General features: G+C 62.4%; 54 protein-coding genes (2 of these 54 only partly in view). 39 read left to right on the forward strand and 15 right to left on the reverse strand.

The window, feature by feature from the left end; all coding sequences use genetic code 11:
- Nucleotides 1–1069: the 5' portion of an amino acid aminotransferase gene (locus PCO31010_RS13885; protein WP_150664791.1), read on the reverse strand. It extends 131 nt beyond the left edge of the window; only the first 1069 of its 1200 coding nucleotides appear in the window; its start codon is at nucleotides 1067–1069; the stop codon falls past the left edge of the window.
- Between the two features lie 331 nt (nucleotides 1070–1400).
- Here PCO31010_RS13885 and uvrB point away from each other — a divergent pair, with 331 nt between their 5' ends.
- A complete protein-coding gene (gene uvrB / locus PCO31010_RS13890) occupies nucleotides 1401–3488 on the forward strand; it encodes an excinuclease ABC subunit UvrB (RefSeq protein ID WP_150664792.1) in 2088 nt (695 codons plus the stop codon).
- A 531-nt stretch (nucleotides 3489–4019) separates the two neighbouring features.
- Here uvrB and PCO31010_RS13895 read toward each other — a convergent pair.
- Nucleotides 4020–4724 (reverse strand): lysozyme inhibitor LprI family protein, encoded by a 705-nt coding sequence (locus tag PCO31010_RS13895; RefSeq protein ID WP_150664993.1) that lies wholly within the window; start codon nucleotides 4722–4724, stop codon nucleotides 4020–4022.
- Between the two features lie 331 nt (nucleotides 4725–5055).
- On the opposite strand from PCO31010_RS13895, the gene PCO31010_RS13900 reads away from it, so the two are divergent.
- From PCO31010_RS13900 to iscX, 11 genes are all read left to right on the forward strand, one after another.
- Nucleotides 5056–5532: a low molecular weight protein-tyrosine-phosphatase gene (locus PCO31010_RS13900; RefSeq protein WP_174984731.1), complete on the forward strand. Its 477-nt coding sequence runs from the start codon at nucleotides 5056–5058 to the stop codon at nucleotides 5530–5532.
- A 219-nt stretch (nucleotides 5533–5751) separates the two neighbouring features.
- Entirely contained in the window at nucleotides 5752–7860 is a 2109-nt protein-coding gene (locus PCO31010_RS13905; RefSeq protein WP_150664793.1) for a site-specific recombinase, read from the forward strand.
- A 116-nt stretch (nucleotides 7861–7976) separates the two neighbouring features.
- The gene (iscR, locus tag PCO31010_RS13910) at nucleotides 7977–8504 is read left to right on the forward strand and encodes a Fe-S cluster assembly transcriptional regulator IscR (protein WP_039399331.1); all 528 of its coding nucleotides are present in this window, start codon (nucleotides 7977–7979) and stop codon (nucleotides 8502–8504) included.
- Nucleotides 8505–8535: 31 nt separating this feature from the next.
- The gene (locus PCO31010_RS13915; protein WP_039399329.1) at nucleotides 8536–9759 is read left to right on the forward strand and encodes an IscS subfamily cysteine desulfurase; all 1224 of its coding nucleotides are present in this window, start codon (nucleotides 8536–8538) and stop codon (nucleotides 9757–9759) included.
- Nucleotides 9760–9777: 18 nt separating this feature from the next.
- Nucleotides 9778–10185, forward strand: a complete 408-nt coding sequence (gene iscU / locus PCO31010_RS13920) for a Fe-S cluster assembly scaffold IscU (protein WP_039399327.1) — start codon at nucleotides 9778–9780, stop codon at nucleotides 10183–10185.
- A 29-nt stretch (nucleotides 10186–10214) separates the two neighbouring features.
- The gene (gene iscA, locus PCO31010_RS13925; protein WP_150664794.1) at nucleotides 10215–10538 is read left to right on the forward strand and encodes an iron-sulfur cluster assembly protein IscA; all 324 of its coding nucleotides are present in this window, start codon (nucleotides 10215–10217) and stop codon (nucleotides 10536–10538) included.
- Entirely contained in the window at nucleotides 10519–10749 is a 231-nt protein-coding gene (locus PCO31010_RS13930; protein WP_373275372.1) for a DUF3565 domain-containing protein, read from the forward strand. Before iscA ends, PCO31010_RS13930 begins: the two co-directional genes overlap by 20 nt.
- Before the next feature lie 95 nt (nucleotides 10750–10844).
- The gene (gene hscB, locus PCO31010_RS13935; RefSeq protein WP_150664795.1) at nucleotides 10845–11375 is read left to right on the forward strand and encodes a Fe-S protein assembly co-chaperone HscB; all 531 of its coding nucleotides are present in this window, start codon (nucleotides 10845–10847) and stop codon (nucleotides 11373–11375) included.
- A gap of 86 nt (nucleotides 11376–11461) precedes the next feature.
- Nucleotides 11462–13339: a Fe-S protein assembly chaperone HscA gene (gene hscA, locus PCO31010_RS13940; RefSeq protein ID WP_150664796.1), complete on the forward strand. Its 1878-nt coding sequence runs from the start codon at nucleotides 11462–11464 to the stop codon at nucleotides 13337–13339.
- 22 nt (nucleotides 13340–13361) lie between these two features.
- Complete coding sequence (gene fdx, locus PCO31010_RS13945) at nucleotides 13362–13703, forward strand: ISC system 2Fe-2S type ferredoxin (RefSeq protein WP_039399319.1); 342 nt, start codon at nucleotides 13362–13364, stop codon at nucleotides 13701–13703.
- Nucleotides 13704–13753: 50 nt separating this feature from the next.
- A complete protein-coding gene (iscX, locus tag PCO31010_RS13950; RefSeq protein WP_039399317.1) occupies nucleotides 13754–13948 on the forward strand; it encodes a Fe-S cluster assembly protein IscX in 195 nt (64 codons plus the stop codon).
- A gap of 132 nt (nucleotides 13949–14080) precedes the next feature.
- Here iscX and PCO31010_RS13955 read toward each other — a convergent pair whose 3' ends face one another.
- Nucleotides 14081–14785, reverse strand: a complete 705-nt coding sequence (locus PCO31010_RS13955) for a glycine zipper 2TM domain-containing protein (RefSeq protein WP_150664797.1) — start codon at nucleotides 14783–14785, stop codon at nucleotides 14081–14083.
- Between the two features lie 384 nt (nucleotides 14786–15169).
- Here PCO31010_RS13955 and PCO31010_RS13960 point away from each other — a divergent pair, with 384 nt between their 5' ends.
- The 3 genes from PCO31010_RS13960 to PCO31010_RS13970 all read left to right on the forward strand — a co-directional run bounded on the left by PCO31010_RS13960 (nucleotide 15170) and on the right by PCO31010_RS13970 (nucleotide 18273).
- Complete coding sequence (locus tag PCO31010_RS13960) at nucleotides 15170–16348, forward strand: glycosyltransferase family 87 protein (protein ID WP_150664798.1); 1179 nt, start codon at nucleotides 15170–15172, stop codon at nucleotides 16346–16348.
- A 60-nt stretch (nucleotides 16349–16408) separates the two neighbouring features.
- The gene (locus PCO31010_RS13965) at nucleotides 16409–17011 is read left to right on the forward strand and encodes a hypothetical protein (protein ID WP_150664799.1); all 603 of its coding nucleotides are present in this window, start codon (nucleotides 16409–16411) and stop codon (nucleotides 17009–17011) included.
- Between the two features lie 119 nt (nucleotides 17012–17130).
- Nucleotides 17131–18273 (forward strand): hypothetical protein, encoded by a 1143-nt coding sequence (locus tag PCO31010_RS13970; RefSeq protein ID WP_150664800.1) that lies wholly within the window; start codon nucleotides 17131–17133, stop codon nucleotides 18271–18273.
- A gap of 93 nt (nucleotides 18274–18366) precedes the next feature.
- Here the strand turns inward: PCO31010_RS13970 and lysS are convergent, their stop codons facing one another.
- The 4 genes from lysS to PCO31010_RS13990 form a co-directional block, all read right to left on the reverse strand.
- On the reverse strand, nucleotides 18367–19911 hold the full coding sequence (gene lysS / locus PCO31010_RS13975) for a lysine--tRNA ligase (protein ID WP_150664801.1): 1545 nt from the start codon (nucleotides 19909–19911) through the stop codon (nucleotides 18367–18369).
- Nucleotides 19912–19927: 16 nt separating this feature from the next.
- Complete coding sequence (locus PCO31010_RS13980) at nucleotides 19928–20407, reverse strand: Ivy family c-type lysozyme inhibitor (RefSeq protein WP_052252973.1); 480 nt, start codon at nucleotides 20405–20407, stop codon at nucleotides 19928–19930.
- A gap of 3 nt (nucleotides 20408–20410) precedes the next feature.
- Nucleotides 20411–21515, reverse strand: a protein-coding gene (gene prfB / locus PCO31010_RS13985) for a peptide chain release factor 2 (protein WP_174984733.1) whose coding sequence is annotated in 2 segments (ribosomal slippage) — nucleotides 20411–21442 and nucleotides 21444–21515 — 1104 coding nt in all. Because the reading frame shifts where the segments join, the coding sequence is not laid out codon by codon here.
- Nucleotides 21516–21617: 102 nt separating this feature from the next.
- Complete coding sequence (locus PCO31010_RS13990) at nucleotides 21618–21839, reverse strand: hypothetical protein (protein WP_039399305.1); 222 nt, start codon at nucleotides 21837–21839, stop codon at nucleotides 21618–21620.
- Nucleotides 21840–22072: 233 nt separating this feature from the next.
- Between PCO31010_RS13990 and PCO31010_RS13995 the strand changes: the two genes are divergently transcribed.
- From PCO31010_RS13995 to PCO31010_RS14010, 4 genes are all read left to right on the forward strand, one after another.
- A complete protein-coding gene (locus PCO31010_RS13995) occupies nucleotides 22073–22969 on the forward strand; it encodes a LysR family transcriptional regulator (RefSeq protein ID WP_150664803.1) in 897 nt (298 codons plus the stop codon).
- Nucleotides 22970–23082: 113 nt separating this feature from the next.
- Nucleotides 23083–24198, forward strand: coding sequence for a helix-turn-helix transcriptional regulator (locus tag PCO31010_RS26965; protein WP_246184606.1), 1116 nt, complete (start codon nucleotides 23083–23085; stop codon nucleotides 24196–24198).
- Between the two features lie 118 nt (nucleotides 24199–24316).
- The gene (locus PCO31010_RS14005; RefSeq protein ID WP_150664805.1) at nucleotides 24317–26554 is read left to right on the forward strand and encodes a TonB-dependent siderophore receptor; all 2238 of its coding nucleotides are present in this window, start codon (nucleotides 24317–24319) and stop codon (nucleotides 26552–26554) included.
- Between the two features lie 31 nt (nucleotides 26555–26585).
- The gene (locus tag PCO31010_RS14010) at nucleotides 26586–27167 is read left to right on the forward strand and encodes a hypothetical protein (RefSeq protein ID WP_150664806.1); all 582 of its coding nucleotides are present in this window, start codon (nucleotides 26586–26588) and stop codon (nucleotides 27165–27167) included.
- On the opposite strand, the gene recJ is transcribed toward PCO31010_RS14010, so the two are convergent.
- Both recJ and PCO31010_RS14020 read right to left on the reverse strand, forming a co-directional pair.
- Nucleotides 27145–28842, reverse strand: coding sequence for a single-stranded-DNA-specific exonuclease RecJ (gene recJ / locus PCO31010_RS14015; RefSeq protein WP_150664807.1), 1698 nt, complete (start codon nucleotides 28840–28842; stop codon nucleotides 27145–27147). The two genes, PCO31010_RS14010 and recJ, sit on opposite strands and share 23 nt — an antisense overlap.
- Entirely contained in the window at nucleotides 28839–29918 is a 1080-nt protein-coding gene (locus PCO31010_RS14020; RefSeq protein WP_150664808.1) for a regulator, read from the reverse strand. Before PCO31010_RS14020 ends, recJ begins: the two co-directional genes overlap by 4 nt.
- A 182-nt stretch (nucleotides 29919–30100) precedes the next feature.
- Here PCO31010_RS14020 and PCO31010_RS14025 point away from each other — a divergent pair, with 182 nt between their 5' ends.
- From PCO31010_RS14025 to ftsB, 9 genes are all read left to right on the forward strand, one after another.
- Complete coding sequence (locus tag PCO31010_RS14025; RefSeq protein WP_039399297.1) at nucleotides 30101–31354, forward strand: lipoprotein-releasing ABC transporter permease subunit; 1254 nt, start codon at nucleotides 30101–30103, stop codon at nucleotides 31352–31354.
- Complete coding sequence (lolD, locus tag PCO31010_RS14030; RefSeq protein WP_150664809.1) at nucleotides 31347–32072, forward strand: lipoprotein-releasing ABC transporter ATP-binding protein LolD; 726 nt, start codon at nucleotides 31347–31349, stop codon at nucleotides 32070–32072. Before PCO31010_RS14025 ends, lolD begins: the two co-directional genes overlap by 8 nt.
- 206 nt (nucleotides 32073–32278) lie before the next feature.
- The gene (locus PCO31010_RS14035; RefSeq protein WP_150664810.1) at nucleotides 32279–33136 is read left to right on the forward strand and encodes a TatD family hydrolase; all 858 of its coding nucleotides are present in this window, start codon (nucleotides 32279–32281) and stop codon (nucleotides 33134–33136) included.
- Between the two features lie 44 nt (nucleotides 33137–33180).
- Complete coding sequence (locus PCO31010_RS14040; RefSeq protein ID WP_150664811.1) at nucleotides 33181–36150, forward strand: DNA internalization-related competence protein ComEC/Rec2; 2970 nt, start codon at nucleotides 33181–33183, stop codon at nucleotides 36148–36150.
- A 215-nt stretch (nucleotides 36151–36365) separates the two neighbouring features.
- On the forward strand, nucleotides 36366–37196 hold the full coding sequence (locus PCO31010_RS14045; protein WP_150664812.1) for an alpha/beta fold hydrolase: 831 nt from the start codon (nucleotides 36366–36368) through the stop codon (nucleotides 37194–37196).
- 285 nt (nucleotides 37197–37481) lie between these two features.
- The gene (pyrG, locus tag PCO31010_RS14050; RefSeq protein WP_039399291.1) at nucleotides 37482–39140 is read left to right on the forward strand and encodes a CTP synthase; all 1659 of its coding nucleotides are present in this window, start codon (nucleotides 37482–37484) and stop codon (nucleotides 39138–39140) included.
- Between the two features lie 32 nt (nucleotides 39141–39172).
- Nucleotides 39173–40027, forward strand: coding sequence for a 3-deoxy-8-phosphooctulonate synthase (kdsA, locus tag PCO31010_RS14055; RefSeq protein ID WP_150664813.1), 855 nt, complete (start codon nucleotides 39173–39175; stop codon nucleotides 40025–40027).
- 411 nt (nucleotides 40028–40438) lie between these two features.
- The gene (eno, locus tag PCO31010_RS14060; RefSeq protein ID WP_039399287.1) at nucleotides 40439–41722 is read left to right on the forward strand and encodes a phosphopyruvate hydratase; all 1284 of its coding nucleotides are present in this window, start codon (nucleotides 40439–40441) and stop codon (nucleotides 41720–41722) included.
- A 73-nt stretch (nucleotides 41723–41795) separates the two neighbouring features.
- A complete protein-coding gene (ftsB, locus tag PCO31010_RS14065; protein WP_150664814.1) occupies nucleotides 41796–42221 on the forward strand; it encodes a cell division protein FtsB in 426 nt (141 codons plus the stop codon).
- Nucleotides 42222–42341: 120 nt separating this feature from the next.
- Here the strand turns inward: ftsB and PCO31010_RS26650 are convergent, their stop codons facing one another.
- The 3 genes from PCO31010_RS26650 to PCO31010_RS14075 form a co-directional block, all read right to left on the reverse strand.
- Nucleotides 42342–42779, reverse strand: coding sequence for a hypothetical protein (locus tag PCO31010_RS26650; RefSeq protein ID WP_174984736.1), 438 nt, complete (start codon nucleotides 42777–42779; stop codon nucleotides 42342–42344).
- A 146-nt stretch (nucleotides 42780–42925) separates the two neighbouring features.
- On the reverse strand, nucleotides 42926–43861 hold the full coding sequence (hslO, locus tag PCO31010_RS14070) for an Hsp33 family molecular chaperone HslO (protein ID WP_150664815.1): 936 nt from the start codon (nucleotides 43859–43861) through the stop codon (nucleotides 42926–42928).
- 254 nt (nucleotides 43862–44115) lie between these two features.
- Entirely contained in the window at nucleotides 44116–44640 is a 525-nt protein-coding gene (locus PCO31010_RS14075; protein ID WP_150664816.1) for a gamma carbonic anhydrase family protein, read from the reverse strand.
- A 49-nt stretch (nucleotides 44641–44689) separates the two neighbouring features.
- Between PCO31010_RS14075 and PCO31010_RS14080 the strand changes: the two genes are divergently transcribed.
- The 10 genes from PCO31010_RS14080 (at nucleotide 44690) to PCO31010_RS14125 (ending at nucleotide 53893) form a co-directional block, all read left to right on the forward strand.
- Nucleotides 44690–45622 (forward strand): ferritin-like domain-containing protein, encoded by a 933-nt coding sequence (locus tag PCO31010_RS14080; RefSeq protein ID WP_150664817.1) that lies wholly within the window; start codon nucleotides 44690–44692, stop codon nucleotides 45620–45622.
- Between the two features lie 135 nt (nucleotides 45623–45757).
- Nucleotides 45758–46666, forward strand: a complete 909-nt coding sequence (locus PCO31010_RS14085; protein WP_246184607.1) for an alpha/beta fold hydrolase — start codon at nucleotides 45758–45760, stop codon at nucleotides 46664–46666.
- 201 nt (nucleotides 46667–46867) lie between these two features.
- Nucleotides 46868–47701 carry a 3',5'-nucleoside bisphosphate phosphatase gene (locus PCO31010_RS14090; protein ID WP_150664819.1) on the forward strand — a complete coding sequence of 278 codons (834 nt, stop codon included), beginning with the start codon at nucleotides 46868–46870 and terminating at the stop codon, nucleotides 47699–47701.
- A gap of 12 nt (nucleotides 47702–47713) precedes the next feature.
- Complete coding sequence (locus PCO31010_RS14095) at nucleotides 47714–48340, forward strand: L-threonylcarbamoyladenylate synthase (protein WP_150660574.1); 627 nt, start codon at nucleotides 47714–47716, stop codon at nucleotides 48338–48340.
- A 96-nt stretch (nucleotides 48341–48436) separates the two neighbouring features.
- Nucleotides 48437–49102 carry a site-2 protease family protein gene (locus tag PCO31010_RS14100; protein ID WP_150664820.1) on the forward strand — a complete coding sequence of 222 codons (666 nt, stop codon included), beginning with the start codon at nucleotides 48437–48439 and terminating at the stop codon, nucleotides 49100–49102.
- Nucleotides 49103–49128: 26 nt separating this feature from the next.
- The gene (locus PCO31010_RS14105) at nucleotides 49129–50331 is read left to right on the forward strand and encodes a tryptophan--tRNA ligase (RefSeq protein ID WP_046291512.1); all 1203 of its coding nucleotides are present in this window, start codon (nucleotides 49129–49131) and stop codon (nucleotides 50329–50331) included.
- The gene (locus tag PCO31010_RS14110; RefSeq protein ID WP_150664821.1) at nucleotides 50328–50939 is read left to right on the forward strand and encodes a class I SAM-dependent methyltransferase; all 612 of its coding nucleotides are present in this window, start codon (nucleotides 50328–50330) and stop codon (nucleotides 50937–50939) included. The genes PCO31010_RS14105 and PCO31010_RS14110 overlap by 4 nt, the downstream gene beginning before the upstream one ends.
- A gap of 42 nt (nucleotides 50940–50981) precedes the next feature.
- Nucleotides 50982–51899, forward strand: a complete 918-nt coding sequence (dapA, locus tag PCO31010_RS14115) for a 4-hydroxy-tetrahydrodipicolinate synthase (protein WP_150576746.1) — start codon at nucleotides 50982–50984, stop codon at nucleotides 51897–51899.
- 51 nt (nucleotides 51900–51950) lie between these two features.
- Complete coding sequence (gene bamC / locus PCO31010_RS14120) at nucleotides 51951–53093, forward strand: outer membrane protein assembly factor BamC (RefSeq protein ID WP_150664822.1); 1143 nt, start codon at nucleotides 51951–51953, stop codon at nucleotides 53091–53093.
- Between the two features lie 8 nt (nucleotides 53094–53101).
- Complete coding sequence (locus tag PCO31010_RS14125; protein WP_150664823.1) at nucleotides 53102–53893, forward strand: MBL fold metallo-hydrolase; 792 nt, start codon at nucleotides 53102–53104, stop codon at nucleotides 53891–53893.
- Between the two features lie 83 nt (nucleotides 53894–53976).
- Here the strand turns inward: PCO31010_RS14125 and PCO31010_RS26655 are convergent, their stop codons facing one another.
- Complete coding sequence (locus PCO31010_RS26655) at nucleotides 53977–54234, reverse strand: hypothetical protein (protein WP_072617452.1); 258 nt, start codon at nucleotides 54232–54234, stop codon at nucleotides 53977–53979.
- 179 nt (nucleotides 54235–54413) lie between these two features.
- Nucleotides 54414–55634 (reverse strand): ribosomal protein uL16 3-hydroxylase, encoded by a 1221-nt coding sequence (locus tag PCO31010_RS14135; protein ID WP_246184608.1) that lies wholly within the window; start codon nucleotides 55632–55634, stop codon nucleotides 54414–54416.
- A 65-nt stretch (nucleotides 55635–55699) separates the two neighbouring features.
- Between PCO31010_RS14135 and PCO31010_RS14140 the strand changes: the two genes are divergently transcribed.
- The gene (locus PCO31010_RS14140; protein WP_150664825.1) at nucleotides 55700–56227 is read left to right on the forward strand and encodes an FKBP-type peptidyl-prolyl cis-trans isomerase; all 528 of its coding nucleotides are present in this window, start codon (nucleotides 55700–55702) and stop codon (nucleotides 56225–56227) included.
- Nucleotides 56228–56421: 194 nt separating this feature from the next.
- On the opposite strand, the gene PCO31010_RS14145 is transcribed toward PCO31010_RS14140, so the two are convergent.
- On the reverse strand, nucleotides 56422–56682 hold the 3' end of the coding sequence (locus PCO31010_RS14145; RefSeq protein ID WP_150664826.1) for a RodZ family helix-turn-helix domain-containing protein. 1200 nt of this gene lie beyond the right edge of the window; only the last 261 of its 1461 coding nucleotides appear in the window; its start codon lies beyond the right edge, outside the window; the stop codon is at nucleotides 56422–56424.

Below are 56682 nucleotides of genomic sequence, written 5' to 3' on the forward strand. Positions count from 1 at the left end.
CCGTCAGGCCGGAGTACGAGAACATGCCGCGTTGCTTGATCACGAACGAAAAGTCGCGTTGCACACCGTGGGCGCGCAGCTTTTCGACCAGTGCCAGACGCATCGCGCGGATACGCTCACGCATTTCGGCCAGTTCTTCTTCCCACAGGGCGCGCAGTTCGGCGTTGCCCAGCACAGCGGCGACGACCGAGCCGCCGTGCGTCGGCGGGTTCGAATAGTTGGTGCGGATCACGCGCTTGAGCTGCGAGAGCACGCGGGTCGATTCGTCCTTGCTGCCCGTCACGATCGACAGGGCGCCAACGCGTTCACCGTACAGCGAGAACGACTTGGAGAACGAGCTCGAGACGAAGAAGTTCAGGCCGGTGGAGGCGAACAGGCGCACCACGGCGGCGTCGGCGTCGATGCCGTCACCGAAGCCCTGATAGGCGATATCGAGGAACGGCACCAGCTTGCGGGCCTTCACGACTTCCACAACTTGCGCCCACTGATCCATCGTCAGGTCGACGCCGGTCGGATTGTGGCAGCAGGCGTGCAGCACGACGATCGTGCCTTCCGGTTCCTTGCCGAGCATGTCCAGCATGCCGGCGATGTTCACGCCGTGCGATTCGGCGTCGTAGTACGGGTACGACACGACGTTAAAGCCAGCCGTCGTGAACAGGGCACGGTGGTTTTCCCAGCTCGGATCGCTGATGGCGACCGTGGCGTTCGGGTTCAGTTGCTTCAGGAAATCGGCGCCGATCTTCAGTGCGCCCGTGCCGCCCAGTGCCTGAGCGGTGATCACGCGGCCTTCGGCCAGCACCGGCGATTCCTTGCCGAACAGCATTTCCTGGACGGCCTTGTCGTAGGCAGCAATACCTTCGATCGGCAGATAGCCACGCGGCAGGCCAGCCGCCACGCGTTGTTCTTCCGCTGCCTTCACGGCCTTGAGCAGGGGCAGTTTGCCTTCTGCATTGAAATACACGCCAACACCCAGGTTCACCTTATTGGTGCGGTGATCGGCGTTGTAGGCTTCGTTCAGACCAAGAATGGGGTCGCGCGGGGCGAGTTCGACAGCGGAAAAGAGAGTCATTTCGACGGCTCGAGGCAGGTAGTAGGAAAATGCAGCGGGTCGGCCGCAACTTACGCAGGTTCGGCCCAGCGGGCTATTTTAGCGAAGATTACCCGCGCTTGTGGTAAACACCGGCCCGCTGTGCACGAATTCGTGCCTTTTCGGCACGAAAACTGCCACGCATTGCCAGAAATTGACGAAATCGACGGGTACGCGACTCGCGCGCGCCTTCCGCAGGCTGCGTCTGCGTTGCTTGCGGTGGCTCGATGGGGTGGCTGTCACCCATCGGACTCAGGGAATCGTCCGACGCGCTAAAATGCCAGATTACGTCCCTCATGCTCGCGCCCCCGCCATGACCCCTGCGGCTGACACCGATCTCGACGAAAGCAAGTTCCTGACGTTCCCCGACTCGCCTTATCAGCTCTATTGCCCGTTTCCTGCGGCAGGCGATCAGCCTACGGCCATTACCCAGTTGACCGAAGGGATCGACGACGGGCTCGCGTTCCAGACGCTGCTGGGTGTGACCGGCTCCGGCAAGACGTTCACCATGGCGAACGTCATTGCCCGCATGGGACGTCCGGCCATTGTGTTTGCGCCGAACAAAACCCTGGCGGCGCAGTTGTATTCCGAGTTTCGTGAGTTCTTCCCGCGAAATGCGGTGGAGTACTTCGTCTCGTACTACGACTATTACCAGCCGGAAGCGTACGTGCCGCAGCGCGATCTGTTCATCGAGAAGGACTCGTCGGTCAACGAGCACATTGAGCAGATGCGGTTGTCGGCGACGAAAAGCCTGCTGGAGCGCCGAGATGTGGTGATCGTCGCCACCGTGTCCGCCATCTACGGTATCGGGAATCCGAGCGAGTACCACCAGATGATCCTGACCGTGCGTCAGGGCGACAAGCTGGGGCAGCGCGAGATCATCGCAAGACTGATCGCGATGCAGTACACGCGTAACGAGACGGACTTCGGGCGTGGCACGTTCCGCGTGCGCGGCGACACCATCGACATCTTCCCGGCGGAACACGCCGAGCTCGCGCTGCGCGTGGAGTTGTTCGACGACGAAGTCGACTCGTTGCAACTCTTCGATCCACTGACCGGGCGCGTGCGTCAGAAGGTGCCGCGATTCACGGTGTATCCGTCCTCACATTACGTGACCCCGCGAGAAACGGTGCTGCGCGCGATCGAGACGATCAAGGACGAACTGCGCGAGCGGCTCGACTTCTTCTATAAGGATGGCAAGCTGGTCGAAGCGCAACGCCTCGAACAGCGTACCCGCTTCGATCTGGAGATGTTGCAGGAGCTGGGGTTCTGCAAGGGCATCGAAAACTACTCGCGACATTTGTCGGGCGCAGCGCCCGGCGAGCCGCCGCCGACGCTCGTCGACTATTTGCCGCCAGACGCCCTGATGTTCCTCGACGAGTCCCACGTGCTCATCGGCCAGTTCAACGGCATGTACAACGGCGACCGGGCGCGTAAGGAAAATCTGGTCAATTACGGCTTCCGTCTGCCGTCGGCGCTGGATAACCGTCCGCTGAAGTTTGCCGAGTACGAACGCAAAATGCGTCAGGCGATCTTCGTCTCGGCGACGCCCGCAGATTACGAGGCCAAGCGTACCGGGCAGATTGTGGAGCAGGTGGTGCGTCCGACCGGGCTGATCGATCCAACGATCGATGTCCGTCCGGCTCGTACGCAGGTGGATGATGTGCTCTCGGAAATCAACAAACGCGTGGCTGTGGGGGAGCGCGTGCTTGTCACGACGCTCACGAAGCGAATGGCCGAGCAATTGACCGAGTACTTATCGGATAACGGTGTGAAGGTCCGTTATCTGCACAGCGATATCGATACCGTTGAGCGAGTAGAAATCATCCGTGACTTGCGGTTGGGGGCGTTCGACGTACTCGTCGGCATCAACTTGCTACGCGAGGGGCTGGATATTCCTGAAGTGTCGCTGGTTGCGATTCTGGATGCGGACAAGGAAGGCTTCCTTCGCGCGGAGCGTTCGCTGATTCAGACGATCGGGCGGGCCGCACGTAACGTGAACGGTACCGCCATCTTGTACGCGGACAAGATGACCGAGTCGATGAAGCGGGCAATCAGTGAGACGGATCGTCGTCGCGCCAAGCAGATGGCGCACAACGAAGCGCACGGGATCGTGCCGCAAGGCGTGAAGAAGCGCATCAAGGACATCATCGACGGTGTCTACGATCCGGAAGACGCCAAGGCGGAAATGGCAGAGGCGAAAGAGCAGGCGCACTATCAGGACATGTCCGAGAAGCAACTGGCTCGCGAGATCAAGAAGCTCGAAAAGCAGATGCAGGAACATGCACGCAATCTTGAGTTCGAGAAGGCGGCCAAGGTGCGGGACCAGTTGCTGCACGTCAAGGCGCTGGTGTTCGGTACCGATGGCGCCAGCGAGGCGGAATTGGGGCCGAAGGCGTAAGCGAAGCTCGGGGCAGCAGCTCATGACGTGGGCCCCGAGCCGCTTGTCTACGCTTTGAGGCTGCTGCAGCTAATTCGAAAGAATAGTAATCAATCCTGATCGAACGTGTTGGGTTAGATTCTGCGGGTTGGTTGAGGCCAAAGGGGGGGCGACTCGACCGATTTGACTCTCAAGTTCGGCGATGAAGGCACAATATTGGCCGTGAAGTCTGGAGGCTGCCCGACAATCGTCCGCTGGCCGCAGCTTAGGGGAATCACCCCTTCGGGTCCTGAATCGTCGGTTCCCGGAAAAACGGGGCAAATTGAGTTTTGATATCGACCGCTTGGGGCAAGCCCCGGACTCAGCCCTGCAGTGCAACGTCGTTGGACGTGCAATGCTTTTTATCGACGCCAGTATTCGTCAGCGGTATGGTGAGGCAGAGTGAAAGGAGCTGGCTGGCGGCTTTCGTGATCTTCATTGGGGGCTCAGGTGGGCGCGGTGTAGACGCCGCCCACCCTACAGGCAAGCTCGTGTCATCGAGTGAGCGTTACGTTACTGGGCGCTCACGTCTCCGGTTTGCGCAATCTTGGTCAGTGTGTTCTTTTGATATTCGTACCAAGCGATCAAGCAGTCCTTATCCCGGCAGTTCTTTTCGCGATAATTCCATTGCTTGCGAGTGCGTTCTGTAAAGGCTGCCTGATCTTGAACGGCAAGCTTCGCTTGTTGAAAGATGCTGGCGAGTTCGCGATCCGACGCAGCGAGCTGCGGGTCATGACAGATAAGGTATTCCGGTATTGACTTGGCCTTCGTGCAATCAAAGCTCGCTTGTTGTAATTGTCCTCCCGCGTCGACTGGTGTATCGGGCTGGCCTTGCATACTTCCTGAGCTCGCGGAGCCAGTATTGTTCGTCGCGATACTTGCTGCGGGACTGTTTTGACGGCTTCCGTATGCAACTAGTTGACCTGCCATTGCATCGTCGATCATGGCGCTCAAGAGCGAACTGGGCGTGACGCGAACGGTTTCTGTCTTGAGCACGTAATCGTTTGACATGACCTGAGACTGAGCGAATTCACACGGCGCTTGACACGTGATTCTGGTCGCGATGGCAGGATTGTTTTGATCGATAATCAGCAAAACGTAATTGCCTTCGCGTAATCCGACATATCGAACCATCACAAGAGCCTTTGTGGCGCGGCCTTGGCGGATGTCATCTTCGCTCAATGCCGGCTCATAGCCATAAGTTCCATTTTGGTTCAGTGCATAGTTGTGACGCGGCTGTGGCGGCGGGACCGGAGTCGGAGCAGGCGTCGGAGGTAGGATATTCGCGGCAGGGGCTGGCGTCTGAGACTGCGTTGGTTCTTTTGGCGCTTCCTTCTGGCAGGCCGTCAGGGCGATGGACGTGACGCATACGCTCGCGAAAGTTTTCCAGTACTTTTTCATCGTTTTATATTGTGGTACATAGACTCCGGTGAGTCGATGTCCTTCCCCGTGTGAATGATGATCGCAACTTTAATACATTTCTCCCGGATTCAAGAAACTTAAGGATGGATCGAAATACGAATTTTTGTTGTATTTCGATTTAAATCAAATGAAGAAAACCTCCGTCTTGTTCGTCTGCATGGGCAACATCTGCCGCTCCCCGAGTGCCGACGGCATTTTTCGCGATCGACTCGCCAAAGCGGGATTGTCCGACCTCATCGAGGTCGATTCGGCAGGGACGCACAGTTATCACATTGGTCACGCCCCGGATGAGCGTACGCAGGCGGCGGCCGAGCGGCGCGGCTACGATCTGAGTGAGCTGCGGGCGCGCCGCGTCGAAGCGAGCGATTTCGAGCACTTCGAATGGATCGTGGCCATGGATAACGCGAACGTCTCGGAGCTCACGGCACGTAGCCCTGCGGCCTTTCGTCACAAGATCGTCCTGTTGATGGATTTTGCGACGCGGCATGACGCGACGGAAGTGCCAGATCCTTATTACGGCGGCGCGCAAGGGTTCGAAACGGTGCTCGACTATATTGAAGACGGTCTCGATGGTCTGCTCGTGCGTTTGGGACAGGCCGACTGATCGGTTGTCGGCGCGCGTATCCTTCTGGGGAAATGGCGTGTGCGTCGTGATCGGTGACGAGATCGCTTCGCGAGCTGCCTCAACAAGGCTATCATTCGGCCCTCTTTGACGGGATGAGGCGGGGCAGTGCGATGTGTCGTACGCCAGAAGTGCCGGTGACTCCCGTGTCCCCTCTGTTTCTGTCGCTGACGCTGTAGCTGACTACGCACTTTCCGATCCATGTTCAATTCGCTTACTTTGTACTGGCGCAAGTGGCGCGCCTCGCGCCATGCTGGCCATCAACTCGACGAATTGCTCGCGCACGCGGATCCCACCGCGCCGCTGGCCGTACGCAATCAATGGTTGATCGAGTTGGCGCATTGGGTGCAAAAGCGCGGCGCGATTGTCAACGAAGTGCGCGGGGAGGGGGAGGCCGCACGATACCGGCCGCATACGCGCCTGCGCTATCTGTTGCAAATGCTGGAGCGCAATCCGCAGTGGCGGCTGTCCGTCGCGTGCACGCTGCGTAGCGTCGTCAACGAAAGCGATGCCATTTCACTGCTCTGCGACACCGGCATGCCGGTGCGGCCCGGCTTTTGGGGCGCGCTGACCGAGCGAATCGAAAAAGCGCTGATTCCGCCGCCGCCAACGCGACGGGACCTCTCGGCGTTGTGTTCCCTGATGTTTCCCGACGGGGATGCTGCCGACTGGATCGCCGTCTTGCCCGCCGAGTTGCTGGGCGATTTGATTGCGCTGCTTCATCACGGCGAGGCGGACGACGCCGACGTGGACTGGAATCCGTTTGCCGAGGATCTGCTTGCCGCGATGCATCACCTTGTCGATCAGATCGCATCGACGGGACTGTCGCAGGCGGTACGCTCGCGACTTTCGTATTCCCGCGTCACCGACTCGCCGTTTTACCGGCTCGGGCGTGCGATGCAGGCGCTTGAGGATGCCGGTCAGGAGTTCGCGCACGGCGCACCGCCGTCGCAATTGTTCGTGCAGCAGATCAACGTATTTCGCGCACTGCTGGATGATTGTGGCCGTGCGGTGCGTGACGTGTATGCGCACCTCGACGAGAACGGCGTCAGCGTCGATATTGTGTTTCAGGTCGAGCGTGCGAAGGCGCGGATTCGTCGTCTCGAACGTTTGCTGGAGGCGTGGCTGACCTACGGAGATCGCGGCGATAGGGTCGCAGCGCGCGTCCAGTTGCTTGCGGACCTGGTGAGGGCCAACCGCGCTAGCCAAAGCGTCGGCGAACTGGCGCGAACGTCGTTTGGCTTGCTGGCGCGCAAGGTCGTCGAACGCAGTGCGGAAACCGGCGAGCATTACATCGCGCGCAATCGCAGCGAGTATTTCTCAATGTTGAAGATGGCCTGTGGCGGCGGATTGGTGACGGTCGTGACCGTCTACATCAAGTTCATGATTGCCGGGGCCCACTTTCCGACCGTGGTGGAGGGTTTCCTTGCCGGGGCCAACTACGCGCTGTGCTTCCTGTTCATGCACTTTTGCCACTTCACGCTGGCCACCAAGCAACCGGCCATGACGGCACCGGCCATCGCCGGTAAGCTCGATGACGTCGATACGCCGGGGGGGATGGATGCGTTCGTCGGAGAGGTGATTGCGCTGGTGCGTACTCAGGCGGCCGCCATCTTCGGCAATCTGGCGATGGTCTTCCCGTTCTGCCTGTTGGTGCAGTGGGCGGTGTCGGCGGCGCTTGGCGCAAACACCATCTCACCGGAAAAGGCGCACGCTACGCTGAATTCGTTCTCGATTCTTGGCGTAACGCCGTTCTTTGCGGCGCTGACCGGCGTGCTGTTGTGGTGCTCCAGCCTTATTTCCGGCTGGGCTGACAACTGGTTCGCCTTGCATGGCATTGGCGACGTCCTTGCGTACAACCGCCGTCTACGTTTCGTTTTTGGACGTCAGGGCGCGGCGCGGCTCGCCGACTGGTGCCGACGCCACATCGCGCCGGTGCTGGGCAATCTCATGCTCGGCTTCATGCTGGGACTCGTGCCGGCCGTGCTGACGGCATTTGCGTTGCCGTTCGAAGTGCGCCACGTCACGCTGTCGACCGGATCGATCGCAACGTCGATCGGCGTGCTGGGCAGTAGTGTGCTGCGGGACCCGGCACTTTGGCTGGCGTTCGCCGGGGTCGCGGCGATGGGGCTGCTCAACGTCGGCGTGAGTTTTGCGTTAGCATTCCACATGGCGCTTCGATCGCGTCCACTGCGATTAGGTGACCGTCGGCAAATCCACCGCGCCATCTGGCGCGCCGTGCTGCGCAATCCCCTGGTGCTGCTGTTTCCTCTGGGCTCGCCCCGATCGGAAGCTCGTCCCGAAAAATAAGAAATTTCACAAGAGGACGAGGGAACTTCCGCAAAAAATGGGCCAGAAGTACTTGACTAAATTCGTAGGGAATTTATACTTGACGAAAATAGTCGAGATTAATCCCCTGCATCATCATGAGACTTACCACGAAAGGCCGTTTCGCCGTCACGGCGATGATCGACCTGGCCATGCGCCAGGACGCGGGTCCCGTGACGCTTGCGGGCATTAGTCAGCGTCAGCGAATTTCGCTCTCTTATCTGGAGCAACTGTTCGGAAAGCTTCGCCGCCACGAAATCGTGGAGAGCGTGCGTGGTCCGGGCGGTGGTTACAGTCTTGCGCGCCGCGCAGAAGAGGTGACGGTCGCTGACATCATCATTGCGGTCGACGAACCGCTCGACGCCACACAGTGCGGCAGCAAGGGCAATTGCGAGAAGGGCCAGGACGGCCATCGCGGCCACTGCATGACGCACGAGCTGTGGGCGACGCTCAATCAGAAGATGGTTGAGTATCTCGATTCCGTTTCCCTGCGTGACCTCGTCGAGCAGCAGCGCAGCAAGCAGGCTCAACAGGCCGTGCTGCGCGACACGCGCGAGTCTGGCAACAATAACCAGACGATGACGACGCGTATCCCCAATTCGGTCTTTGATATGGCCCGTTCATAACAGGCGCCACGGCACGATCCTGGAGCACCCCATGAAAAACGACACCCTCAACCTCCCCATCTACATGGATTACAGCGCCACGACGCCGATTGACCCGCGCGTCGTGGACAAGATGTTGCCTTATCTGCGTGAGCAGTTCGGCAACCCGGCATCGCGCAGCCACTCGTTCGGCTGGGCCGCGGAGCAGGCGGTGGAAGAGGCACGCGAGGAAGTCGCCAAGCTGGTGAATGCCGATCCGCGCGAAATCGTGTGGACGTCCGGCGCGACTGAGTCGAACAACCTCGCCATCAAGGGCGCGGCGCACTTCTATCAAGGCAAGGGCAAGCATCTCATCACCGTGAAGACCGAGCACAAGGCTGTGCTCGACACGATGCGTGAGCTGGAGCGCGAAGGCTTCGAAGTGACCTATTTGGACGTCAAGGACGACGGCCTGCTGGATCTGGAAGTGTTCAAAGCGGCACTGCGTCCGGACACGATTCTCGTGTCGATCATGGCCGTGAACAACGAGATCGGTGTGATTCAGGACATCGCTACGCTCGGTGAGATCTGCCGCGAGAAGGGCATCATTTTCCATGTTGACGCTGCGCAAGCGACCGGCAAGATGCCGATCGATCTGGCCGCACTGAAGGTCGACCTGATGTCGTTCTCGGCGCACAAGACGTATGGCCCGAAGGGTATCGGTGCGCTGTATGTGCGTCGCAAGCCGCGCGTGCGTATCGAAGCACAGATTCACGGTGGTGGTCATGAACGCGGTATGCGTTCGGGTACGCTCGCTACGCACCAAATCGTCGGCATGGGCGAGGCATTCCGTCTGGCCCGTGAAGAAATGGCCGTCGAGAACGAGCGCGTGCGTATGCTGCGCGACCGTCTGCTCAAGGGCCTGACGGAGATGGAAGAAGTGTATGTGAACGGCGACATGGAACAACGTGTCCCGCACAACCTGAACATCAGCTTCAATTTTGTCGAAGGCGAGTCGCTGATCATGGCGATCAAGGATGTGGCGGTGTCGTCGGGTTCGGCGTGCACGTCGGCCTCGCTCGAGCCTTCGTACGTACTGCGCGCTTTGGGCCGCAACGACGAACTGGCGCACAGCTCGATTCGCTTCACGGTGGGTCGTTTCACGACCGAGCAGGAAGTCGACTACGTGGTCGAACTGCTCAAGAGCAAGATCGGCAAGCTGCGCGATCTGTCGCCGCTGTGGGAAATGTACAAGGACGGGGTCGATCTTAATTCGATCCAATGGGCCGCACACTGAGTATTCAAGGAGTTAGCCATGTCGTACAGCAAGGAAGTTCTGGATCACTACGAAAACCCGCGTAACGTCGGTTCGTTCGAGAAGGGCGACGACGCCGTTGGTACGGGCATGGTCGGCGCACCGGCCTGTGGCGACGTGATGAAGCTGCAGATCCGCGTGAACGAAGCCGGCGTGATCGAAGACGCCAAGTTCAAGACCTACGGTTGCGGCTCGGCGATTGCGTCGTCGTCGCTGGTGACCGAGTGGGTCAAGGGCAAGACGCTGGATCAGGCGCTCGAAATCAAGAACACCGAAATCGCGCAAGAACTGGCCCTGCCGCCGGTGAAGATTCACTGCTCGATTCTGGCCGAAGACGCCATCAAGGCGGCCGTGGCCGACTACAAGCAGAAGCACGGCCAGTCGGCCGATGCGGCTCAGGCTGCGTAAGCAGCGCGACGAATAAGGAATCAGGCAAGATGGCCGTTACATTGACCGAGAAGGCCGCGCAGCACGTTACGCGTTATCTGACGCGGCGCGGCAAGGGCGTGGGCCTGCGGCTGGGCGTGAAGACGACCGGCTGCTCGGGCCTGGCCTACAAGCTGGAGTACGCCGACGACGTGGCGGGCGAAGACACGGTCTTCGAAAGCCACGGCGTGAAGGTGATCGTCGATCCGAAGAGTCTGCCGTACATCGACGGCACCGAGCTGGACTTCGCGCGCGAAGGCCTGAACGAAGGATTCCGCTTCCACAATCCGAACGTCAAGGACGAATGCGGCTGCGGTGAGTCGTTCCGCGTCTGACGTTGCACCGCTGCGCGAGATCATCGGTTTTCGGCAAGACGACGAAGGCCAGTGGGTCGCGCGACTCGCATGTGGGCATGGGCAACATGTCCGGCATCTCCCTCCGTGGCAGATCCGGACATGGACGCAAAGCCCGGAAGGCCGCGACGCGATGCTGGGCAGCGAGTTGCCGTGTCGCAAATGCGAGCGCGGCGAGCCAGTCGACGAATGAAGCAAGGGTCGGTCTGGCGAGCGGGGCGTAGTAGCGTAGGCAACAAGGCGGCGCGAGCCGCTTTTTTTACGGGTCGAATGTGAGCCCAGAGCGCGATGAGTGCATTGACTGACAACTATTTCACGCTGTTCGATCTGCCGCAGGGCTTCGCGCTCGATGCCGAGGCGCTGGAGGCAGCCTATCGTGCGGTGCAATCGCGCGTGCATCCGGACCGGTTCGCAAGTGCGAGTGATGCAGAGCGTCGCGTGGCCATGCAATGGGCCGCGCAGGCGAATGCGGCGTACCGCACGCTGCGTGATCCGTTGCAGCGCGCGACTTATTTGCTGACGTTGCAGGGCATCGACGTGGGCGCGGAGAACAATACCGCGATGGCCCCCGATTTTCTGATGCAGCAGATGGAGTGGCGCGAAGCGATCGACGACGCCGTCGCTGCTCGCAATATTGGCGCGCTCGACGCGCTCGCCAAGTCCTTGCGCGATGATCGTCGTGTGCGGCTGACGAAGCTGGGCGACTGGCTCGCCAGCGCGGCCTGGCAGCCCGCGGCGGAAGCCGTGCGGCAACTGATGTTTATTGCGCGCGCTGAGGAAGATATCGCGCAGCGCATCGAAATGCTGGAAAACGCGTGACGGCCCGGTGCGGCGCCGTCACATGTCATTGAGAACTGCTTGAGAACAGGGTGGACGCGCTCACGCGTCGCCCGCATTGCAAAGTCATGGCCCTTCTGCAAATTTCCGAACCCGGCATGTCCCCCGCGCCGCACCAGCGGCGACTCGCCGTGGGCATCGACCTGGGCACGACGCATTCGCTCGTGGCCTCCGTGCGCAGCGGTGTGGCCGAAGTCCTCCCCGACGATCAGGGCCGCGTGTTGCTGCCGTCCGTCGTCCGTTATCTGGGCGGTCACCGCACGCAGATCGGGTATGACGCCAAGACGGCTGCCGCCACCGATCCGCGCAACACCATTGTCTCCGTCAAGCGATTCATGGGCCGTGGTCTCGCGGACGTCGCCCACGCAGACAACGCCCCGTACGATTTCGTCGACGCGCCGGGCATGGTGCAGATGAACACTGCGGGTGGCGTGAAGAGCCCGGTGGAAGTGTCCGCTGAGATTCTCGCGACGCTGCGTCAGCGTGCCGAAGATACCCTTGGCGACGATCTCGTCGGCGCTGTGATCACGGTGCCCGCGTACTTTGACGACGCGCAACGGCAAGCCACCAAAGACGCCGCGCGCCTGGCCGGTCTCAATGTCCTGCGCCTGCTCAACGAGCCGACGGCTGCTGCGATCGCGTACGGTCTGGACAACGCAGCGGAAGGACTCTACGCGGTCTACGACCTTGGCGGCGGTACGTTCGACATCTCGATCCTTCGTCTGACGAAGGGCGTGTTCGAAGTGCTCGCGGCGGGTGGCGATTCGGCGCTGGGTGGCGACGACTTCGACCAGGCTATCTACCGCTGGGCAGTGCAGAGCGCCGGTATCGAAACGGCGTCGCTGACGCCCGAAGACGTGCGCAGTTTGCTGGACCACGCACGTACCGTTAAGGAAGCGCTCACCGATGCCGAGCAAGCGACCCTCACCGTGACGTTGTCCGGGGACCGCAACCTGTCGTTGGCACTCACGCGTGAACAGTTCACGGCGCTGGGCGCACCGCTCGTGCAACGCACGATCGGCCCGATGCGCAAGGCGCTGCGTGACGCGGGGATGGGACCGGAAGACGTCAAGGGCGTTGTGCTCGTGGGCGGCGCAACGCGCATGCCGCAAGTGCGGGCGGCCGTGGAGAGCTTCTTCGGTCGTGAACCGCTGGTCGACCTCGACCCGGATCAGGTCGTTGCACTGGGTGCCGCCGTGCAGGCGAATCTGCTCGCCGGTAATCAGGCCGAAGGCGACGACTGGCTGCTGCTCGACGTGATTCCGCTCTCGCTGGGCGTCGAGACGATGGGCGGCCTGGTCGAGAAGATCATTCCGCGTAACGCCACGATTCCGGTGGCGCGTGCGCAAGAATTCACGACGTTCAAGGACGGTCAGACGGCCATGGCCATTCACGTGCTGCAAGGCGAGCGTGAACTGGTGTCGGACTGCCGTTCGCTGGCGCGCTTCGAGCTGCGCGGCATTCCGCCGATGACGGCTGGCGCGGCGCGCATCCGTGTGACGTATCAGGTTGACGCCGACGGGTTGCTGTCCGTCTTCGCGCAGGAAATGCATTCCGGCGTGGCGGCGTCCATCGAGGTCAAGCCGTCCTACGGGCTGGCCGACGAGGACATCTCGCGCATGTTGCAGGACAGCTTCGGCTCGGCCGAGCAGGACATGCGGGCCCGTGCGCTGCGTGAGCAGCAGGTAGAGGCCGAACGTCTTCTGGTCGCCATCGACAGCGCGCTGCAAGCCGATCCGGAACTGCTCAATGCCGAGGAGCGTACGCAGATCGACGCGCTGCTCGCCGACCTGCGTCAGAAGGCTGGCGGCGACGATCAGGTCGCCATCAAGACGGCCACCGAAACGCTTTCGCACGCCACCGACGAGTTCGCTGCACGCCGCATGGACAAGAGTATCCGTGCCGCGCTGGCCGGCCGACGCGTTGCGGATATCGACAAACTGTAAGACACACACGGAATTCAAAGCCATGCCGCAAATCGTTGTATTGCCTCACGTCGAGTTGTGCCCGGAGGGCGCTGTGCTGGAGGTCGCGCCGGGCACGTCGGTGTGTCGTGCGCTGCTCGATAACCACATCGAGATCGAGCATGCCTGCGAGCTGTCGTGCGCCTGTACGACGTGCCACGTGATCGTGCGCGAAGGTTTCGAATCGCTGGAAGCCGCAGAAGACGAAGAGGAAGATCTGCTCGACAAGGCCTGGGGCCTGGAGCCGACGTCGCGCCTGTCGTGCCAGACGTTGATGCCCGACGACACCGATCTGGTCGTCGAGATTCCGAAGTACACGATCAATCACGCCAAGGAAAATCACTGATCGACGCCACCAGGCCTCGCGCAGTGATGAGATAACAAAGGAGCTTCCCCATGAAATGGACCGACAGCCTGGAAATCGCCATTGCGCTGACTGAAGCGCATCCCGATGTCGACCCGCAATATGTGCGGTTCACCGACCTGCATAAGTGGGTGGTCGCGCTCGATGGATTCGACGATGCGCCGGACCGTTCCGGCGAGAAGATCCTGGAAGCCATTCAACTGGCATGGATCGACGAAGCCGACTGATTCGGGATGTCGTGAGAGACGAAAGGATGCGCAGCAAGTGATCGCATCCCAAAACAAAAGCCGCTCAGGGGAGCGGCTTTTGTGTTTCTGCGAGACGAATTCACGTGCGGGCGACGACATGCCGCCGAAGCTTCAACTTGCGCGTACGAGTCCGTTGTTTTCCAGACGCACACGGTCACCCGGTTGTACGCCCGGTGCGGACTGATAGGTCCAGTAGCGCGTCTTGCCGGTATCCATGCGGACGTAGACGCGATACACGGTGTCGGAACGCACACGCTTTTCGACTTCGTTACCTGCCAGACCCCCGCCGAGCGCGCCGACCACCGTCATAGCCGTACGGCCGTTACCTGCGCCGAACTGATTGCCGAGCAGACCGCCGGCCACGGCACCCCCCACGGCACCCAGACCCGAGGCGTGGCCTTCCGTACGGATTGGCTGTACCGATTGCACCGTACCGCACGTAGAGCAAGCCGCGGCTTGTTGTTGTGTCGATTGAGTCGGTTGTGCCGGTGCCGCCGTTTGTTGCGCATACGTCGGCTGCGGAGCCGGAGCGCGCTCTGCCGCTTGTTGCTGCGCCGCGTATTGCGATTGTTGCGCTTGCTGCTGCGCGGCCGTCGTGGACGGTTGTGATTGCGATTGTGCCGAGAGCGACGGCGGTTGCGGCGACGTCAGCGCATATTGCGAACTGTTGCCCGACGACGCGGGGCCGTCCGTACTCTTGGCCACGGGCAGCACGCCGGTAATGGCGGCAACACCCAGCAGGCTGACTACGACGATACTGCCGGCAGCGGCAGCGACCAAAGGATGCATGCGGCGCGGTTGCAGATCGTTATCCATGTTGTTTTCTCCATCGTGCGGTAAGTGCGAATCTCCTTCTGCGTGCTGGCGTGCACGGGCGATTTCGCATGAGAAAAGTTTCCGTCACGGCAAGCGCGGCATCCGTTTCATTTTGTAACGCGATGTAAGATGTGCATCGCAGTGATGCGTATCGATGGACCCTTGGGGTTGTTCTAAGTTAATGAAATATATGAATATTTTTTGCTGGCGATAGCGCGCGTCCCACAAGTCTGACGGGGCGGACTTAACAAAAGAAACAAGTCGTGGGGGAGGCGGGACGTGAATCGACAGACGGTGACGTCAAGTGGAGTACTCCGGCAACGAAGCAAGGCTTCGGGAGCTACCACGTTGTCACGCGGGGTCGTTATCGCAGCCGTCGTCGTTATGCTGGTGCAATGGCTTGCACTGGGTGCGTGGGCCGTCAGTTGGTTGACGAGCGACGGCAGTGGCGAGAACAGCATGCCTCCGCTTGGGCACGATCTGCGTATCTACTGGACAGTGTCCTGGATGACGACGCATCTCGGCGCGATGGCGGCATTTCAGCCGGACATGCTCGACGCCGCACAACTCCAGTTCTTTCCTGCATACACAGAACTCGGGCACTGGCTCTATCCACCGACATTCCAATGGCTGATCCAGCCGCTCTCGTGGTTGCCTTATCCGTGGACGTACGCGATATACGTCGTCGTGAGCATCGCGGTGTTTGCGTTGGCGGTGACGCAATGGCGACGATGGGCCGGTTGGCCGTGGCTCGTGGCGATGGCTTTTCCCGGCCTTTGGGTGGCCGTGCTTGTCGGTCAGAACTCCATCATTACGTTGTTGCTGATGAGCGTCGCACTCACTCAGTCGAGTGTGCGCCCCCTGCTGGCGGGCGTATGTGCTGGTTTGCTCGTCATCAAGCCGCAATTTGCGCTGCTGTTGCCGTTGTGGTGGCTATGCGGCAAGCAGTGGCGAGCGCTAGGCACGATGGTGCTTACCGGGGGCGCGTGTTGCGGTCTCACGCTGCTATGGGGCGGATGGACATTGTGGGAGGCGTTTTTCGCGGCCGTGGCGGCGTTCAACGCAGAAATCGTTCAGCAAGGTGCGGGAGACATCTGGCATGCGATGCCCACGGTGTTTGCGATGACGCGATTGCAGGGCGCGACGCTGCCTGCGGCGTACCTGGCATACGGGCTAGTGGCGGCACCGTCCGTACTCTTCACGGCGGGGTTGTGGGTGAGACAGGCACCGCTTGCGTTGCGCGTGGCTGCCGCCATGATCGCCACGTTACTCGTCCAGCCGTATTTGCTGTATTACGAGCTGGTCTGGTTGATCGTGCCGTTGCTTTGCGTTGCCGTGCCGATAGATGCGGCTCCGTCAGGTTCGCGTCATGCCGATGTGCCGCGCGGGCCGTGGAAAGGGCTGGAGGACTGGCTTCTGGCCGTCGCCTGGGTGCTGCCGCTACAAGCGTATCTCGCGGTGCTATGGACGCCGATGGGGCAGTGGGGCGTGTGGATACTGCCTGCGTTCATGCTACTGATCGTGATGCGCGCACGTCGATGGATGCATCCGCGTCCGATGTGACGCGCGCATAATGGCACGCATTGTCTGTGAACGTCATTCCCGTCGACCTGTCCCACTGTCATGATCGATACGCTACCTGCTCTTGAAACGCCGCTCGATGCGGCTAGCCACCCGCATATCTATCCGTACGTCGTGCAACGTGCGTGGGTTGACGCGCATGATCCTGAGGGTGATGTCACCGAACCATTTTCCGACGACGTGTTCGTCACGCTTGTGCTCGATAGCCCGACGGGACTTCGACGCCTGCACGGTGACGATCTGAAGGCGGCTGACCTGACCTTCGAAGCGGTATTCGCGCAGGCGGCCTCCAATCTCTCTCGGGCATGGACGGCGCGTCACTTCGAATTCGGTATTGCGCGCCTGGACGACGGCACGATGGTCGGCGGCTCGCGCGGCAACTGGATGGCACCTGCCGGTGCGCTCGTGCTGGGCAATCTCTACCGGTCGATGGTGGAACATTTTGAGACGACCGAATTTGTGGCCATCGCCGTGAACCGGACTTTCGTGGTGGCGTTTCCCACCGACACGAAGACGCTCTCGTCGCTGGCGCTGCGTCAATTGATCGAGGGCGCATCGAACGGTGCGGTGCTCCCCATCTCGCGTAGCTGGTTGCGTCTCGATGGCGACTGGCCGTCCGCTTATCGCGGAAGTCCGGCTTTCTGAAACGAGGCTTTCTTATTGACTCGTTTCACATAGCCACGGTTCTTGACTCTAAAACGTGACATCGACGGCCACATAGACTCATTGACGGCACATTTCGCTGCCGTCACCGGAGACTACGTATGCCAGCCTTGCCATCGGTATCGAGCTACGCCGCAAGCGCCTATGCCGCCCCCTCTCTCAATTCGCTCGGAGGCGGGCTTCCTGCACTTTCGCCGATCGCCTCCGAGCGCCCGTCGAACATTGCCCTGGCGACCGATTTCGACAGCGCTCGGGTCCTGCGTGCCGTCGTCGAGCCTGTTTCTCGCGCGCCGTGTCAGACGCTCCTGCCGCGTGAAGCGCCCGTGGAGGTGCAGGTCGACGGGCGCACCATCATGCATTTGCATTCCGAGCCGGATCGCGTGGCGTTTCTGGACGAGAACCGGGTCGGCGCGCTCTGGATGGAATTGCTCGACGCGACGCGTGCTGCGGATGGATGTCCGACCAGCGTTCGCGCGGGCGATGTGCCGTCGGATATCTCAGCACGCATGGCGTGCCTGGGCGTTGGCTCGGGGGAGCGGCGGCGCACCGACGTCCATTCGCCTTTGGAGGCTAATTTCGCAATGGTCTCGGACTTGCCTCGGGCCTCGAGTCCAAACGTGGACGTCAGTGAATTTGCAACCGTCGAGGCGTTATCGCTGCCGTCGGTGTACATCCGGGAGCCGGGGTTCGCCCCGGGAACAATGGCGGCGCTCGAGTACGACCTGGGGTGGCGTGCGCTGGCCCCGTCGTGGCGCGCGGTCATGCCGATAATCGATGAATCCGTGTGGGCCTCAGACCCGAACACAGAGCTATTTTGTGCGGTGGGCCGGGCAGTTTTGCCGCATCTTGCCACCCGCGAGGCGGGGAACGTTGCGGACACCATCTGCGCGCGCATCGTGGCGTTTCACATGCACGCAGGCGGGCTTGTCGATTGCCTTGCGAATGTCACCCGATCGGTTGAGCGCACCGGAAAGGAAGGTGAGGCTGTCTCGGTGGCGGCCATCGAGATCAACGACTTTCTCGTCGAGTGTGCGGGGATCGACTGGCGGAAGTCGGTGATTGGCCGGGAAGGGGAGGATGCACTGACGCGTCGTCGCGCAGCCTGCATGGAAGCGGCGACGAACACGTCCACGACAGAAGTGCCCGTGGATGAGCATACGACCACGAGCGAATCCGATGGCTCGTCATCTACAACCGACGATCGATCGTGGATTTCGCAACGCTTGAATTACGCATGGCGATGAAAAAAGCCGCAACCCTGAAACGGTTGCGGCTTTTTTGCTGTACGGCCTGAGCGGACGGTTGGCGCGAGATCCTGCGCCGACTGTCCGTCCCGATCAGTCTTCGCGGCGCAGGTGCGGGAACAGCAGCACGTCGCGAATGTTCGGGCTGTCGGTGAGCAGCATGATCAGACGATCGATGCCGATGCCGCAGCCGCCCGTCGGGGGCATGCCGTACTCGAGTGCGCGAATGTAGTCGGCATCGTAGTACATGGCTTCTTCGTCGCCTGCGTCCTTCTGCTCGACCTGCGCACGGAAGCGCGCGGCCTGATCTTCCGGATCGTTCAGCTCCGAGAAACCGTTCGCGATTTCACGGCCCGTGATGAACAGTTCGAAGCGCTCGGTGATACCCGGCAGCGTGTCCGAGGCGCGCGCCAGTGGCGAAACTTCCACCGGGTAATCGACGATGAACGTCGGTTCCCACAGTTGGCTTTCAGCGGTCTCTTCGAACAGCGCCAGTTGCAGCGCGCCGAGGCCTGCGTTCTTGAACTGCGGGGCATCGACCTTCACGCCGTACTTGCCCAGCGCGCCGCGCACGAAATCGATATCGGCGAGTTGCGCGTCGGTGTACTCCGGCGCGTACTTGCGGATCGCTTCGACGATCGTCAGGCGATGGAACGGCTTGGACAGGTCGAGTTCGCGGCCCTGATATTCGATGGTCGCGGTGCCGCGCGCGTCGGTCGCCGCCTGGCGGATCAGCGCTTCGGTGAAGTCCATCAGCCAGCGGTAATCCGTATAGGCTGCGTAGAACTCCATCATCGTGAATTCCGGATTGTGACGCGGCGACACGCCTTCATTACGGAAGTTACGGTTGATTTCGAACACACGCTCGAAGCCGCCAACGATCAGGCGCTTCAAATACAGCTCAGGCGCGATACGCAGATACATCTGCATGTCGAGCGCATTGTGATGCGTGATGAACGGCTTGGCCGCCGCGCCGCCCGGGATCGGGTGCAGCATCGGCGTTTCGACTTCCATGAAGTCGGCGTTCGTCATGTACTGACGCATCGATGCGATGGCCTTCGCGCGAGCGCGGAAGGTGTTGCGCGTTTCCGGCGACGTGATCAGATCGACGTAGCGTTGACGGTACTTCGTTTCCTGATCGGCCAGACCGTGGAACTTGTCCGGCAGGGGGCGCAGCGCCTTGGCGAGCAGCCGCAGTTCCTTGACCTTGACCGACAGTTCGCCGGTGCGGGTGCGGAACAGCGTACCGGTTGCTGCGATGATGTCACCGATGTCCCAGCCCTTGAAGGAGGTCATCGAATCGGCACCGACGTCGTCGCGTCCGATGAAGAACTGGATCTGACCGCTGCCATCCTGCACGGTGGCGAAAGCGGCCTTGCCCATCACGCGTTTGAGCATCATGCGACCGGCCACCGACACGGCGACGGGCTCGGCTTCAAGCGCTTCGTTCTCCACGCCCTGATAGCGGGCTTGCAGATCGCCAGCGTGCTGTTCGGGACGGAAGTCGTTCGGGAACGCGATGCCGCCCGCGCGGATCGCCGTCAGCTTCTCGCGACGCTCGGCGATGAGCTTGTTGTCGTCCTGCGGCAGGTCGTTGACCTGATTGGCCGAGTCGGCCGGAGTGTTTTGATCGGTCATGATGCGAACGATGAAGTTATTCGGTAAAACGCAGCGTGTGGAGCAGCGCATTCTTGAGCGAGCCATCGGGCGCGCCCAGCCAGATCAGTTCGGTGCGATCCTGATGCGGGCTGGCATTGGCCGCAGCACTCGGGTCCCGCACAAACAGCGCCGCGATCGATTGCGAACGCGGCTCATACAAAATGTGGACGTACTCGCTAGGGCAGTCGTGCGGCTTGCAGCTCTGCACCAGCAACCAGGGCTTGCCGGCGACGCTCACCCGTTGCGACGGCGTCGAGGTTCCCCCCTGACGCACCCACGCGGGCACATTGCGCGGTGCAACGATGCGTGCATAAGCGCCCGAGAAATCCGGGCGCTTGAGCAGTTCGTGCAGATACGGTCCCGTCTCGGGACTCGCACCCGGTGCACCCGGCGTACTCGCCGGGGCAGCCACGGCGGCGCGCTGCAGACACAGCGCACTCACCACCCACACGGCTAGCGTGCGGACAAACGCCATTCCTTACACTCCCTGCTTGAGGCTCGCCGAGATGAAGTCGTCCAGGTCGCCGTCGAGCACCTTGCCGGTGTTGCCGGTTTCCACGCTGGTACGCAAGTCCTTCACACGCGACTGGTCGAGCACGTACGAGCGAATCTGGTGACCCCAACCCACATCGGTCTTGCTCGATTCGAGCTTGTCCTGCTCGGCACGGCGCTTGCGCATTTCGTGTTCGAACAGACGCGAGCGGAGCATGTCCCACGCTTCGGCGCGGTTGCGGTGCTGCGAACGGTCGTTCTGGCAGGCAACGACGATGCCCGTCGGCGTGTGCGTCAGACGCACGGCGGAGTCGGTCTTGTTGATGTGCTGACCACCCGCGCCCGAAGCACGATACGTGTCGGTACGCACGTCGGCCGGATTGATGTCGATTTCGATCGAGTCATCTACTTCCGGATAGACGAACAGGCTGGCAAACGAGGTGTGACGGCCGCCCGACGAATCGAACGGCGATTTGCGCACCAGACGGTGGACGCCGGTCTCGGTACGCAGATAGCCGTAGGCGTAGTCGCCTGTGACCTTGATGGAGGCGCTTTTGATGCCAGCGACGTCACCGTCCGACACTTCGAGCACTTCGGCCTTGAAGCCCTTGCGTTCGCAGTAGCGGAGGTATTGGCGCAGCAGCATGCCGGCCCAGTCGTTGGCTTCGGTGCCGCCAGCGCCGGCCTGGATGTCGATGAAGCAGTTGTTCGGGTCGGCCGGGTTGTTGAACATCCGGCGGAACTCCATGTCACCCACGCGTGCGGCGAGACCCTGCGTGTCGCTTTCGAGCGCCAGGAGCGAGTCTTCATCGCCCTCGTCGCGGGCCATGTCGAACAATTCCTGCGTGTCGGAAAGGCCGGTGTCGAGCTCGGTCAGGTTGGTGACCACGCTGTCGAGCGCCTTCTTTTCCTTGCCCAGTGCCTGGGCGCGCTTGGAATCGTTCCAGATGTTGGGATCTTCGAGTTCCTTGTTGACTTCCGTCAGGCGAGCTTGCTTGACATCGAAGTCAAAGATACCCCCTGAGCTCGCCAACGCGGGTGCGCAGGTCGGCGAGCAGGGATTCGAGGGCGTTGAGGCGTTCGGCTTCCATGAGCTAGGGCGTTTGCAAATTCGGGAAAACCGGAATTATAACGCAGCGAAGCCCACGTTTCCCCCATTTTTCGGGGGCTTTTAACGACTTTCGGACAGTGCTTCAGCGCGACGTCTGACGCAGACCGAACGCATCGCGGGCGTAACCGACATCCGCGAGCGACGTATCGTCGAACGTGGCGAGCGCTTCGACCTGGAGTTTCTGCTCGTAGTGCAGACGCCATTGATCGACGGCGCGGAAGAACAGGCCGAGTGGCGTGACCGGCGCAGCAACGACCGGTGCGGTGGCGTTCAGATTGGCTGCGGCGGACAGAGGGCGGTACATGATGTGATTTCCTTCACAGGGCGCGGTGTGCTGGCCGGAGACGGGATGTCATGGCAGACGTCGCATTAGGGATAACCCGAAGCTTATTCCTTTCCCATGCGCTAAAAAAGTGAATTGTTTAGCTGATTTTGTTCACTATTATTGAAGTGGCATCGCGACTCGCTTAACATTCGACATCGTGTGAATGCCTGTCTGCCTGATTTCCACCTGCTTCCTGCTCCCGGAGCTTCCTCATGGACTTTCTGCAACTTCAGACCTTCAAGGCCATCGTCGACGAAGGTAGCGTGCTGGGGGCCGCCGAAGCGTTGCACTGTGTGCAGTCGAACGTGACGGCCCGCATCCGCTCGCTCGAACACACGGTGGGCGTGAAGCTCTTCCATCGTCAGGGACGCCGCCTGCAACTGACGCCAAGCGGACGTACGCTGCTTGGTTACGCCGACCGGATTCTGGCGTTATCGCGCGAGGCGAGCGCTGCGCTCAATCCGGCAAACGAGCCGTCCGGCGACTTCTCGCTGGGTGCGATCGAATCGTCCGCCACTTCGCGACTGCCAGCCGTGCTCGCGCGCTTCCATGCGGCGTATCCGAAAGTGCGCCTGAATCTCGTGACGGACACGTCGCTGAATCTGCTTGACGAAATTCAGCACGGCCGCGTCGACGCTGCGCTGATCGCGGGCACTGCGTGTCTGGAAGCGCAGGCGCAGATGTCGGTTGTGGCCGACGAGATCTACCGGGAGCCGATCGTGCTGGTCGCGCCCGCGCGCGCAGGGCAGGTTCACGAAGCGGCCGATCTCTCGGGCGCTACGTTGCTCATGTGGCCGCAGGGGTGCCCGTATCGCGGCACGATGGAGCAGTGGCTCGCCGCGAATGCGGTCACGCCGGGACGCATCCTGAGCTATGGCAGCTACGCAACCATCGTGGCTTGTGTCGGCGCGGGTGTCGGCTATTCGCTGGTGCCTCGCGGGATTTACCTGCGTTATCGTCAGGAGGCGAACATCGTCGGTCATGCGATGGAAGATCTCGCGGCGGTGCCGAACTTCTTCGTTCGCCATCGAGGCGTCGAGGTGCATCCGGCACGCGAAGCGTTCCTGCGTGTGATGCGTGAGTACGTCGCTGAGGCGCAGCCCGCGTAAATACATCACCTTGCGACTTCTCGCGATACGGGAAGCGCGGTCACCCCAATTGCGCAAAGTGAATGCTCAAATGATAATGTGTCTCATTAACGTTTGATTTGGGCATTTCGCAGATGGTCACTTCTCAGCCGTGGCGGCATGCCGTCGATCTCGACGGGTTGTCGCTGGTGCGTGGCATACAGCAGGCGCAGGCAGGTGCTTCGGTGCGAGAGTCGCTGGCGGGCGGAGATATCAAGATCGTGTTCTTGCTCGACGGCGCATTGCAGTGGGCCGCCGGTGGCACGCCGTTACTCGCTGCGGGGGCGGGGAGCGTCAATGTTTGCTTTGGCGACTCGCCGCTCGACATCGATAACGTCTACGGCGAATCGAGCGCATTGCGCTACTTCAGCCTGCGGCTCTCCGAGCGCTATCTCATCGCAGCCTGTGGACTGGATGCACATGCGCTTACGCGAGGCTGGCGCGAGAGCGCCGCGAGCGGCGCGGGGCTGTCCGCTAACGCGTCGGACATCGGCAGCGTGCACGGCGACTGGTGTGGGACGAGCGCCGTGTTAACGCGTGCGATGAGTGCAGAGGAATGGCGTTGGGCCAGCACGATGACGTCGCTGCAAGCAGACGGCAGCGATAACGACACGTGCTGGCAACGTCTTGCGCTGATCGGACAGACGTTTGAGGCGTTGGCGCGATGTGCTGCCTATACGTCGGGTGCGTCGGGTGCGTCGGGTGCGTCGGGTGCGTCGGGTGCGTCGGGCGCGCCCGATACCCCGCGAATGCCAGGTATTTCGAATACGCCGAATGCGTTCAACGCATTGAGCGTACCGATCCCTTCCACCGCACCTTGCGTCACGCGTTTCGCGTCGCAGCCCATGTCGCAGGACATTGAATCCCCTCGTGATCGGGTCACGCGTCGTGCCGTGTTCGCGGCCCGCGACGTCCTCAACGATCGCCTCCAAGCGCCACCATCGCTGCCCTTGCTAGCTCGCGAAGTGGGGATCAACGTCAATAAGTTGTGTGCGGGTTTTCGTCAGCAGTTCGGCACGACGGTGCATGGCTACGTACGTGAGCGTCGGCTTGCGACAGCGTTTGAATTGCTCAGCGCGCGGCGCATCAGTGTGAGCGAAGCCGCGTGGCAATGCGGCTACACGGACTCGCACTTCGCCAAGGTCTTTCGTGCGCGTTTCGGCATGTTGCCCAACACCCTGACGCGCGAAACCGCAATGCTGCGCGACTAAGGACGCTCGCGTCACTTTGTGATGCCATCGGCACCGTTGGTGATGCAAACGCGAGTGACGTAATGCGGTCGTCGGCACGATAACGAGATTGAATTTCAGTCTCGTTGGTGTGTAGCCGATGTCTTCCAAAAAAACAAATCGTTTCAGCGCCGATGAGGCGCAATACCCGTCAACTACGTTTTTAACGGTGGCGCCCGGGGTAAGGCGCGCCGTGGCGGTCGCGGCGTTTGTCGTGGCGGCAGGGGCGGCACCTGCGTATGCGCAAGTGGCGTCTGCTGCGTCGCCACCCGTGGCGCAAACGTCCGATCAAGGGGCGCGCGACGCCGCTGTGCTGCCGGTGACGCAAGTCACTGACACCGCCGAGCGAGATGGGCGCGCTGCGGCTACGCAAGGCTCGTTGCTAGGGCGTGTTGCGCCGTCGGTGCGCGACATTCCGCAGACAGTGACCGTCGTCGACGAAAAGCTCATTTCGCAGCAGGGGGCGCACACCGTTGAGGACGTACTGCAAAAGGTGCCCGGCATTACCGTTCAGCCTTATGTCCTGCTGACGACCGCCTACTATTCGCGCGGCTTCAAACTCGACGCGTTCGAGCAGGACAGTGTCCCCGTACTCATGGCCAACACGGCGGCAGGTCCACAGGACATGACCCCCTACGAGCGCGTGGAGATCATTCGCGGTTCCACCGGCCTGTTTCATGGCACGGGCAACCCGGGCGGGTTGGTCAACCTTGTGCACAAGCGGCCCGGCAAGACATTCGCGGCCTCGGCCGCCGTGACGCTCGGCAGTTGGGATCGCTATCGCGAGGAAGCGGACATCGGCGGGCCGTTGAATGCGAGCGGATCGCTTCGCGCGCGCGTTGCGGTGTCCGATGACCGGCAACGCATGTACTACGACGTTGGCCGTCAGCATGCGACGACCGTTTATGGCGTAACGGAAGCCGATCTGTCGTCGACTACGTTGCTGCGTGTCGGGGTTCAGTATCAACGTACGACGTCGACACCGAACCTTGCGGGGGTGCCGTTCTCGACCTCTGGCGGCGATCTCCAACTGCCGCGCGCCACGTTTCTTGGCTCGTCGTGGGACACCTTCGACTGGTCCGAGACGCGCGTATTCGGCACCTTGGAGCAACAACTCGGGAGCGGGTGGGCAGCGAAGCTTTCCGCGAACTATCTCGATGCCGGTGGTGACCTGAAGTACGGCGTGGCGTTCGGGGCGATCAACCCGGCGTCCGGGGCGGGTAGTCAACTGACCGGGGCGGCCTACCGGTTCGACAACACGCAGACGGGCGTGGATCTCCAGGTCGACGGACCCGTCCGGCTGCTGGGACGCGAGCATCATCTGTTGTTCGGCTTGCAACGGTTGGAGGCGACAACGCAGCAACGTAGCGCGGCGTTGGTCCCGTCGATCAACGGCAGGCCCGTCAACATCTTCCGATGGGACCCCAACAGCGTTGCCGAACCCGCCACGGGGCCGTTCTCCAACGTGACGCCCACGCGCACCGTTCAAAACGGTGCCTATGCGATGGGGCGCATCCGTCTTGCACAGCCGCTCACGCTTGTGCTGGGCGCACGCGTTTCGTGGTGGGATCAGCACGCGCCAGCAAGCAGTTACCGCACAGGCGCGAAGGCGACACCGTACGGTGGCGTGGTGTTCGACCTGAACGACACGTGGTCTCTCTACGCAAGCTACGCCGATATCTTCCAGCCACAGACCGTGCTCGATGCAGGCAACAACCTGCTCAAGCCAATCACCGGCGCGAGCTACGAGGCGGGGGTCAAGGGCCAACTGTTCGATGGCGCGATGGACGTCTCGCTCGCCGTTTTCCGCATTCGTCAGAAGAACCGTGCACAGACGGACCCCAGCGTTCCTTGCGTAGGCACGACGTGTCGCTACATCGCGTCCGGCGAGGTGCAGAGTCAGGGTGTCGAGATGCAGGCGAACGGCCAGATCACGGACGCATGGAACGTATTCGCAGGCTACACCTTCAACACGACGAAATATCTGACCGACGCCACCTCGCAAGGCCAGTCGTTCGCCGACTTCGCACCGCGTCACCTGTTCCGTTTGTGGACGAACTACGACCTGCCGTTCGACGGCCGTCGATGGAGCGTGGGGGGCGGCGTCGATGTGCAGAGCGAGACGTCGGCCACGTCCAACGGCATTCGTCTGCGTCAGGGCGGCTATGCCACCGTGAATCTGCGCGCAGGCTACCGATACAACAAACATCTTTCGGCGGCACTGAACGTGAGCAACGTATTTGATCGCCGCTACTACCAGAGCCTCTCGAACACGAGCTGGAACAACCATTACGGCACCCCGCGCAGCGTCATGTTGACCGTGCGCGCCGACTACTAAGGGGCATTTCATGAGTCACTCGACAACCCCGATGCGCACTCTCCGCAATTTGACCTGGGCGGCTACGCTCGCTGCGGGTGCGGGGCTGATCGGCTTGCCGACGGCGTCGGCACAGGTGCCCACACCGGCAGCGCAGGTTGCGGTGCAGAACGTGTGCCATCAGACATCCGCAAACACCGTGTTGCGGGGGACGTACCAACTGGAGGGGGAGGGGGCGTTGCCTATCGAGCTGGTGCTGACGTCACGCGAGGGCGCGCCGTCGCGGCTGTTTCAGGTCACCGGTCTGATCGCCGAGGGCGAGCATCGATTCGGGGTGACGGGGATGGCCTATTGCACAGGCAAGGCGAACGACACGCTGGCGTTCGATGTGACGATGAGTGGCGGATTCCACGACACGACGGTCGATGACGAGTTGCGTCGCGCATGGCCAGCGGGCAAGGCCCCGCAGCGCGCCAGCTCGGCGGGAACGAGTGTCGTTCATGCCGAGGTGGCGCTTGCGTCGATGCAGGGTTGGGCTGAGGCCATGCGCACGATCGTGCTGACAGGCCAGCGTGTGATGGGGCCGAAACACGTCTCGGCGAAGCTGGTGTTCAGCCCTGAGCGTGCTCGATGATCATCTGCACACGCGATACGCCATTAAAGGTGTCCGCAGCTAAGCGATACGCGAATTGCGCGCGGCTTGGCAGCGTGTCGGCGTGATTGAACCAGATTGCGTTGAAGCGCATGCGGCCCCGTCCGAGTTGCAGCTTCAGGTGCTTGTCTTTCAGGATGGCCTGCGAGAGTACGTCGAACTCGCCGGAGAATACGGGCGGCGGAAAGCCCTGTCCCCAGACTTGCGCGTCGAGCATGGCGACGAAGGGCGGGACGAAGCAATCGTCACCGATGTCGCCGTCGGTTTCGATGACGCGGGAGAGCGTCTTCTCGTCGAGCCATTCCTGTCCGACAGCTTCGAACGCGGCCTGAAAGCGCGGCAGCGCGTCGGCTGCGATCGTAAGACCGGCGGCCATCGCGTGACCGCCGAACTTGCCGATCAGACCAGGCTCGCGTTTGGTGACGAGGTCGAGCGCGTCACGCAAGTGGAAGCCGGGGATCGAGCGTCCGGACCCTTTGATCTGGCCGTCATCCCCCGGCGCAAATACGATGGTCGGACGGTAGAACTTCTCTTTGAGGCGGGCTGCCACGATGCCGATCACGCCCTGATGCCACGTCTCGTTAAACGCGCAGAGCGTAGTCGCGGCGCGTGGATCGAAACGCGCCAGATCGGCCAGCGCTTCTTGTTGCATGCCCGCTTCGATTTCGCGACGCTCGCGATTCATCGCGTCGAGTTCTTGCGCGAGGGTCCAGGCGCGGGCGTCGTCGTCCGTCAGCAGACATTCGATACCGAGCGACATATCCGCGAGGCGTCCGGCGGCGTTCAGACGAGGGCCCAGACCGAAGCCTAGATCGAAACTCCCGGCCTGCCGTGCATTGCGGGCGGCCGCGCGAAAGAGGGCGTTGATGCCGGGGTGCATCCGCCCGGCGCGCATACGCGACAGGCCCTGTGCCACCAGAATGCGGTTATTGGTGTCGAGCTTGACCACGTCGGCGACGGTGCCCAGCGCGACGAGGTCCAGTAACGTATCCAGCCGCGGTTGTTCGCGCGTGTCGAAAGCGCCGCGTCCCCGTAACTCGGCGCGCAACGCCAGCAGTACGTAAAACATCACGCCGACGCCCGCCAGATTCTTGCTGGGGAACTCGCAGCCCGGCTGATTCGGGTTGACGATGCAGCGTGCGTTGGGCAGTTCGCTGCCGGGCAAGTGGTGGTCGGTGACCACGACTTCGATGCCAAGCAGTTGTGCGGCGGCCACCCCGTCGAGGCTGGCGATGCCATTGTCGACGGTAATCAGAACATCCGGCGGACCTTGTTTGCCGCGTGCGGCGAGCGTCACGATTTCCGGTGTGAGTCCGTAACCGTATTCGAAGCGGTTCGGCACCAGATACTCGACGTTCGCGCCAAACATGCGCAGCCCGCGTACGGCTACGGCGCAAGCCGTCGCCCCATCGCAGTCATAATCGGCCACAACGAGCATGCGCTTGCCAGCGGCGATGGCGTCTGCGAGGAATGCGGCCGCCTCTTGCGCCCCCTTGAGCTGCGTGGGCGGAATCAGGCGTGCGAGGGCGGTCTCAGTCTCCGTGCTTTCGACTACGCCACGCGAGGCGAACAGGCGCGCCAGCACGGGGTGGACGCCGTCACGCGAGAGAGTGTCGGCGGTTGTCTCGTCGACGAGACGGGTGACGATGTCGGTCATGCCACTTCCTCACCCAGCCGGGCCAGCGGCACCATGCGTGCGGTGAGGCCCTGGCGACGCCAGAACTTGCGCAGGTCGCCGCTACGAGCGCGAAGGGTCACGGAGTGGCTGTCACCACACAGCGTGAGCGCGACTTCACGCGCTTGCCCTTTTTGCAGGCGCTCCAACGCCGGCGCCAGCCAGCGACGGTCGAGGTCCACGAGGGCGTCGCGCCAGCGTGCCCAGTCTTCCACCAGGAAATACGATGTCAGAGTGTCGATCTGCACCAGTGTGCGGCCGTCGGCGGCGTCGATACCTGCTGACGTGGGGTGCAGCGCGATCTGCATATGGTTCGCCAGTCCGCGCGTGGCGGGGGCGTCGGCCAAGACCGTGACACACGGACGATTCATGCGGGGCGCGGCAATGCGCTGACCGCCACCGAACAGCCAGATCGCGTTCACAGGCGGCAAGCCACGCGCTTCGCGGGCCTGATTGGCCGGATGGTCGTACCAGGCCATCTGCACTTCGTTTTGCCACTTGCGCCACGTCAGTTCGGCCTTGCCCTGAGGCAACCAGATGTCGACGTTACGCCCGGCGGCGCGCGCAGGCGACGCCGTGAGAAGGTCGCCCAGCGCGGGGGCACTCAGATACCACCGGTCGGGGCGCGGTGCGATCAACTCGCCGCCTTCTTCGGCGAACAGCGCGTGTGCGGTCGCGAAAAGGGCGGCAGATTCCTCCGCGCTCAATTCCAGTTCGGCCGGGTCCGTCAGCACGAGATGGTCGGTGGCGATGTGGATATGGGCGGGTTGCGCGCAGTACCAGAACCGGGTGTCGAGTGCGCCGCTGTCGTCAAACAGCATGAACGGCGCGAGCGGCGCGCGCGCAGGGCCGCCGGGCAGCCCGAAAGCATCGGCGAGCCAGCGTTCGTGCGGCAGCGTGGGGACAAATGGGTCTTCCGGCACGTCCTGCGCCGACTGAACGCCGCGCGCGAGCAACTTTTCGAGCGCGGGCAACTCCAATTCGGCCAGCAGTGCGGGCAAATGGGCCGACGCGGGGAGCGCGAACGGCAAGAGAAAGTGCAGGGCAGGTGTATCCATGTCGAGGCGAATTGTATGGCAAACTTCGCGCTGGCAGTTGGGTGACCCTGACGTCAGGTACGGAACGTACCATTCACCGCGCCGGGCAGGGGCCGGGGGCGGAGTTTGGGTACTGGGCCCGCGCGGGTGCAAACCGGCGCCGGTACGCTCCGATCGATCCTTATCAAGAATCAGGAATCCGTTTGAAATTCCCATACGAATGGCAGATCGGCTGGCGCTATACGCGCACCGGCAAGCGATCATCCGGCAACGGTTTCATTTCCTTCATCTCTTTCATCTCCATGGCCGGCATTGCGCTGGGCGTGGCAGCGCTCATTGTGGTGCTCTCGGTGATGAACGGCTTTCAGAAGGAAGTTCGGGACCGCATGCTCTCCGTGCTGGCGCACATCGAGGTCTTCGCGGTCGACGGCAACCTGCCGGACTGGCAGCGTACGGCCGCCGAGGCGCTGCAAAACAAGAACGTTATTGCGGCTGCGCCTTATGTGGGCGAGCAGGCCATGCTGACACGCGACGACAACGTGCGCGGCGTGGTGCTGCGCGGCATCGTCCCGAGTGAGGAAGCGAAGGTCTCCGACCTCGGTAAGCAGATTACGGACGGCACCCTGAATAACCTGACGCCGGGCAGCTTCGGCATCGTACTCGGACGAGAGCTGGCGCGGGCGCTGGGCGTGAGTATCGGCGACAAGATCACGCTGGTAGCCCCTCAGGGAACGATCACGCCCGCAGGCGTGTTACCGCGCGTGAAGCAGTTCACCGTGGTCGCGATCTTCACGGCCGGGCATTACGAATATGACAGTTCGCTGGCGCTGATCGACCTGCATGACGCGGAAACGCTATTCAGACTCGACGGCCCGACGGGTGTGCGTCTGAAAATTCAAGATATGGAACAGGCGCCGCTCGTGGCGCGCGAACTGGCCAAGACCCTCTCCGGCAACATGTGGGTGCGCGACTGGACCCAGCAGAACAAGAACTGGTTCGTGGCGGTGCAGACCGAAAAGCGCATGATGTTCATCATCCTGACGCTCATCATCGCGGTCGCTGCGTTCAACCTGGTGTCCTCGCTGGTAATGACGGTGACCGACAAGTATGCGGACATCGCCATTCTGCGAACGCTGGGTGCGCAGCCCGGCTCGATCATGAAGATCTTCATCGTGCAGGGCGTGACGATCGGCTTTGCCGGGGCGTTGCTCGGTGTCGGCCTCGGTTGTCTGATTTCGGTGAATATCGGGACGATCGTGCCGTTCATCGAGCGTTTGCTGGGGATTCACTTCCTGCCGCAAGACATTTACTTCATTTCCGAATTGCCCTCGGATCTGCAATCGTCCGACGTGATCCGTATCGGGGTGATCTCCTTCATCCTCTCGGCGCTTGCGACGATCTATCCGAGCTGGCGTGCCTCGCGCGTCAAACCGGCGGAGGCCCTGCGCTATGAGTAACGCAAATCAATCGATGGCCCCGGTGCCGAATCTGGCCTACGACGGCCCTGTGTTGCGGGCTCGCGATCTGCACAAGACGTTCAAGCAGGGGCAGTTGAACGTGACGGTGCTCAACGGGGCGAGTCTTGACGTTGCGCCGGGTGAGAAGGTGGCGATCGTCGGGGCGTCGGGCTCAGGCAAGAGTACTTTGCTTCATGTGCTGGGCGGACTCGACGATCCTTCGCGCGGCGAGGTGTCATTGCTCGGCAAGCCGTTTTCGTCGCTGCGTGAGCGCGACAAGACGGCGCAGCGCAATCAGTCGCTCGGCTTCGTCTATCAGTTTCACCATTTGCTGGCCGAGTTCTCCGCGCTGGATAACGTGGCCATGCCGCTGCGCATCCGCCGTCTGCCGACCGAGCAGGCACGGGCCGCAGCGCAGGCGATGCTCGAGCGCGTCGGTCTGGGTTCGCGGATGAAGCATCGTCCGTCCGAGCTGTCGGGGGGGGAGCGTCAGCGAGTGGCGATGGCGCGGGCGCTGGTCACGCAACCCGCATGCGTGCTGGCTGACGAGCCGACCGGTAACCTCGACGGGCACACGGCCGAGACCGTGTTCGAGCTCATGCTGGAGTTGTCGGAGACGCTCAGGACCAGCTTCGTGATCGTCACGCACGATATCGATCTGGCACGTCGTTGCGACCGTGCATTGCGCCTTCGCGAAGGGATTCTGGAGTCCGCGTAAGGTCGTGCAAGGCTGGCTGTTGCTCGTGATAGCAGACAGAAAAGCGCCGGGGATTTCCCCGGCGTTTTGCATTTTCGGGACGTCGCGCGAACGCGTTTTTCGGCAACGTCCTAGACCATGATGCGGTGTTGTCCGATGGTCACGACAACGACGACGTGCGAGCCTTGTCATCGACCCGTAGAATTGACGCTTAAGGACACCTGACCATGTGGATCGATACCCATTGCCATCTCGATGCGGCCGAGTTTGATGCCGACCGCACCACCGTGATTACCGACGCCGTCGCTGCGGGGGTGGTCGGGCTTGTCGTGCCTGCGGTCGAATGCGTGACGTTCGACGCGGCGCGTGCTGCCGCCCGCGCTATCCCGGGCGGCGCGTATGCGTTGGGCATTCATCCGCTCTACACGCCGCGTGCACGCGACGAGGACATCGCGACGCTGCGCCGCGCGGTTGAGCTCGCCATGGGGGATCCGCGCTTCGTCGGCATTGGCGAGATCGGGCTGGATTTCTTCGTCAGGACGCTCGACCCCGAGCGTCAGCAGTTCTTCTACGTTGAGCAATTAAAGATCGCGCGCGATTTCGATCTGCCGGTCATTCTTCATGTGCGTCGCTCCCAGGACGCCCTGCTCAAACAGCTTCGGATCTTCACGCCCCGTGGCGGCATCGCGCACGCATTCAATGGCAGTCGGCAGCAGGCGGACATGTTCGTCGAGCGCGGCTTTTGCCTTGGGTTCGGCGGGCAGATGACGTTTGATCGCGCTTTGCAGATTCGTCGTCTGGCCGTGGATATGCCGCTGGACGCCATCGTGCTGGAGACAGATGCGCCCGATATTGCGCCGGAGTGGCGCTACAAGCAGCGTAATAGCCCCGTGGAATTGCCGCGCATCGCGCAGGTGCTGGCGGAGCTACGCGGCGTCGCACCTGAGATGTTGTCTCAGGCGACGTGCGCCAATGCCTGGCGCGTGCTGCCGCGCTTGTCCGGTGCCATGGCGATGGCGCCGGGTGACGGTCCTGCCGCGAACTTCTCTCTGATTTCCCCCAACACTTCCGGGCAATCGCGCTGACGCCGAGGCGTCGCGCGACTGTCGACACATGACGCGGTGACGTCATGAGAATGGTGCTGCTCGCCTGGGTGGCGGGTGTCTGGTGGCTGCAACAAGTCTCGGTGCTGCCTACTGGGCAAGGATTTGCGGTGGCGCTCGGCGTTGCCGCGTGTGTATTCGTTGTGGGGGCGCTGCGTGTGATTTGGGTGGCAGGGAGCGCACGGTCATACGGACAGCCGTGGGGCGCGACGAGCGGGCGTTGCCGTCCCGGGGGTGATGATCGACGGCTCTGTGGCGGAGCGTCTGCGAACCAGGGCTGGTCGCGATGGCTCGCGGTGATGGTGTTCGCATTGAGTGCAGGCGTTGGAGGATACGCCTGGGCGGCCTATCGGGCGGACTTGCGGCTTGGGGACAGCTTGCCCGCTGCGCTTGAGGGGCAGGACGTGCTGGTGATCGGCGTGGTGGCGGGGTTGCCCATAACTACGGGCGACGGTGTGCGGTTCGTGTTCGATGTCGAAAGCGCGCACGCCATTGCTACGGGCGATGTGCGCGTCGGCGAGTGCGATGCTTGTGGTGTGTCGTCGGGGTGTGGCAATGGCGAAGGGGCATCGCTTTCGCCGACGCGATACATAGGCGGCGATGGCTCGGCATGCGGTGCGGTGCATGTGCCGAAGCGCATCGAGTTGGTTTGGCCAATGCGTCCGCCCTTCAGTGGGAAACGCGAGGCGCGCAGCGCCGTCGGCGTCGGCTCGGGTGAGGCATCGCAGGGCGCGATGGCGGCGGCCCGGCGGCGGTTGCCCCGCGCAGGTGAGCGATGGCAAATGCCGGTTCGTCTCAAGGCGCCGCGTGGCTTCGCAAACTGGCACGGCTTCGATGCCGAATTGTTGGCGCTGACTCGGGGCATTCGGGCATCAGGATACGTGCGGACGTCGATTGGTAAAGGTGCGCGAGCGATCGCAGTTCGCCCGCGTCGCCTGCATGTGGGGCCGTCGCCGGGGTATGGATTCGCGGCATGGCGTGAGCGGTTACGAGACGATTTTCGGGCCGCCCTCGACCCGTCGGCGAGATATGGCGGCGTGCTGATGGCGCTGGCGCTGGGAGAGCGCGGCGATATCGCGGATGACGACTGGCAAATGTTTGCCGACACCGGCGTGAGCCATTTGCTGGCGATCTCGGGGTTGCACGTCTCGCTGGTCGCCGGGGCGATGGCTGCGATGGTTGGCGGGCTGTGGCGTCGGGCGGGATTTGCGCGATTACGCTTGCCATTGTGGTGGCCAGCGCCGAAGGCGGCCGCTGTCGCTGGGTTGCTGGCAGCGGTGGCTTACGGCGCGATTGCGGGCTGGGGTGTGCCTGTGCAGCGAGCCGTCGGCATGGTCGCCATCGTTGTGCTGGCGTTGCTAACGGGGCGGTTCGCCGCGCCGTCTTATGCGTTGGCGTGGGCACTGGCGGTTGTCGTTACGCTGGATCCGTGGGCCGTTGTCACGCCCGGTTTGTGGCTGTCGTTCGGTGCGGTGGCGGCGCTCGTGTTAGCCGCGAGGCGGGGCGACAGGACGGACTCGCCGTCGAGGGGACACCGAGAGGATGCTCAGGGGGGGGAGGATGCCGTCATCCACGCAACGCGCGGAGCCGCCACACGGTTGGAGCCAGTCGTCGCGGGGCTGGCGTGCGAGCTGCCTGCTGCGGGTGCGTTGAAGCACGATGAAACGGGCGGCGCTCCGGCCGGTTGGCGAGCGGTCGAAAGGATAGGGCGGTGGGGCGTCGCTTTAGGCCGCAGATTGGCACCTGCTGCTCGCGCACAGTATGCGGTCACCATCGGTCTGATCCCGTTGACGCTCGCTTGGTTCGGCACAGTGCCATTGCTCGGGCCATTAGCGAACGCCGTCGCCATTCCGGTGATGACGCTGATCGTGACGCCGCTCGCGCTCGCAAGCCTGTTGTTGCCTTCCGGTCTTGCGCACTGGGCGCTCGGTGTTGCGCATACGGTGGTCGTCTGGCTGGCGGACTGGCTGGGCACGCTTGCGGCGATGCCCTGGGCGGTCTGGCGAGCGCCGGTCGCACCGGTTTGGGCGCAGATGGCATCCGTTGTCGGTGTAGTGGTTTGTCTCGTGCCGTTGCCGCAATGGGTTCCCGCGACGAGGAGATGGATGTTCGGCATACGGTTCGCCGGGGTGGCGCTGATGGGACCGGCGGCGCTGGTATCCCCGCAACGGCCGACGGTGGGTGAGTTTCGTGTGACGATGCTCGATGTCGGTCAGGGCAACGCCGTGCTGGTCGAAACCGCGACGCGAACGCTGCTGTTCGACAGCGGCCCGCCGTTGGGGCGGCGCAGCGATGCGGGGCGGCGTGTCATCGTTCCATATTTACGCTCGATGGGGATCGCGCGGCTCGATCGGATGGTAGTCAGCCACGCACATGACGATCATTTTGGCGGGGCGTTGAGTGTGTTGCGAGCGTACCCAGAGGCGCAAGTCCTGTCGTCCTTGCCCGATGAACATCGGGTTCGGCGCGCATCGGCCGCGCATCGCACCTGTCTTGCCGGGCAGCAGTGGCAGTGGGAGGGCGTCACATTCCGGTTTCTGCACCCGGACAAGGCAGCGTTGCGTGATGGCCAGCGCGGGAGGGCGGGGCCGAACAGTGTGAGCTGTGTGCTGCGAATTGCGAACGGACGGCACAGCGCATTGCTCGCGGCCGACGCGGAAAGCTTGCAGGAACGCATGATGGTGGCCCGCTATGGGCGGGCGCTGCGCTCGGACGTGCTGCTTGCCCCGCATCACGGCAGTCTGACGTCGTCGACCTCGGCGTTCGTGGCTGCGGTATCGCCAGCCCACGTGGTGTTTCAAGCGGGGTATCGCAACCGCTTCGGGCATCCGAAACCGGCCGTGGTCGCCCGCTATCGATCAGCGGGCGCGACGATCTGGCAGAGCGTGACGCACGGCGGGATTCGGTTTTCAAGTACGCCGGACGGCATGACGGCCCAGGCTTACCGTGCGAGTTTCCGGCGTTACTGGCACGCGTTGTCGCCCGATTCGTCCTGAAAAGCGTTGGCGGCTTGTACTTTGTGCGCGCGCTTGCGCGAATGACGCCGCGTGGCAATTCGACGGAAACCTCTACGGGTACTCAAGCAGCGGTTAGCTAAAATGGACCGGCGAATGTCATGCGGCCTGATCCTCGTGCCGAATGCACAAGCGTGCGATACCGTGCGCCGCCGTCCTATGGCGCATGACGCACGCTCGCCAAGACAACGAATTCCATGACAAGAGACATCATTCATTTTTCGCACGGCAACGGCTTTCCCGCCGGGGTCTATCGCAAGATGCTCGGTGCGCTGGCCGACGAGTACGACGTGCGCGCGATCGATCGCATCGGGCATGACCCGCGTTATCCGGTGACGCCGGGCTGGCGGTATCTTCGCAACGAACTGGTCGACACGCTGGTGCGTCAGTATCGGGGAGAGCCGGTCTGGCTCGTGGGGCATTCTCTTGGTGGTTTCCTGAGTCTGATGGCGGCGCTCAAGGCCCCGCAGTGCGTGCGTGGTGTCGTGATGGTGGACTCGCCGATCGTGACGCCGGGCTGGCGCACGCAGATGCTCCGTCTTGGCATGCTGACTGGACTTTACGAACGAATGTCGCCCGCAGGGGTGACCAAGAAGCGTCGGGACCAATGGCCGGACTGGGAAAGTGCCTGGCAGCATTTTGCAAGCAAACCGGCGTTCGCCAGTTGGGATCCGGACGTGCTGCGCGATTACATCGATTGCGGGACGTTGCCCACGGGCGAGGGCGAGGCACGGCGTCTCGCCTTTGCGCGCGAGATCGAGTACCGGATCTATCTGACGCTGCCGCCGTTGCTCGCCGTGCGCGCCATGCGAGGCGTGCCGGTGCCGGTCGGCTTCCTCGCGGGGACCGAGTCTCGCGAATTGCGTCAGGCCGGGATCGGGGCCACGCGCAGGATTGTCGGCACGCATCTGCGTTATGTCCCCGGCACCCATCTTTTCCCGATGGAGCGTCCGCTGGACACAGCGGCTGCCATCAGCGACATGCTCGCGGAATTGCGCGGCGAGCATCGCCGTCCGCTGGCCGCCTGAAGGCCGGGCGTACCCGGCATCTCGACGTTACATGCCGTCCGCCAGGTGGGGGTGCGTCTTGCGATTCAGTCAGATGAAGACCGAAGGGGCGATGCGCTTGTCCGTCGGTACCCGCAGTCGTTTGTGCTGAGCGGGGTCTGAGATCGCAGAGATTCGTGCCGGAGCGCGCCGGTCGTGACGGGACGCCGCGCCGGGTGCCTGTCAAGGCCAAAATTTGCCGCGCAGGCCATCGAGGACGGGGCGGGTTTCGGGTATAATCCGGCTTTCCCGCGAGCAATTACTGCGATGACCAAATTCGTTTTTGTCACGGGCGGCGTGGTTTCCTCTCTTGGTAAGGGAATTGCTGCCGCATCTCTGGCCGCGATTCTCGAATCGCGTGGCCTCAAAGTCACCCTCCTCAAGCTTGACCCCTACATCAACGTCGACCCGGGCACGATGAGCCCGTTCCAGCACGGCGAGGTGTTTGTGACCGAGGACGGTGCAGAAACCGACCTCGATCTGGGGCACTATGAGCGCTTCATCAGCGCGAAGATGCGTCGTGCGAACAACTTCACGACGGGCCAGATCTACGAGTCGGTGATCCGTAAGGAACGCCGTGGCGAGTACCTCGGCAAGACCGTTCAGGTCATTCCGCACATCACCAATGAAATTCAGGCCTTCGTCGAGCGCGGTGCGCGTTCGACGTGGGACGGCCATCCCGACGTCGCCATCGTCGAAATCGGCGGCACGGTCGGTGACATCGAGTCGCTGCCGTTCCTCGAAGCCGCACGTCAGATGAACCTGCGCCTGGGCCGCAACAGCGTGGCCTTCGTGCACCTGACGCTCGTGCCGTACATCGCGACGGCCGGTGAACTCAAGACCAAGCCGACGCAACACAGTGTGCAGAAGCTGCGCGAAATCGGTATTTCGCCGGACGTGCTGCTGTGCCGCGCGGACCGTCAGATTCCGGAAGACGAGTGCGCCAAGATTTCGCTGTTCGCGAACATCCCGCAAGACGCCGTGATTTCGGTGTGGGACGTCGACACGATTTACAAGATTCCGCAAATGCTGCACGACCAGGGCATGGACAAGATCATCTGCGACGAGCTGAAGATCGAAGCCAAGCCGGCTGACCTGTCCATGTGGACGCGTCTGGTGCATGCCGTCGAGAATCCCAAGCACGATGTCACGATCGGCATGGTCGGCAAGTACGTCGATCTGACCGAGTCGTACAAGTCGCTGATCGAAGCGCTGCGTCACGCCGCCATCCACACGGAAACGCGCGTGAACATCGAGTACATCGATTCCGAGCAGATCGAGAAGGATGGCACGGATGCGCTCAAGCATCTGGACGCGATTCTCGTGCCGGGCGGTTTCGGCCGTCGTGGTACGGAAGGCAAGATCAAGGCAATCCGTTACGCTCGCGAAAACCGTGTGCCGTATCTGGGCATCTGCCTTGGTATGCAGCTGGCCGTGATCGAATTCGCGCGTGACGTCGCCAATTTGGCCGACGCAAACAGCACGGAATTCGAGCCGGCGACGCCGCATCCGGTCGTTGCACTCATTACCGAGTGGCAGGATCGCGATGGCAAGGTCGAGCAGCGTACCGAAGATTCGGATCTGGGCGGCACGATGCGCCTGGGCTCGCAACGTGTGCCGGTCAAGGCCGAGACGCTTGCGTCGCGCATTTATGGCGAGACGGTCAACGAGCGTCACCGCCACCGCTACGAAGTCAACAACCATTACGTCCCGCAGCTCGAAGCCGCCGGTCTGGTGATCTCGGCACGCACGCCGACCGAGAATCTGCCGGAAATGATGGAGCTGCCGCAACAGGTGCACCCGTGGTTCGTGGGCGTTCAGTTCCACCCCGAGTTCACCTCGACGCCGCGCGATGGTCACCCGCTCTTCAAGGCTTACGTTGAAGCAGCGCTGGCTGGTCAGCAAGCGCGCAAGAAGGCCGCCTAAGACGCGCAGCGAGCGAGAAACAAGGAGTTCCCATGAAACTGTGCGGTTTCGATGTTGGCCTGGACAAGCCGTTTTTCCTGATCGCAGGTACCTGCGTCGTCGAGTCGGAGCAAATGACGTTCGACGTCGCGGGGCAGCTCAAGGAAATCACGAGCGCGCTCGGCATTCCGTTCATCTACAAGTCGTCGTTCGACAAGGCGAACCGTAGCTCGGGCAAGTCGTATCGCGGCCCGGGCCGCGAGCAAGGCCTGAAGATCCTCGAAGAAGTGCGCCGCCAGCTCGGCGTGCCGGTGCTCACCGACGTGCACACCGAAGAGGATGTGGCGGTTGCCGCGCCGATCGTCGATGTACTGCAAACGCCGGCTTTCCTCTGCCGCCAGACCGATTTCATCCGCGCCTGCGCCCAGTCGGGCAAGCCGGTGAACATCAAGAAGGGGCAGTTTCTCGCGCCGCACGACATGATCAACGTCATCGACAAGGCCCGCGACGCCGCGCGCGAAGCCGGTCTTCCCGATGACGTCTTCATGGCCTGCGAGCGGGGCGTTTCGTTCGGCTACAACAACCTGGTGTCGGACATGCGCTCGCTGGCGATCATGCGCGAGACCGGCGCGCCGGTGGTGTTCGACGCCACGCACTCGGTGCAGCTGCCGGGCGGACAAGGCACCAGTTCGGGCGGTCAGCGCGAATTCGTGCCGGTGCTCTCGCGTGCCGCCGTGGCCGTCGGTGTCTCGGGCCTCTTCATGGAGACGCACCCGGATCCGGCGTGCGCACTCTCGGATGGTCCGAATGCCGTGCCGCTGGGACGCATGCGCGAACTGCTCACCACGCTCAAAACGATTGACGCGGCGGTGAAGCAGGGCGAGTTCCTGGAAAACAATTTCAACTGAAATGAGACACACCGTCCTGGGGCCACTATCAGCACGCCCACAGGACGGGTATAGCGGCCGGACGCCTTGGCAGCATGGCGCCGAGTCGTTAAGCTTGTCGCGCAGCGGTCGTCAATGGCCGCCGCGAAGGCGAGTCCCCGGAGGAGAGGTCCGCGTGCAGCACGCCGAGTGCACCGTCGACATCGAAGTCACCCCACAGGCCGCCGTGCCTCATTTCGAGGCGCCGTTGTTCCCCCGTCTACGTATTGCCCACCGGTGCGCGCACAAGCGCGGCATCGGCCTCCACGTCAGGATTCGGCGCGCTGCCGGTTCACGATCAGCGCCCGGCGTGGAAGCGGCAAGTGGCAGGCGGGATTGCGGCGCGAAGCTGGTTCCCTTTAGCGTTTTTGTCTTATAGATACCGAGGAATACATGAGTGCAATCGTAGATATCATCGGGCGCGAAGTGCTGGACTCGCGCGGTAATCCGACGGTCGAGTGCGACGTGCTGCTGGAGTCGGGCGTGATGGGCCGTGCGGCAGTGCCGTCGGGTGCATCGACCGGCTCGCGCGAAGCGATCGAGCTCCGTGATGGCGACAAGTCGCGCTATCTCGGCAAGGGTGTGCAGAAGGCTGTGGAGCACATCAACACCGAGATTTCGGAAGCCATCATGGGCCTGGACGCTGCCGAACAGGCCTTCCTGGACAAGACCCTGATCGAACTCGACGGCACAGACAACAAGTCGCGCCTCGGTGCGAACGCCATGCTGGCCGTGTCGATGGCCGTCGCGAAGGCGGCCGCTGAAGAAGCCGGTCTGCCGCTGTATCGCTATTTCGGCGGTTCGGGCGCGATGCAAATGCCGGTGCCGATGATGAACATCGTGAACGGCGGCGCACACGCCAACAACAGCCTGGACATCCAGGAATTCATGGTGATGCCGGTCGGTCAGTCGAGCTTCCGCGAAGCTCTGCGCTGCGGCACGGAAATCTTCCACGCACTCAAGTCGCTGATCGCCGAGAAGGGCTGGAGCACGGCTGTGGGCGACGAAGGCGGCTTCGCACCGAACTTCGAATCGAACGAACAGTGCCTCGCGACCATTCAGGAAGCCGTCGAAAAGGCCGGCTATCGCCTGGGCGACGACGTGCTGCTCGCGCTGGACTGCGCGTCGACCGAGTTCTACAAGAACGGCAAGTACGAACTGGCCGGTGAAGGCCTGTCGCTGACCTCGGAAGAGTTCGCCGACTACCTCGCCAACCTGTGCGACAAGTTCCCGATTGTCTCGATCGAAGACGGCATGTCGGAAGACGACTGGGCCGGTTGGAAGATCCTGACGGACAAGCTGGGCAAGAAGGTGCAACTGGTCGGCGACGACCTGTTCGTGACCAACACGAAGATCCTGAAGCAAGGCATCGATCAGGGCGTGGCCAATTCGATCCTCATCAAGATCAACCAGATCGGTACGCTGACCGAGACGTTCGCCGCCATCGAAATGGCCAAGCGCGCCGGTTACACGGCGGTTGTGTCGCACCGTTCGGGTGAAACCGAAGACTCGACGATTGCCGATATCGCCGTGGGCACCAACGCAGGTCAGATCAAGACCGGCTCGCTGTCGCGTAGCGATCGTATCGCCAAGTACAACCAGCTTCTGCGCATTGAAGAAGACCTCGGCGATATCGCTTCGTACCCGGGCAAGGAAACGTTTTACAATCTGCGCTAATTCCGTTTCCCCGGGCAGTTAAGGCCTGACGGTCGTCAGGCCCGCCTTCCCGGAATTCTTGCCAGGCGAAAGCATGCGAATGGTGACCTTGGTACTGGTGGCGTTGTTGGTTGTCATCCAGTATCCGCTCTGGTTCGGCCACGGTGGTTGGTTGTACGTGCACGAACTGCGCGACGAGCTGAGCGCCGAACAGCAGAAGAACGAGCAGTTGAAAGAACGTAACGATCGCCTTGCAGGCGAAGTGCAGGATCTGCAGGACGGCACGTCGGCGATCGAAGAACGCGCTCGTTTCGAGTTGGGGATGGTCAAGGACGGCGAATTGTTCGTGCAATTCGTCGGTGCGGATGGGGCTGGCGCGCCGCAAGGTGCCTCCGGTGCCGACGCGCCGCTCGTCTCGTCGACCGAACCGGCTCACAAGACGGTCGCCGCTGCGCCGCCGCCCCCACCGTCGCAGACGAAGGGCAAGACGCAGTCGGCGCACAAGGCGCAGCATCACTGATCCTCACTGGCCGCTGCTGCCGTTCCCGGTAGTCTTGCGCAGATGTAGTACAAAAAAATGGCACTCCCTCGGGAGTGCCTTTTTTATGGCCTTCGGAAACCGACCTTCGGAAACCGGCCTTCAGAAGCCGATGCCTATACCGACCGAGGATCGCGGGCCATACCCGCCCGGACCATACCAACCGGGGCCGTACCAACCCGGCCCGTACCAACCCGGGCTGCCCCAGCCGCCATAGAAATAAGCGTTGCTGTTGTAGCTGCGAATAGCGTCGTTCAGCGCGCGTTGGGCACGCTCACGCTCGATCGTGGATTCCTGCTCGTCGTAGATGTGCTTGTTCAGCCGCGTCAGGTCCTGCTTTTGCGCATCCGTCATGGCTGGTACCTCTTCCTGCGATTGCGGCAGCCGTGCCGAAGGGGCGTCGGGCGGCGGCAACTGCAACTGTGCACAGCCGGTGGCAAGCGTCAGCGCGAGCAGCGCCATTGCGCAAGCTGCGGCTCGCCATGGGGGAGCGGCAAGTGCGGCGAAATCGGGGGAAGTTTCGGAGGTGGCTCGGGGCATGGTGGCGCAATAACCCGGTGTGGTTCCGTCCTATCCGTGGACGGAGGGCAATGGCATCCGATACGGGGCGACCCCGCATCTCGCCGGATGTGAACTCAGATTCCCCGGCGCGCGGGGCGTTCCGCGCGCCGCAGAAAATCTGTGCTTCAGTGCTGCCCGGCCGGGGCGGCGTGCGACTGCTGGGTGAAGAGTTGGGCCGCGTCGATCTTGTCGTAATGATAGGTCTGACGGCAGAACTCGCAAGCGACTTCGAGGCTGGGGCGTTCGTCGAACACGCTCATGACTTCGGTTTCACCCAGCGTGCGAAGCATGTTCGAAACGCGCTCACGCGAGCACGTGCAGCGAAACGCCGTGGGCAGCGGGTCGAACACACGAACCGTTTCTTCCCAGAACAGGCGATGCAACATCGTCTCGCGATCCGTGCTCAGCATTTCATCGCGCTTGAGCGTGTTGCCGAGGTGGCAGACGCGATTCCATGTGTCCTCGTCTTCCTCGGGCGCACGTTCGGCGCCGGCGCCAGCCGTGCCGCCATGGCCCGGTAGCTTTTGCAGCAGCATGCCGACCGCGTGGTTTTCGTCTGCGGCCAGCCAAATGCGCGTGTCGAGCTGCTCCGAATGGTGCATGTAATGCTCAAGCACCGACGCCATGTCGGGCAGCGGACCGTGTTCGTCCGACAGCGGCACCACGCCCTGATACGGCTGCTGGCCGGGTTGCTTCACACGCGGATCGAGCGTGATGGCGAAGCTGGCGCGGCCGTTCACGTTGAGCATTGACTTGAGCGTCGCGTCATCCGGGATCTCGCCGCTGTACTTCGCGGTGGCGCGCATCGTGAGATCGGCATTGCATTCCACGACCACCATGCTGACCGGGCCATCACCGTGCAGTTGCAGGATCAGCGCGCCGTCGAATTTGACGTTCGCGGTCAGCAGCGCAGCCGCGGCCATCATTTCGCCGAGCAGGTTGCGCACGGGCGCCGGGTAGTCGTGACGCTCCAGCACAGCGCGCCAGGTGGCGTCGAGGCTGACGTATTCGCCGCGCACGGGGGCGGCGTCGAACATGAATTTCTGAAGTTGGTCGGACACGGTCGAATTCCTGAAAAATGCGGCAACGGCGATAGGTGCTGTGGGCCGAAAGGCGCGATAGGCGGAATCATCTAGTGCATGAATCGCACAAGTGTTCCTGCATTCGCTCGTACTCAAGGGCCCATCAGCGCGCAATCGCCGACGATTGGCGCGTCAATGTTGCGATATTTGGGGGCGCGCGCCGCATTTTCAACACATCGGCAGCGAACGCTCGCGCTCCCGACGGGCCGCGCGCGCCACTGCCGGACGCGCGTTCAGCCGATGCGCACCAGCTGTTCCTTGAAAACCTGCCGGCGCGTGGCATAGACGTCGGCATTGCGCTTGAGATTGGCGACTTCTTCATCGGTCAGTTCGCGCACGACCTTGGCGGGCACGCCGAGAATCAGCGAACGGTCCGGAAATGTCTTGCGCTCGGTGACCAGCGCGCCTGCGCCCACGAGGCTGTCGCGGCCGATAACGGCGCCGTTAAGCAACACGGCCTGAATGCCGATCAGCGAATTCTCGCCGACGGTGCAGCCGTGCAGCATGGCCTGATGGCCGACACTGACGCCATCGGCCAGCGTGAGCGGATAGCCCGGATCGGCATGCAGCACAGCGCCTTCCTGCACGTTGGTGCCGATGCCGACCTTGATCGGCTCGTTATCGCCGCGAATCGCCACGCCCGGCCACACGCTGCTGTTCTCCGCTAGAACCACCTCACCGATGATGGTAGCGGTGTCGGCCACGAAAGCACTCTCGTGGATCTGCGGGGTCTTGTCTCCAAGTTTATAGATCGGCATGGCGGCTTCGGTTCGCGGTTAAAATCGACGAAACCGCTATTGTAACGTCATGGCCGATTTCACTCCTGCACCCGGCGCCGATGCCGCGCGCCACGCCGTCTCCGGCAAATCCGTCGAAATTTCCTCTGCCGCCGTTGCCGTGTCGTCGTCGACCGATGTGTCCGGCTGCGCGCGCGAACGCGCCCTCGAACTGCTGCGCATCTGCGATCCGTTCGAGAAGGCCGTGGGCGTCACAGCGCTGCGCGATGCCGCACGCGACGGGGCGGCGCATTGGCATCCGGCGCGTCAATTCCTGTCTGCAGACGGTGAGCATGAGGCCGGGATTCCGGGCCGTCCGGCGACACCGCAACTGGTTTCGCCCAGAGAGTTGAAGCAGCGGGCAGTGACCTCTGTGGACGGGCGCGCCGCGTTGTTGCATGCGCTTGCTCACATCGAATTCAACGCCATCAATCTCGCACTCGACGCCTTGTGGCGCTTCGACGGCCTGCCGAGCGCCTATTACGACGACTGGCTTCAGGTCGCAGCGGAGGAGGCGTATCACTTCTCGCTGCTCGTCTCGCATCTGCGAACGTTGGGCGATCAGTACGACTACGGCTGCTTCCCGGCGCACGACGGGCTGTGGGACATGGCGCGACGCACGTCCGGCGATTGGCTGGCACGTCTGGCGCTCGTGCCGCGAACGCTGGAAGCACGCGGCCTGGACGCCAGTCCACCCATCAAGGCCAAACTCTCCAGCGCAGGCGACAAGGCCGGTGCGGCGATTCTCGACATCATCCTGCGTGATGAGATCGGACACGTCGCCATCGGCAACCGCTGGTATCGCTGGGGCTGCGAGCGCGCAGGCTGTGAGCCGGTCGAGACGTACGCGCGGTTGGCCGCGCAGTACGGCGCGCCTCGCCTGCGGGGACCGTTCAATCTCGAAGCGCGCAGGGCGGCCGGATTCGACGACGCCGAACTCGCGGCGCTTCAGGCCGGTGAGTAAGGGCGGCGTCTTCGTTAAAGCGCATGAAAGCGCGTGAAAGCGGCTTCGCTTTTTGACGCTGCTTCCGAGGTGGCGACGTCCGTCGATATACTCGACGCTCCTCATTCGTTCAGATATTCACTTTCTGACGGTGTCATGACTGATGCGACCGATATGACCGATTCCCGATCTGAGTTTCTGACGGTGCGCGGCCTGCGCCACCACGTTCGCCAGTGGGGCACGCCCGGCGCGCCGAAACTGTTTGCGCTGCATGGCTGGATGGACGTGTCGGCGTCGTTCCAGTTCGTTGCGCAGACGCTCGCGCAGCGCTGGCACGTGCTCGCGCCCGACTGGCGCGGCTTTGGCCTTACCGACTGGCCCGTCGCCGACGGACGCGCTGGCAGTTATTGGTTCCCGGACTACATCGCCGATCTCGACGCGCTCGTCGATGTCTACACGGAGCCCGGCGAAGCCATCAATCTGATCGGCCACAGCATGGGCGGTAACGTGGCCTGTCTGTACGCGGGCGTGCGTCCGGCGCGGGTGCGGCGCCTCGTGAATCTCGAAGGCTTCGGCCTGCCGCCGTCGCCACCAGCTGCCGCAATCCGCCAACTGAGTCGCTGGCTGGACGATGTGCAGACGCAGCCGACGCTGCGTCCGTATGCGTCGCTCGACGACGTGGCGGCGCGCCTGCGCAAGACGAACCCGCGCCTCACGCCCGAACGGGCGGCGTGGCTTGCGCCGCGCTGGGCACGTCAGGCGAGCGACGGTCAGTGGCATTTGCTTGCCGATGCAGCCCACAAGATGGCCAACCCGTATCCGTACCGCCTGGATGAAGCCATGGCGGTGTGGAGCAACGTGAGCGCGCCCGTCCTGCATGTCGAGGCGACGGATTCGGACGTGCTGCAACATTTCTCCGGGGCGCAGGGTAAGGAGGTTTTTCGCGAGCGATTCGAGGTCTTTCCGAATTTGACGGAGGCGTTCGTCGACGATGCGGGGCATATGCTGCATCACGACCAGCCGGAAGTCGTCGCGCGTCTGATCGAGGATTTCTGCCGCCACTAGGGGGGGAGCCAGCGCAGCGGGACAAGTTCGGGCAGCGCGCGGCAACTCGCGTCGCGTGCACTTGAGCGGTAGAATGAGGACGTCATTACCACGTCATACGCCGGTGTCGGAAGGGCAATCACGGGGCGAGGGGGCTGAAGGGGCAGCAGGGCTGCCGGCGTCCCCGAAATCCCGTATCGCGCCATCGCCTGGCGGCTCATCATGCTCAACGCGGATCTTCACTGTCATTCCAAGGTGTCGGACGGCACGCTAACGCCGTCCGAAGTGGCGCAGGTCGCTTTCGAGGCCGGCGTCGACCTGTGGGCGCTGACGGATCACGATGAAATCGGCGGCCAGCGCGAAGCGCGGGCGGCGGCCGAAGCGCTGGGCATGCGTTACGTGAGCGGCGTTGAAATCTCGATTACGTGGGCGAACCGCACGGTGCATATCGTCGGACTGAACATCGACCCCGACAATCCAGTGCTGATCGACGGCCTCGCGGCGACGCGCGGCGGTCGTGCCGCCCGGGCGCAACTGATGAGCGAGCAACTGGCGGCCGCTGGCATTCCCGACGCTTACGAAGGCGCGCTGCGCTTCGTCGGCAACCCGGATCTGATCTCCCGCACGCACTTCGCACGCTTTTTGGTGGAAATTGGCAAATGCGCGTCGGTCTCCGACGTTTTTGCGAAGTATCTTTCGGAGGGACGTCCGGGCTACGTGCCGCATCGATGGGCGACGCTGGAGGAGTCCGTCAGGTGGATTCGTGGTGCGGGCGGCATTGCCGTCGTTGCCCACCCCGGGCGCTATAAATTCACGCAGCTGGAATTCGGCGCGCTGTTCGATCAGTTCCGCGAACTGGGCGGCGAAGCGATTGAAGTGGTGACCGGCAGTCATACGCCGGATCAGTACCGCGAGTATGCCGATGTCGCGCGTCAGTACGGTTTTCTGGCGTCGCGCGGCTCGGATTTCCATGGACCGACCGAGAGCCGTGCGCTGCTCGGCAAGCTGCCACCGTTGCCCGACGATCTCACCCCGGTCTGGAGCCGCTGGCAGTAACTTACCGCCAACATGTCGCAATTCTTCCAGATTCACCCGGAAAATCCTCAGCCACGTCTCATCAAGCAAGCGGCGCAGATCATCGACAAAGGCGGCATCGTCGCGTTGCCGACCGATTCTAGCTACGCGATTGCCTGTCATATCGACGACAAGCAGGCCGTCGACCGACTACGGCGTATTCGCGGGCTTGACGAGAAGCAGATGCTCTCGCTGCTCGTGCGCGATTTGTCCGAACTGGCCGAATTTGCCATCGTCGATAACCGGCAGTACCGGCTGATCAAGGCGACGACGCCGGGGCCGTACGTCTTCATTCTGGAAGCGACGAAAGAGGTGCCGCGACGCCTCTCGCACCCGTCGCGAAAGACGATCGGCCTGCGTGTGCCGGAACATGCCATCACGCTGGCGCTGCTCGAAGAACTGGGCCAGCCGCTGTTGGCCACGACGCTGATTCTGCCCGATGAAACCGAGCCGCTGAACGACCCGGAGGAAATCCGGGAGCGGCTCGAGAAGCAACTGGACCTCGTGATCGATGGCGGGGCGTGCCCCAAGGAGCCGTCGACGGTGGTCGATCTGACGGTGACGCCGCCGGAAGTGTTGCGCCGCGGACGCGGATCGCTGACACCGTTCGGCCTGTCGTGATGACCTGGATGTGCCGTGCCTGCCCGCTGTGGCCCCAAAATCTTTGTAAGGGTAGGTAATACTGGCGTGCAGGTCTGCTTGTTACAATAGTCGGCTATGAATGCAGACCTGATCCAGACCATTGCGGTCTACGCGCTCCCCGTCCTCTTCGCGATTACGTTGCATGAGGCTGCGCACGGCTATGTCGCCAAGCATTTCGGCGACCCCACAGCATTTCTGATGGGGCGCGTCACACTCAATCCCCTCAAGCACATCGACCCGATCGGCACGATCCTCGTGCCGCTGGCGCTTTATTTCATGACGAGCGGGGCGTTCCTGTTCGGATACGCCAAGCCGGTGCCGGTCGCGTTCGGCAGCTTGCGCAATCCGCGCATCGATACGATCTGGGTGGCGCTGGCCGGTCCGCTGTGCAACTTTGCCCAGGCGATTCTCTGGGCCCTGGTCACCGTCGGGCTTCAGATCGCGGAGGTTCGCGAACCGTTCTTCCTGATGATGGCGCAGGCCGGTCTCGTGGTGAACCTCGTGATGTGCATGTTCAACCTGTTTCCGGTGCCGCCGCTCGACGGCGGACGCGTGCTGGTATCGCTGCTGCCTGCGCGTGCGGCCTATACGCTCTCACGTATCGAGCCTTACGGCTTTTTCATTGTGATGGCGCTGGTTGTCAGTGGTGTGCTCGGCCGTGTCTGGCTGTGGCCGCTGATTCAGTGGGGGCGTGACGTGATCGTGTGGATGCTCACGCCGCTGCTGTCGCTGGCTTCCTGAAGTTTTTGCAGACCTATAACTAGACCATGTACCCCGAACGCGTTTTCTCCGGCATGCGACCGACCGGTCGTCTGCACCTCGGCCACTATCACGGCGTGCTCAAGAACTGGATTCAGCTCCAGTCGGAGTATCCGTGCTACTTCTGCGTCGTCGACTGGCATGCGCTCACCACGCACTATGAGACGCCCGACGTCATCGAACAGAACGTATGGGACGTACTGATCGACTGGCTGGCCGCAGGGATCGATCCGAATCAGGCCACGCTCTTCATCCAGAGCAAGGTGCCCGAGCACGCCGAACTGGCGCTGCTCATCGGCATGAGCACGCCGCTGGGCTGGCTCGAACGCGTGCCGACGTACAAGGAGCAGATCGAGAAGCTCAAGGAAAAGGACCTGTCGACATACGGCTTCCTCGGCTATCCGGTGCTCATGGCGGCGGACATTCTCCTGTATCGCGCGCTGCATGTGCCGGTGGGCGAAGATCAGGTGCCGCACGTGGAAATGACCCGCGAGATCGCGCGGCGCTTTAACTATCTGTACGGTCGTGAAGCAGGTTTCGAAGAGAAGGCGCTGGCGGCCGCCCGCAAGCTTGGCGGCAAGCGCTCGAAGCTCTATCTCGAATTGCGCAATGCCTATCAGGAGAAGGGCGACGACGAGGCGCTCGAACAGGCGCGCGCCATGCTGTCCGAATCGCAGTCGTTGTCGATGGGCGATCGTGAGCGTCTTTTCGGTTACCTCGAAGGCGCACGCAAGCTGATCCTGGTGGAGCCGCAAGCATTGTTGACGCCGGCGTCGCGCATGCCGGGGCTCGACGGTCAGAAGATGTCGAAGTCCTATAACAACACCATCGGCTTGCGCGAGGACGCGGAATCGATCACCAAGAAAGTGCGCACGATGCCGACGGACCCTGCGCGCGTGCGCCGCACCGATCCGGGCGATCCCGATAAGTGCCCGGTGTGGCAGTTGCATCAGGTCTATAGCGACGACGACACGCGCGAGTGGGTTCAGAAGGGCTGCCGCAGTGCGGGCATCGGTTGCATCGAATGCAAGCAGCCGGTCATCGAAGGCATCCTGCGTGAACAGCAGCCGATGCTTGAACGCGCGCAGAAGTACATGGACGATCCGTCGCTGCTGCGCGCCATCGTGGCCGATGGCTGCGAGAAAGCCCGCAAGTCGGCGCAGGAAATCATGCGTGACGTGCGTGAAGCCATGGGGCTTCAGTATTCATGACGGCTGACGTCGTGGCTGCTGCCGTCTCAACCGGTGCCGCGCACGGTGTCGGCGCACCGTCTGCGTGGCTGGTGCGCTGGGCGCATCTCATCGCGCCGGGCGCACATGTGCTCGATCTCGCTTGCGGGCACGGACGTCACACCCGCTGGCTTGCTGGGCGGGGTGTGCATGTGACGGCCGTCGATCGCGACGAAGCGGCGCTTGCCACGATGGCAACGCTCGCGAACGTGACGACGCTCAGCGCCGATTTGGAAGGTGCGCCGTGGCCGCTGGCTGCGCACGCGCCGTTCGACGCCGTCATCGTCACAAACTATCTGCATCGTCCGTTGCTTGCGCAGATCGCCGCGAGCGTAGCGCCGGGCGGCGTGCTGATTTACGAAACCTTTGCCCAAGGAAACGAAAGGTACGGGAAACCGTCCAATCCGCTGTTTCTGCTGGCGCCGGGCGAGTTGCTCGACGTTGCGCATGCGGCGGGCCTGCGTGTCGCGGCTTACGAGGATGTCACGCTGCCTGCACCGCGTGCGGCGTGTGTGCAGCGTCTGTGTGCAACACGTGCCGTCCCCGGGGAAAACCCCGGCATCGCCGCCCTGTACGAGGCGACAGCGTAATCCGCTACAATCCACCCTTATCGCTGAATTGTTCGATCAACCATGACTACCCAAACTCCGATTCAAGGCAGTATCGTCGCGATTGTCACCCCGATGGCAGAGGACGGCAGCCTTGACCGTGAAGCACTGCGTAACCTGATCAACTGGCACGTCGACGAAGGCACGGACGGTATCGTGATCGTCGGCACGTCGGGCGAGTCCCCGACGGTGAACGTGGAAGAGCACTGCGAGCTTATCGAGATCGCCGTCCAGCAAACCGCGGAAGCTGGCCAGTCGCGTGGGCGCAAGGTGCCCGTGATCGCCGGCACCGGCGGCAATTCGACGGCCGAAGCTATCGAGCTGACCCGGCATGCCAAGAAGGTCGGTGCGGATGCGTCGCTGCAAGTCGTGCCGTACTACAACAAGCCCACGCAGGAAGGCCAGTACCAGCACTTCCGCGCCATTGCCGAAGCCGTTGAGCTTCCGGTCATCCTCTATAATGTGCCCGGCCGTACCGTGGCAGACGCCAGCAACGATACGCTGCTGCGTCTGGCGCAAGTGCCTGGCATCGTTGGCGTGAAAGACGCCACGGGCAACCTGGATCGCGGCATCGACCTGATCCGGCGCGCTCCGAAGAGCTTCGCCGTGTACAGCGGCGACGACCTGACGGCTGTTGCGCTCATGCTCATGGGCGGTCAGGGTAATATCTCGGTCACCGCCAACGTGGCACCGCGTGCGATGCACGATCTGTGCGTGGCTGCGCTGGCTGGCGACGTGACCAAGGCACGTGAATTGCAATTCAAGCTGTTCGAACTGCATCGTGCCATGTTCGTCGAAGCCAATCCGATCCCCGTGAAGTGGGCGCTGCAAAAGATGGGCATGATCGCGTCGGGCATCCGCCTGCCGCTCACGCCGCTTGCGCAGCCGTATCAGGACACGGTGCTCGAAGCCCTCAAGTCGGCCAACATCGCCGTTGTCTAAGCTGTCGTTCAGGCACCCGGGTTCGATTGCCCACCCATTTTTTTGCGACTCATGAAACGAATCGTCAGTAATTCCGTAGCTCGTCCCGTGCTGGCATGGGCCGCTATTGCCTCGTTGGCCCTCGTCGCCGGATGCAGCTCGCTGTCGAGCGCCTTGTCTTCCGACAAGGTCGACTACAAGAGCTCGAAGACCGGCCCCTCGCTCGACGTCCCGCCGGATCTGACGAACGTTCAGGCCGCTGACCGCAAGTACGTGTCGCCGGGCGGCACCGCCACGCTGTCGACCTACGAGACGCAGCAGAAGGTCGTTGCCGCCAATCCGACGGATACGGTGCTGCCGGAGGTGCCGGGCATGAAGGTCGTTCGCGACGGCAACGAGCGTTGGCTCGTGATTCAGAAGCCGGCCGGTGAACTGTGGCCGACGCTGCGCGAGTTCTGGCAGGAAAACGGCTTCGTGTTGACGATCGACTCGTCCGACACCGGTGTGATGGAAACCGACTGGGCCGAGAACCGCGCCAAGCTGAATCAGGACATCATCCGCGATCTGCTGGGCAAGGTGCTCGACGGTCTGTATTCGACCGGCGAACGCGATCGTTTCCGTACCCGCGTCGAACGTGATCCGAACGGCGGCACGGACATCTACATCACGCATCGTCGCATGGTGGAAGTGTTCACGAACTCGCAGAAGGACACGACCAAGTGGGAGCCGGCGCCGAACGATCCGGGTCTCGAAGCCATCATGCTCACGAAGCTGATGCAGCGCTTCGGCGCGCAGGCCGATCAGGCCAAGGCGCAAGTCGAAAGCGCGAAGGCGGGCGGACCGACCAGCCAGGTCGTGAAGACGGCTGATGCTTCGTACCTCGACATCAACGAGCCGTTCGACCGTGCATGGCGTCGTGTGGGCGTGGCGCTCGACCGCGGTAACTTCACCGTGGACGACCGTGACCGCGCGAAGGGTCTGTACTTTGTGAGCTATGTCGATCCGGCATCGCTGGCGAAGGACAACGGTTTCTTCTACAGCCTGTTCCATGCGAAGGAAGTGCAGGATCAGAAGAAGGCCAAGAAGTACAGCGTGAACGTGCAGGGTCGCGGCGATAGCCAGACTCGCGTGCAGGTGCTCGACGACAAGGGTAACGTCGACAACTCGCAGATCGCTCAGACGATCATCAGCGTGATCGGCAACCAGCTCCGTTAAGGCGGGGTGTGCGGTTCGCCAGTCTAGGCAGTGGCAGCGAAGGCAATGCCCTGCTGGTGGAGGCGTCGGAAGGCGCCTCCACGACACGCATTCTCCTCGATTGCGGTTTCTCGATGCGAGAGGTCGAGCGTCGCCTCACGGCACGCTCGATAGACGTGGCGTCGCTCGACGCCATCGTCATCACGCATGAACACGCCGACCACATCGGCAGTGCACTTTCCCTCACTCGCAAGTATCGAATCCCGCTCATCATGAGCTGGGGAACGGGGCAGGCCGTCAAGGTCGCCACGACACTCTCTGTCGAGGACAGCCATGCGCTCGTGCGGTGGTGTCGTTCCGACGAGCGGCTGACGGTGGGTGGCCTGGAGCTGCATCCCTACACCGTGCCCCACGACGCGCGTGAGCCTCTGCAATTCGTGTTTTCCGATGGTGCTCGCCGCTTGGGTGTGCTGACCGATGCCGGGTGTCCGACGGCGCACGTCATCGCTACGCTGGGTGGTTGCGACGCGTTGGTGCTCGAATGCAATCACGATCGCGAGATGCTGGCCAACAGCAAGTATCCCCCGTCGCTCAAGGCGCGCATTGGCGGCACCTATGGCCATCTGGCGAACGACGCTGCTGCGGAGATTCTCGGGGCAATCGACCGGGCAAAACTTCAGCGTGTGGTCTGTGCGCATTTGAGCGAGCAGAACAATACGCCTGAGCTGGCGATGGCCGCGATGACGGGTGTCATCGGCGCGGAGGCGACAGAGATCCTGGTGGCGACTCAGGTGGGCGGATTCGACTGGCTGACGTGCTAGCGAAGCGTGCGAAGTGTGCAGACGTAAAAAAGCCGGTCAGAAGACCGGCTTTTTTTGCTCAACTGCCTTGCGGCAGCGAGAGCTTACTTGCTGGCAGCAGCGTCAGCAGCCGAAGCAACGGCGTCAGCAGCAGCACCAGCAGCCGAAGCGGCCGTGTCAGCAGCAGCACCAGCAGCCGAAGCAGCCGAATCAGCAGCAGCGCCAGCAGCCGAAGCGGCGTCCGAAGCAGCCGTAGCAGCCGAAGCGGCAGCGTCAGCAGCCGGAGCAGCGGCTTCTTCCTTCTTGCCGCAGGCGGTCAGGGCGATAGCCAACAACGAAGCGACGAGGAGAGACTTCTTCATGATCACGTCCTTTTATGGTAGAAGACAAGCGAATTGAATATTAGTTACGGTAATACGCTCTTGCCAGCGCAAAGCCGATTGCGAGACATTGGCAATTGAGGATTACCCTTGGTCATGCAAGCTGCTTGGCGAGAAATTATATTGGGTTTTCCCCAAGGCGTCACGTCAATCTCGCGGATTTACCCCGCTTTTTTCCTTACGGCGCGCAACTTTCGCACGCCTTTCGCGTCGGGTCCAAGTAGCAGCCATCCCGAAGCATACCAATCGTACAGAATTTCAACGATTTCTTGGTCTTTTTGCTCGAAATTCGCACATTCTGCGGCATTCAGCTCGCGCTGGTCTGCAAGGGTTCGTAACGTAGAGCGCGCAGCGACAGGCACTTCAACTGGTTCGCCGTTGACGAAGTACCGGTTGCGTCGATACAACAATTGCGTCTTCGGCGAGAGCGTCAGACCTCGTGCAGATACTTCGTGCACGAAGCGTGACGTCGAAAGCGGCTTCTCGGGCGGATCGAAGAATACGTGCGACTTCGGTTCGCTGAGCCAGCGTCCCAGGAAATCTTCGACTTCCTTTTGTCCCCAGCGCACGCGTTCGAGCTGCGAGATGAGTGTATCGATCATCGCATCGGGCAGTGCGGCCGGATGTTTGACTGCGGGTTGCTTCGGATCCGCGTATCGACCAGCGAAATGACGCGCAAACGGCAGGTCGGCTGCGTTTTCCGCGAGGTAATACAGGAAGTTCTGAAGCATCTCCTGTTCGAGTGGCGCTCGGAATCCGATGGAGTACGTCATGCACTCGCCCTCGGCTATGCCATCGTGTGCGTAGCCCGGCGGCAAATACAGCATGTCGCCCGGCTCCAGTACCCATTCTTCTTCCGCTTCGAAGTTTTTCAGAATGCGCAGCGGTACGTCTTCCAGCCATGTCGTGTCGCGTTGCGGTCCGATGCGCCAGCGTCGCTTGCCGTGCGCTTGCAGCAGAAACACGTCGTACGAATCGAGGTGCGGGCCGACCCCGCCGCCATCGGTCGCGTAACTGATCATCACGTCGTCGAGACGCGCGTCGGGAATGAAGCGAAACTGTTGCATGAGGGCGTCGATGGCGGGCGCGTGAAGATTCACGCCCTGCACGAGAAGCGTCCATTGCTTGCGCGTGAGCGGCGGCAGATCGTCGATGTCGAACGGGCCGTGATCGAGTTGCCAGCGTTTGCGCGCATGGGTGATGAGGCGGGATTCGACATCGTCCTGCGCAGCAAGGGCGAATAGCGCCTCGCGCGAAAGCGGTGCGGAAAAGCCCGGGATCGCCTGACGGATGAGCAACGGGCGCTTGTGCCAGTAGCGCTTCATGAAAGCATCGGGAGCGAGGCCGCCGAGCAACGGCAATGGAGAGCGAGAGGTCGTCATTCGTAGGAGCCGGGGCGCTGTCATACGGCTGCGCGTATAATGCGGGCTGTTTTTCGGAGAGTTTGATGAAGATCGAAAAGAATACCGTCGTCTCGGTGACTTACAAGTTGTCGGACGCTCAGGGCAACCTGATCGAAGAAAGCGGCGCCGAGCCGATGGTCTATCTGCACGGCGGCTATGATGGCACGTTCCCCAAGATCGAGGAAGCGCTCGATGGTCAGGACGTCGGCTTTGAAACCCAACTGCAACTGGAACCGGCGGACGCCTTCGGCGACTACGATTCCGAGCTGATCAAGATCGAAGAGCGCGGCCGTTTCCCGGAACCGCTCGAAGTCGGCATGCAGTTCGAAGGCACGCCGGAAGATGGTGACGAAGAGGCCGACACGCTGATCTACACGGTGACCGACGTGGCCGACGACAAGGTCGTACTCGACGGCAACCACCCGCTCGCGGGCATGGCACTGCGCTTCGAACTGAAGGTGACTGACGTGCGTCAGGCCACCGAAGAGGAAATCGAGCACCAGCACGCGCACGGCGCATCGGGTCTCGAGATCGTCGACGAGGACGAAGACGACGCGCCCACGCTGCATTAATCGCGGTACAAGCTGAGCGTCACCCGTGACGCGAAGCCCGCGAGCAGTATGAGCAAAAGCGCCGGACAGGTGCATCGTGAAATGCGATGCGCCTGTCCGGCGTTTGCATTTTCCGCACGCGTATTTGCGTTATGCGTGGTCGGGTAAGGCGAGCGGAAGCGTGGGCCTGATCCGAATCGGCGGCGCAAACTGCCTCAATTGCCATGCGTCGTGCTGCGAGACGTGGCTTTCGGGAGCATCGCGGGGCCGATCGGCATGACGCCTTGGTTCGGATCCAGGCTGATGACGGTATTGTTCGTCAGTCCCGAGGCCGGGTAGAGCACCGCATAAGGCACGGAGGCGGGTGTTGCGGTGGGCGCGGTGGACGTTGATGCAGGTGTAGCCGACGGCGTCACATGGCCTGCGGGCGCAGGCCCGGGCACCGCAGCCGGTGCAAACACACCATTGCCTGTCGT

Source organism: Pandoraea commovens, from assembly GCF_902459615.1.
Taxonomy (GTDB): domain Bacteria; phylum Pseudomonadota; class Gammaproteobacteria; order Burkholderiales; family Burkholderiaceae; genus Pandoraea; species Pandoraea commovens.

Coding starts and splice junctions, on each gene's coding strand:
- uvrB (WP_150664792.1), top strand. CDS start 1,401: ATGACCCCTGCGGCTGACACCGATCTCGACGAAAGCAAGTTCCTGACG.
- PCO31010_RS13900 (WP_174984731.1), top strand. CDS start 5,056: ATGAAGAAAACCTCCGTCTTGTTCGTCTGCATGGGCAACATCTGCCGC.
- PCO31010_RS13905 (WP_150664793.1), top strand. CDS start 5,752: ATGTTCAATTCGCTTACTTTGTACTGGCGCAAGTGGCGCGCCTCGCGC.
- iscR (WP_039399331.1), top strand. CDS start 7,977: ATGAGACTTACCACGAAAGGCCGTTTCGCCGTCACGGCGATGATCGAC.
- PCO31010_RS13915 (WP_039399329.1), top strand. CDS start 8,536: ATGAAAAACGACACCCTCAACCTCCCCATCTACATGGATTACAGCGCC.
- iscU (WP_039399327.1), top strand. CDS start 9,778: ATGTCGTACAGCAAGGAAGTTCTGGATCACTACGAAAACCCGCGTAAC.
- iscA (WP_150664794.1), top strand. CDS start 10,215: ATGGCCGTTACATTGACCGAGAAGGCCGCGCAGCACGTTACGCGTTAT.
- hscB (WP_150664795.1), top strand. CDS start 10,845: ATGAGTGCATTGACTGACAACTATTTCACGCTGTTCGATCTGCCGCAG.
- hscA (WP_150664796.1), top strand. CDS start 11,462: ATGGCCCTTCTGCAAATTTCCGAACCCGGCATGTCCCCCGCGCCGCAC.
- fdx (WP_039399319.1), top strand. CDS start 13,362: ATGCCGCAAATCGTTGTATTGCCTCACGTCGAGTTGTGCCCGGAGGGC.
- iscX (WP_039399317.1), top strand. CDS start 13,754: ATGAAATGGACCGACAGCCTGGAAATCGCCATTGCGCTGACTGAAGCG.
- PCO31010_RS13955 (WP_150664797.1), bottom strand. CDS start 14,785: ATGGATAACGATCTGCAACCGCGCCGCATGCATCCTTTGGTCGCTGCC.
- PCO31010_RS13960 (WP_150664798.1), top strand. CDS start 15,170: ATGCTGGTGCAATGGCTTGCACTGGGTGCGTGGGCCGTCAGTTGGTTG.
- PCO31010_RS13965 (WP_150664799.1), top strand. CDS start 16,409: ATGATCGATACGCTACCTGCTCTTGAAACGCCGCTCGATGCGGCTAGC.
- PCO31010_RS13970 (WP_150664800.1), top strand. CDS start 17,131: ATGCCAGCCTTGCCATCGGTATCGAGCTACGCCGCAAGCGCCTATGCC.
- lysS (WP_150664801.1), bottom strand. CDS start 19,911: ATGACCGATCAAAACACTCCGGCCGACTCGGCCAATCAGGTCAACGAC.
- PCO31010_RS13980 (WP_052252973.1), bottom strand. CDS start 20,407: ATGGCGTTTGTCCGCACGCTAGCCGTGTGGGTGGTGAGTGCGCTGTGT.
- PCO31010_RS13990 (WP_039399305.1), bottom strand. CDS start 21,839: ATGTACCGCCCTCTGTCCGCCGCAGCCAATCTGAACGCCACCGCACCG.
- PCO31010_RS13995 (WP_150664803.1), top strand. CDS start 22,073: ATGGACTTTCTGCAACTTCAGACCTTCAAGGCCATCGTCGACGAAGGT.
- PCO31010_RS26965 (WP_246184606.1), top strand. CDS start 23,083: ATGGTCACTTCTCAGCCGTGGCGGCATGCCGTCGATCTCGACGGGTTG.
- PCO31010_RS14005 (WP_150664805.1), top strand. CDS start 24,317: ATGTCTTCCAAAAAAACAAATCGTTTCAGCGCCGATGAGGCGCAATAC.
- PCO31010_RS14010 (WP_150664806.1), top strand. CDS start 26,586: ATGCGCACTCTCCGCAATTTGACCTGGGCGGCTACGCTCGCTGCGGGT.
- recJ (WP_150664807.1), bottom strand. CDS start 28,842: ATGACCGACATCGTCACCCGTCTCGTCGACGAGACAACCGCCGACACT.
- PCO31010_RS14020 (WP_150664808.1), bottom strand. CDS start 29,918: ATGGATACACCTGCCCTGCACTTTCTCTTGCCGTTCGCGCTCCCCGCG.
- lolD (WP_150664809.1), top strand. CDS start 31,347: ATGAGTAACGCAAATCAATCGATGGCCCCGGTGCCGAATCTGGCCTAC.
- PCO31010_RS14035 (WP_150664810.1), top strand. CDS start 32,279: ATGTGGATCGATACCCATTGCCATCTCGATGCGGCCGAGTTTGATGCC.
- PCO31010_RS14040 (WP_150664811.1), top strand. CDS start 33,181: ATGAGAATGGTGCTGCTCGCCTGGGTGGCGGGTGTCTGGTGGCTGCAA.
- PCO31010_RS14045 (WP_150664812.1), top strand. CDS start 36,366: ATGACAAGAGACATCATTCATTTTTCGCACGGCAACGGCTTTCCCGCC.
- pyrG (WP_039399291.1), top strand. CDS start 37,482: ATGACCAAATTCGTTTTTGTCACGGGCGGCGTGGTTTCCTCTCTTGGT.
- kdsA (WP_150664813.1), top strand. CDS start 39,173: ATGAAACTGTGCGGTTTCGATGTTGGCCTGGACAAGCCGTTTTTCCTG.
- eno (WP_039399287.1), top strand. CDS start 40,439: ATGAGTGCAATCGTAGATATCATCGGGCGCGAAGTGCTGGACTCGCGC.
- ftsB (WP_150664814.1), top strand. CDS start 41,796: ATGCGAATGGTGACCTTGGTACTGGTGGCGTTGTTGGTTGTCATCCAG.
- PCO31010_RS26650 (WP_174984736.1), bottom strand. CDS start 42,779: ATGCCCCGAGCCACCTCCGAAACTTCCCCCGATTTCGCCGCACTTGCC.
- PCO31010_RS14075 (WP_150664816.1), bottom strand. CDS start 44,640: ATGCCGATCTATAAACTTGGAGACAAGACCCCGCAGATCCACGAGAGT.
- PCO31010_RS14080 (WP_150664817.1), top strand. CDS start 44,690: ATGGCCGATTTCACTCCTGCACCCGGCGCCGATGCCGCGCGCCACGCC.
- PCO31010_RS14085 (WP_246184607.1), top strand. CDS start 45,758: ATGACTGATGCGACCGATATGACCGATTCCCGATCTGAGTTTCTGACG.
- PCO31010_RS14090 (WP_150664819.1), top strand. CDS start 46,868: ATGCTCAACGCGGATCTTCACTGTCATTCCAAGGTGTCGGACGGCACG.
- PCO31010_RS14095 (WP_150660574.1), top strand. CDS start 47,714: ATGTCGCAATTCTTCCAGATTCACCCGGAAAATCCTCAGCCACGTCTC.
- PCO31010_RS14100 (WP_150664820.1), top strand. CDS start 48,437: ATGAATGCAGACCTGATCCAGACCATTGCGGTCTACGCGCTCCCCGTC.
- PCO31010_RS14105 (WP_046291512.1), top strand. CDS start 49,129: ATGTACCCCGAACGCGTTTTCTCCGGCATGCGACCGACCGGTCGTCTG.
- PCO31010_RS14110 (WP_150664821.1), top strand. CDS start 50,328: ATGACGGCTGACGTCGTGGCTGCTGCCGTCTCAACCGGTGCCGCGCAC.
- dapA (WP_150576746.1), top strand. CDS start 50,982: ATGACTACCCAAACTCCGATTCAAGGCAGTATCGTCGCGATTGTCACC.
- bamC (WP_150664822.1), top strand. CDS start 51,951: ATGAAACGAATCGTCAGTAATTCCGTAGCTCGTCCCGTGCTGGCATGG.
- PCO31010_RS26655 (WP_072617452.1), bottom strand. CDS start 54,234: ATGAAGAAGTCTCTCCTCGTCGCTTCGTTGTTGGCTATCGCCCTGACC.
- PCO31010_RS14135 (WP_246184608.1), bottom strand. CDS start 55,634: ATGACGACCTCTCGCTCTCCATTGCCGTTGCTCGGCGGCCTCGCTCCC.
- PCO31010_RS14140 (WP_150664825.1), top strand. CDS start 55,700: ATGAAGATCGAAAAGAATACCGTCGTCTCGGTGACTTACAAGTTGTCG.